The sequence below is a fragment of the Streptomyces sp. NBC_01717 genome, from assembly GCF_036248255.1.
Classification (GTDB): Bacteria; Actinomycetota; Actinomycetes; order Streptomycetales; family Streptomycetaceae; genus Streptomyces.
On sequence record NZ_CP109178.1, the window covers coordinates 1,135,058 to 1,192,728 of the forward strand.

Here is a 57,671-nt window from a genome sequence, read left to right on the forward strand (position 1 = left end):
GTTGATCGCGGCCGGGGCCAGGATGGCGCTGTCCGTGAGCATCAGCTCGGCTGCGTTGAGCCAGCGGCCGAAGTAGCCGTCGGACAGGTATGCCGTTCGGTCCAGGCGTTCGACCGCGTGCCGGAAGGCGTCCACGTTGAATCCGGCAAGCTGTTTGGACAGCTGCGTCAGAGCGAACACCCGACCCTGCCAGGGTTCCGGGAAGACCGGCTCGTCGGCGCGCGGCGGATGAGTGGGACCCCACCCCTCCGTTCCTCCCATATCGGCGATCCCGTCCATGGCACCACCTCTCGTGAACCTGCAGCGATAGGGACACACTCGGCACGATCAGTACGTATTCAGTTCAGAAAGATCGGGCGATACAGTCACATATCATCCGATGTGTCACCACTCTAAGGCATTTGAGGACCCTCGGCCTGCATCGCGGAGCCGGAACTGTGGACACGATCCGCGCCGCACCGCAGCACTCCTGCGCCCTCGCTTCACAGACCATCGAATGGACCTGTGCAGCGGCAACTTCCGTGCCGACAACCTCACTGCCACCGGCGTCATTCCGGTCGAGCGACGTGCAAAGAAGGGCCGGCAACGCGAGTGCGGGCGACCAGTAGCGCGATGTCGTCCTCCGGCTTCGGTGTCGTCGCCATCTCCGTGATCACCTGGGAGCAGAGGGCATCCAGCTCCGATGGTGCTCGGCGCAACGCGGTGGCCAGCCGGTCGAGTCCGGCGTCGATGTCGGTGTTCCGCGTCTCGATGAGCCCGTCCGTGAACAGGACGATCAGGCTGCCCTCCGGCAGCTCCACGTCCACCGATTCGAACGAACCGAGGCCGACGCCGATCAGCGTGCCTGCAGGGGTGTCGGGCGTGGTGACCTGGCCGTCCGGCGTGACCAGCAGCGGTGGCGGGTGTCCGGCACGCGCGAAGGAGCACACGCGGGTTGCCGGGTCGTACACGGCGTAGATGCAGGTGGCCCCTACGATCGGCGGGGCGGGGTCGCCGGACCGGGCGCCCTCCCCCGTCAGCTGGGTGGCCAGCTCGTCGAGGTGGACGAGCAGCTCGGCCGGCGGCAGGTCCAAGGCGGCCAGCGTGAGCACCGCCGTACGCAGACGGCCCATGGTGGCGGCCGCATTGATGCCGTGCCCGATGACGTCTCCGACGACCAGGGCGATCCGCCCGCCCGGCAGGTGGATGGCGTCGAGCCAGTCCCCTCCGACGCCCTCATGGCGGTCCGACGGCAGGTAACGCCAACCCAGTTCCACGGCGTCGCCGCCCGACAACGCGCCGGGCAGCAGGCTCCGCTGCAGCGCGAGAGCGGCGGCCCGCTCGCGGGTGTACCGGCGGGCGTTGTCCAGACTCAGTGACGCGTGGACGGCGAGTTCCTCGGCCAGGATCAGGTCGTCCCGCGAATACGGAGCGACGTTCTCGGTACGGACGAACACAGCGATACCGAGGATGGTTCCGCGTGCCATGAGGGGGACCATCATGACGGAGTGCATGCCGGTGTCGCGGATGATCCGGGCACGCCGGGGATCCCCGGCGAGCCAGCTGCCGGACCCGGTGTCCATCACGGGCTCCATATGCGACTTGCGGTGGTGAAGCACGTACAGGAAGGGAGATTCCGGAGGCACGAACACCGGCTCGCCCCGGGCGAAGGCGGACTCCGGCGCACCTTTGTGGATGGAGGCGAGTCCCGCGCGCCGGAACACCGGGATGCCCGAGTCCCCGGGCCGCATCCGCTCCAGCGGCTCGCCGCCGATGGGCACCGACTCGGCCAGGTCGACCGTGGCGTAGTCGGCGAACGCCGGGACTGCCAGGTCCGTGAGCTCCTGGGCGGTCGTCATCACATCCAGTGTGGTGCCGACGCGCCTCGCCGCCCTGCTCATCATCGCCATGCGCTCGCGCGTCCACCTCTGAGTGATGTCCGTCGAGGTCGTGCACAGCCCGAGGGGCGTACCGTCCGCGCGCTCGAGACGGATCAGGGTGGACGAGAAGACGACTTCCCGGTCGGCTCCCTGGTCGCCGCCCGGGGAGACCCAGCGCGCCTCGTGGCCGGTGACCGGCTCACCGGACGCCAGGACCCCGCGCATCACCGGCTCGACCGCGGCAAGGTCGAAGCCCCGCAGCGGCTCCCGCATCAAGAGTCCCGGGCAACCGTCCGGGGGCAGGCCCACCGTCCGTCTGGACGTCTGGTTCAGCCAGACGCAGCGCAGCCGTGTGTCCCAGACGGCAACCGAGAACGGCGAGCGGTCGAGCAGCGCCCGTACGGCGGGCTCGCCCGCCTTCTGCCGCGCGTCGCCGTCCGGCATGTCCGTAGCCGCCAGGAGCCAGCATCTCTCACCGTCGGCGCCGGTCAGTGCAGTGACCTCCAGCTGCACCCGCAGAACGCGACCATCGCGATGCCGGACGTCCAGCACCGGACCGGGCCTGTGCTGGTGTTCGCCCGTCCGCTCCGTCCACGCCGGGTCGCGCGCCCGGGACGGCAGACAGGATCCGCCTTCCGTACCTTCCTGCCGGCTTGACAGAAGGCGCACCGCGGGCCGCCCGACGACGTCCTCGGCTCGGTGGCCGAGAAGCTGTCGCGCCCCGTCGGCCCACGCCAGGACCGTACCGTCGCCGTCGATCACCGCTACCGCAGGAACCGGCAGACCGCGAATGCCGTGCGAGGGTGCATCCGGCCCTTGCTCGGCACCGGGTGCGACGTGGGCTGGGCGCGTCATGGCCCCTGACCTTCCATGGCCTGTTCACTGTCGGGGACGATAAGGCCGCTCGGCGGGCCATTCGGCTCGGCCCAGGCCCATGGCCAGGACGTCACCGGTGATGAAGGCCGCTTCGTCACCGGCCGGGCAGGCCACGAGCGACGCCGGCCCCTGGGGTACTGCGATCCCCGTCCGAGCAGGTGGGCTGTACGTAGCTCCGCCCGGAGCCAATCCTACGCGGCGAAGCCCACACGCGACATCGCGATGTCGCGTGTGGGCTGTCCCGGAATTGAGGTGCATCCGCTGAACAGGCGTAAGGACCAGGGACTCATTACGTTGAAGTAGGGGCCCGACGCATCCGCCGCCGACCCCGACATGCACGCTGCCCAGATCTCCCGTACAGCGTCGAAGGAGAGCCATGTCCCGCGACGAAAACCTCGCTGCCCAGAACGCTATCGCCGAGGCCGTGAACAGCGGCAATCTGGACGATTTGGCCAGGGTCGTCGAAACCGACTCGGTCGACCACGATCCGGCCCCGGGCCAGGTTCCGGGCCCGGCCGGATATCAGGCCATGTTCGCCGACATCAGGGCGGCCTTCCCCGACCTGCACGTCGATGTCGAGCATCTCGTCACCACGGACGACGAGTTGGCATTCGCCTACACCATCAGCGGGACACACCTCGGTGAACTGATGGGACACAGTCCGACCGGGCGGAAGGTGTCGTACCGGGGCATGCAGATAAGCAGGTTCGCCGACGGAAAACTCGTGGAGCGGTGGGGCAGCAGCGACGAACTCGGCATGCTGCGCCAGCTCGATCTCATCCCGTGAGTGGGCGCTGCACCGTTGCCCCGTGGTGACGCTCCACCACTTCATCCCTCCGACCTCTGGCGGGCCAGGTCGCCCAGGTAGGTGCCGGCGGTCTCCATGACCGAAGAGACCTGCGGGCCCTTGCATGTTCTATGTCATGCAGCATAAGTTACCGGCAGGTAGACCAGTTCGGGGCAGCGCTCGTCACGGCAGGAGACACACGGCATGATCGATCGCTCATCCCGCTGCGGACGCGGCCGGCCGCCTCGCAGCCGCTGAGGTGGTGGGCGCGTGAGCCCGCGCAGGAGCGACAGCCGTGAGCGGATGGTTCTCAGTGCCGCCGCGCTGCTTCGTGAGCACGGGGCGAGCGCCACCAGCATCGATCGCGTGCTCGCTCACAGCGGTGCTCCACGCGGCTCCGTGTACCACTACTTCCCCGCCGGGCGGGCGCAGTTGATCGACGAGGCGGTGACACTCGCCGGCGAGTTCGTCACCGGACTGATCGAGACCGCGACGCAGGCCGATGACGCCGTGGAGGCGATCGACGCGTTCTTCGCGCTGTGGCGCGACCGACTCGTCGACAGCGACTTCCGGGCCGGCTGCCCCATCGTGGCGGTCGCAGTCGAGACCAACGACGACGCTCCCCAACTGGCCCGCTCCGCGGCCGCGGTCTTCGCCCGCTGGCAACAGGCGCTTGCCGCGTTGTTTCTCCAGCACGGCCTGCCCGAGGAGCGGAGCAGGAGGCTGGCCGCCTTCATCATCGCGGCACTCGAAGGCGCGGTGATCATGTGCCGGGTCGAGCAGAGCGCCGCCCCGATGGAGGCGACCGCCGTCGAAATCCATGACCTGCTGGCCCACGCGTTGCGTGACCGCTCCGATCAAGGTCAGGCACCACGGCCATGACCTGCCTCCACCCCGACCCCATCCAGCTCGAAGGAGCGACCATGCCCACTCTCGACCGCCAGGACAACGTCTTCGTCCTCGACCTCGGGGACGGTGAGAACCGTTTCCACCCCGACTGGATCGCCTCCGCCGATGCCGCGCTGGACGAGGTGGAGAAGGCGGAGGGGCCGTACGCTCTGGTGACTGCCGCGACGGGCAAGTTCTACTCCAACGGTCTGGACCTGGACTGGTTGTCCGCCCACTCCGATCAGCACCAGGACTACGTCGTCTCCGTGCAAGAGCTCTTCGCGCGCGTGCTGGCCCTGCCCGCGATCACCGTGGCCGCACTCCAGGGGCACACCTTCGCAGCCGGCGCGATGTTCTCCCTGGCTCACGACTTCCGCGTGATGCGCGCCGACCGCGGCTACTGGTGCCTGCCCGAGGCCGATATCAACATTCCCTTCACCCCGGGCATGTCCGCGCTGATCCAGGCCCGACTGGCCCCGCAGACCGCGCATGAGGCCATGGTGACCGCCCGTCGCTTCGGCGGTCACGACGCCGCGGCCGCCGGCATCGTCGACCGCGCGGTGGACGAGGACGCCGTCCGCTCCACCGCCATCGAGATCGCCCAGGCGCAGGTGAGCAAGGCCGGCCACACCCTCGGCACCATCAAGGCCCGTATGTACGCTCCCGCCCTCGCCGCTCTGCGCGAGAAGGGCAACCCTCTCGGCTGACTCCGCAGCAGGCGGCCGAGGATGCCGGACACCCGGGCAAGGGCGTACGGCCCGCAGTACCGAACTGCCGAAGCCGGGCGAGCCGCACCCCGCACGCCCTCGGCACCCGCTGCTGCTCCAACGCCCTCGCCCAGGAGAATCTGACCGGAGGCCTCCTGGAAACGTGAGGCGAGGGCCCCGGCCCCATGGCCCCCGGCCCGCCACCACGGTGTGGCGATTTGCCTGGTAGCGTAAAAATGTCGGAGTTGACCTGCGACACTCAACCGTGCCGCCTGCGCGACGGGAACAGGAATGACCGGTGGACCCGAACCCATCAGCGATGTCGCTCGCGAGGCGCTGGAGCGAGAGCTCGCCGATCTGCGTGCCGAACGCGAAACTGTCGCCGCCACCTTGCGAGGCGGTGAACGGGTCGGCGACAGGGCCGACGAAGCCGACGAGTTGCAACGCGGCACGGAACTCGACCGCCTGGACACCCGAATCGCCGAGGTCGACGGGCGGCTTCGCGAGGCGGCCGTTGCGGCGCCTCCCCGCACCGACAGGGTCGGCGTGGGCAGCAGCGTGACGGTACGGTTCGCGGACGCCACCGAGGCAACCGTCCAGATCGGCGAGGTCGCCGAGGTACTGGATCCGACCTTGGTCACCGCCGACAGCCCGCTCGGCCGCGCACTGCTCGGCTGTCGCGCCGGCGACACCATCAGCTACGAGACGCCCGAGGGACGGTCGACCGCGGTCGTGTTGTCCTTGGGCGACGAGGACGACAGGTCATAGCTACGGGACCGCCCTCACATCAGCCCGTGACGATTCCGGCGACGAGATTGATGGTGGTGGCCAGGATGCTGGCGCCGAAGACATAGGACAGCAGGCAGTGCCGGAGGGCGACCGCGCGGATCGTGGAACTTGACACGTCGGTGTCGGAGACCTGATAGGTCATTCCGAGGTTGTAACTGAAGTAGAGGAAGTCGCTGTACTGCGGCGGGTCGTCGGAATTGAAGTCGATCCCGCCTTCGGGAGTCAGGTAATAGAGGTACGCGTATCGGGTGGCGTACATCAGGTGAAGTGCCGCCCAGGCCAGGAACACGCCACAGAGTGCCGTCGCGGCCGCGGCGTGGCTCAGGTCCGAGTTGCCGACCAGGAGCAGCATCACGATGCCGACCAGTCCGCACAGGGCGGACGCGACGACGACGAGTTCCTCGGTGACGGGCCGGAACTGCTCGCTTCGGACGTGGCGATGAGTGGTGGCGGCATCCATGGGCCACAGGACGATCCACCCTGCGACGACGAAGCTCGTCTCCGCCGCGGCGATACCGGCGAGAATTCCCAGCGGTGTGTTGGTCAGTAGACCGACGACCGAGCCGATCGCCGCTCCGACCACGGTCGCACCGGCGAGTCGAGGAACGGCGGAAAGCACCAACCAGCGGTTCATGAGCCTCAACAATGACTACCTCGGCAGCTCGGTGACGGGTCTCAGGCTTCGAGTACGACCACGACCTCGTCCGTGGACGTCAGTGTCTCGTGGAAGTACACCTCGATGCGCTCGCGTCGTGCCCGTAGAACGCGACCGAGCAGGTCGGACCTGCCAGATCCTGGAGCCCCGACGGCGGCATGACGACGGGCTGAGCTACGCCCATGTGACTCCCGCCGAACAATGAGACGCGAAGCGAACAGAGAGGACGGCGTCAGAGTATCCGCGTGCGAACCGGACGGCAGCCCTGCAGCACGTCGGGAGATCCCCCACGGGTCGCACGCACCACGCCGCACCCACCGGTCCTGCGGCGCGCGGAACCACACGCTCAGCCACAGGCGTGGCAGCGGCTGCGAAGCCGAGTGGCGCCCATTGAACAACGGACATAGCCTGCCCGAAAGTACCGTTTAATCACCCCTTGCCCACATGGTGGAAGGCCGAGAGTCTTGAGCGCCGACAGTGATGAACAGGAACGCCTGGAGCCCAACGTGGGGCCCACGCCCGAGGGGAATCCGGAGTTTCGCCCCTACCACCACCCCGCTGCGGGCTGGGGCGCAGCCAAGAGCGTGAGCCGATTCCTGGTACGCGAGGGCGCGCTGGTGGACGGCCCACGGGCGATCATGCGGATGAATCACGAGAACACCGGGTTCGACTGCCCCGGATGCGCATGGCCGGACGACACCAAGGGGCTGCATCTGGACATCTGCGAGAACGGAATCAAGCACGTCACCTGGGAGATGACCCGTAAGCGGGTCGGACGCGAGTTCTTCGCCGCCCACTCGGTGACCGAGCTGTCCGGGTGGAGCGACTACGACCTCGAGAACCAGGGCCGGTTGACCGAACCGATGGTCTACGACCCCGATTCGGACCACTACGTCCCGATCAGCTGGAAGGACGCGTTCGAGGTGGTCGGCCGTGCTCTGCGCGAGCTGGACAACCCGAATCAGGCATCGTTCTACACCTCCGGCCGGCTCGGCAACGAGGCAACCTTCCTCTACCAGTTGATGGCGCGTGAGCTGGGCACGAACAACCTGCCGGACTGCTCCAACATGTGTCACGAGGCCAGCGGTCGCGCTCTCTATGCGTCTTTGGGCACCGGCAAGGGGACCGTCGACCTCCAGGACTGGGAGACCGCCGACGCGCTGTTCATCCTGGGAGTCAACGCCGCGTCCAACGCGCCCCGGATGCTCACGGCCCTCGCCGAGGCCTACCACCGCGGCGCCCAGATCGTGCACATCAATCCGCTGGTCGAGGCGGCGGCCACACGCACCATCGTCCCGCACGACTTCACGGACATGGCCCTCTTCAAGACGACCCGTACCAGCACGCTGAACCTGCAGCCCCGTATCGGCGGCGACATGGCCCTGCTGCGCGGCATGGCCAAGGCGATCCTGGAGCAGTCGGAATCCGACCCCAAGGCTCTGGACCGGGAGTTCATCGACCGCCACACCGCCGGCTTCGAGGAATACCGCGCGCTGTGCGAGGCCACCTCGTGGGAGGAGATCGAGCACCAGTCCGGGCTGAGCCGCGACGACATCCTCAAAGCGGCGCGCGTGTACGGCGAAGCCGACCGCAGCATCGTCAGTTGGTGCCTGGGCATCAGCCAGCACGAGCACGGCGTCGACACCGTCCGGGAGATCGTCAATGTGCTTCTGCTCCGCGGCAATCTGGGGCGGGAAGGCGCGGGCCCCTCCCCCGTCCGAGGGCACAGCAACGTCCAGGGCAACCGCACCTGCGGCATCGACCACCGGCCCGAGGACGAGTTCCTGGACCGCCTCGCCGAGGTCTGCGACATCCAACCGCCCCGTGAGCACGGTCTTGACACCGTCCACACGGTCAAGGCGATGCACAGCGGCGATGTGAAGGTGTTCGTCGGCATGGGCGGCAACTTCGCCCTCGCGGCGCCCGACACCCCGTACACCTACGCGGCACTGCGCAACTGCGACCTCACCGTGCAGGTGAGCACCAAGCTGAACCGCAGCCACGTCGTCCACGGCCGCCGGGCCCTCATCCTGCCGTGCCTCGGCCGTACCGAGAAGGACCATCAGCGTAAGGGCATCCAGAGCACGTCCGTCGAGGACTCGATGAGCATGGTCCACCTCTCGATCGGGATGAAGCGCCCCGCCTCCTCGCACCTGCTGTCCGAGCCGGCCATCATCGCCGGCATGGCCCGGGCCGCGCTGCCCGACAGCGCCACGCCTTGGGACTGGTACATCGAGGACTACGACCGTATCCGGGACACCATGGCCCAGGTCCTCGACGGCTTCGAGGACTTCAACCGCCGCGTGCGCCTGCCCCTCGGCTTCCGAATCAAGCAGCCCGCCCGTGAACTGGTCTTCCTCACCCCGTCCGGACGCGCCGAGTTCTCCACCGCCGTCCTGCCCGACGTCGTCCCCGCCCCCGGCACCCTGGCGCTGGGCACCATGCGGTCCCACGACCAGTGGAACACCACCATCTACTCCGACAACGACCGCTACCGCGGCGTCAAGAACCTGCGCACGCTCGTCTTCATGAACCGAGGCGACATGCGCGAGCGCGGTATCGCCGACCTCGGCCCGGTAGACATCACGAGCACCGCGAAGGACGGCAGTCAGCGATCCCTCAGCGGCTACCTCGCCATCCCCTACAACATCCCCCGCGGCTGCGCGGCCGGCTACATGCCCGAGATGAACGTGCTCTGCGCGCTCAACGACTACAGCACCCAGAGCGATCAGCCGATCATGAAGCACGTCAAGGTCACCATCGGCCCCGCCGCCTGAGCGGGGAAGCGTGCACAGGCGGAGCTGCGCGTTGCGTCACCGCCACCGGACGAGCCGCTCCAGGAGAAGGTAGGCACGCTGCTCCGCGGCGGCGAATTCGGTGGGATCGATCTCCGCCGGCCAGAGCTCGCCCGCCGCGGCGTCATCGGCCTCACGCAACTCCACCACGGCTGCCGCGAGGTGCGTCTGGACGATCGGGAACGACGGCTCCGAGCGGTCGTCCAACGTATGCTCCGCACGCTCGGACGCCTCCCTGCACGCGGCCAGCGCGCGCTCCGCTCGGACCGCCGCATGGTCGTGGACCACCAGGAGCGCACAGCCCAGACCGATGACGATCCCGAGGACGCTGCTCAGTGCCCGGTCCTGGACAAGGGCTCCGGCAGGTGAGGGCGAGGCCAGGTCGCTCAGCAGCAGCGCCAGCGGCGTGAGGAAGACGACGCCGAGACCGTAGTTGCGGGCCACGACGTACTCCAGCATGAACTCCAGCACAACGATCACGAGGACGAGCACCACGGAATCTGGGCGCGCCGCCAGCACGCCGAGAGCGAGCATCAGTCCGGCAACCGTGCCCAAGGTGCGCTGGACGGCGCGCTGCGCCGCGGTACGGACGTTGATCGAGTGGAGCACCGCGGCGGCGGAGATCGCCGCCCAGTAGCCGTGGCCGAGGCCCAGGAGAAGGGCCGTCCCGCCCGCCAGCCCGGTGCCGAGGACCATCCGCAGGGCGGGAATGAGCAGGACCGACGCGTGACCGGGGCGGCCGTGGCGCTGCCCCGACACCAGTTCCGCAGCGCGCAGTTCGGCGGCGCGCCGGGTGGTGGGATCGGCCGGAAGCGGCTCGGGTCCTGTCATGGAAACCATGCCGGCCTGGGCGATCACGGACGGGCTCGACAGCTCGGGCAGCAATTGCGGAACCCGGTGGCGACGGCTGACGAGCAGGCGAACCTGGCCGCGCAGGTGCTGCGCCAGACCCGTCGGATCATCGGGTGGCCGGCGGGCGGAACCGATCAGCAACGACCAGGAGAGGTCGGTCAGACGGACGCACGTTCCGCCCCGCCCGCCCCACTCGGCGGCTGTCGGAGGCATGAGGCCAAGAGTCCGGTACGCCTGCAGAACAGCAGCTGTCGCCCGGTGCCGGACGAGCCCGCTTCCGTCCCCTGCGCCGGCCGCCTCCAACAGCTCTGCGAGCTCGCGCAACGCCGCGGCCACGGCGAGACGCTGCGGACGATCCGGGTGCACGAACCACCCCGACACAGCCAGTACCCAGGCGACGGTCGCACCCAATGCGGCCAGGGCGGTCTGCGGAAGGATGTCGGCGGCGGCCGGCGAACCGTTGGCCGCTACGGCGAAGGAGAAGAGCAGCAGCACCGCGCCCAGCCCGCTGAGACGTGCCGCGTCACAGGCGAGCTTCGCCGCACCGGCCACCACGGCCATGGCCGCGACCACCACTGCGGCGCCTGCTCCCCCGTCCCGGGGATGGGCCCACGCGGCGAGAGCCGAACCGCAGCCCACACACGCTGTCATGGCTGCCGCGACCAGGGCGAGGACACGGGCACGACGCGCGTAGGGCAGGTTGCGGCCGAACGTGGTGGTGAAGGAGCCCAGCATGGCGTAGACAGCCTGATCGGCCCGCCCGGCCAGTGCCATCGGGAACGCCGGCAACGCCATGGCCAGCGCGGCACGCAGAGCGAAGGACAGGGCACCGTCCACGCTCTGCAGGGCGAGCGCGCCACGCGGGGAGAGCGCGCGCCCCACACGGGCTGCCGAAGGCCGCCTTCCGCTTCCGATGACAGCAGGGAGCGGAAGACGGAAACGGGGCATATGCGCTATATATCACCTGCTTCTGCCGCCGGGCGGGTCATCGATCACTCAATGCAGCGGTGCGCCGGGAGTTCTGCACCGGTGACACGTTGGCGCTCAGCACACGCCGCCCCATTCCTCGTCACCGTCCGAGACGATCTGGCGCGGTCGCGGGCGGGACCGTTCCGCCGTCGGTCGGCGCCGCGGTTGTGCCTGCCTCGTGCGGTGAGGCAGGCACAACCCTCGTCGGGCGCGGTGCTACGCGGCGGAGGAGGGAACCTGCTTCATCTCGTCGACGGCCTGTCGCGCGGTGATGGCCGAGGTGTAGAGGATGGTGCCGGGCTTGATCTTGCCGGAGTCGCCGCCGTGGGGGCGGACCTGGATGGTGCGCTCACCCAGGTAGGTGTAGCTCTTGGCGTCGAAGATCCATTCGGTTCGGGCGCCGGAGGTCTCGTCGAGCCGTGCGACGGCCACGCCGTGGCGGCCGGCTGCGTCCACGGCGTCCTTGACCAGGACCACGCCGGGGATCTTGGTCGCGGTCTTGAACAGGGCGACGTTGAGGTCGGCGGGGGGCATGGATTCGTTGAGGAGGTCCCCGATGGTGGTGAAGGCCTGCTGGTCGGGACTGTTGCCCTGCCCCTTGGTCTCCTTGTAGATCTTCGCCAGGAGCGTGTCGGGGTCGGTGGTCAGGGTGGCGAGATAGTCGTAGGACGGGCCGCCCAGCCGAGCAGGTTCGATCTCGCCCTTCTCGTTGATGTGGTCGATGGTCCCGCCGCCGGGCGGGAAGACGGCCGGGTCGATGAGCCAGCCCTTCGCACCGTCGGTCGAGCGCCAGGTCTGCCGACGGTGGATCCCGTCGCTGACTACGGTGGTCTTGTCGTCGACCGTCTTCTCGTAGGTGGTGCCGACCTGGCTCTCGATGTAGATGTACTGCCCCGCACGCACGGTGGGCGCCGGCTTCTTCGCCGCGGCCAGCGAGATCTGGTTGAGCAGCTGCGGGACACCCTGGGCGGTTCCCGCACCGACCTGTGCAGTGAGCGCCGGGCCGGCGACGAGGGATTCGTGGCCACTGCTCGAGCCGGTGAGGGTGACGACACCGGCAGCGATCACGGCCAGCGAGCAGGCGGCGGCCGGGATGACGATCAGGGGCCGCATGAACCCGCGTCGTCGCGCGGGCGCCGTGGGGGCGGATGTGGGTGTGGTGGCCGAGGCGGCCGACCGGGTGTCCTGGTCGATGAAGTTCATCAGTTCTTCCCTGTGGAAGGCGTGGCGGCCCGCGGGAAAGTCGGCTTCGTCGAGGGAGACCAGACGCGCGGTCTCCTGCCATTCATCAGGCGTAAGACGGGACTGGTTCATGTTCACCGGGTTCCTTCCTGGACGGGCCGGGCCGCGATGTTGCGGTCTCCTCTTACCTGTCGATCCGCAGGCCGGGGTTCCCGGAAATCTGCTTGCATTTCCGTATCCGCGAGTTTGCGCAGCTTGGTACGGGCCCGTGAGAGGCGGGAGCGGACCGTTCCGACGGGGACGCCCAGGACCTGGGCGGTGGTGGCGTAGTCCAGGCCCTGCCACAGGCACAGGCTGAGCACTTCGCGCTCGGTGCGCCGCAGCCCGGCCAGAGCGGTGGCGGTGGCGGCCAGGCGCCGGCGGTCGTCGATCCGGCCGGCGACCTCGTCGGCGTGATCGGCCACCGCGGTCTCTGCTTGGGCGGCGGCCAGAGCGGCCGCCTTGAAGCGGCGGTTGCTGCGCGACTGGGCGCGGACCAGGTTGGTGGCGATACCCAGGAGCCAGGGGCGCAGGCTGCCGCCGTCGGCGTCGACCCGCTGACGGCCCCGCCATGCCTCCATGAACGTCGCGGACACCACGTCCTCGGCCGCTGCCCAGTCCGCGGTCAGCCGAAAGGCGTGGTTGTAGAGGATTCGCGCGTACTCGTCGAAGAGTTCCGCGAAGGCCTGCGGATCCCCTGCGCGAATACGGGCTCGCATAGTTTTCGTCACACCAGTCAGCTGTCGATTCCGAGCAAGGGGTTCCCGAGACGTGCGTCACAGTTGCACGGCCGGGTGCGGAGGCTCTGCGCTACTGCCCGCGCCTGCGTCAACTGACTCGACTCGTGTCGGACACCCACAACCGACCAAACGTGGGTGGGTCGGGGAGGCGGTTCGGGAACGAAACGATCCGGGTCGTCCCGGACGGCGAGGAGTGATCTGTCGTCTACGGATTCGAGAAGGTCAGTGCCTCCTCCAGTTTCGCCAGCGTCGCGGCGTGACCGAAGAGTCCGGGCATACCGCCCGAGTGCAGGAAGATCGTGCGTCGGCCGGGCACCACGTCTCCTTCCTCGATCGCGGCGATCAGGCCGGCCATCGCGCGTCCGGTGTAGATCGGGTCGAGCACGATGCCTTCGGTGCGGGCGGTCAGGGTCAGGGCGGCCATGGCCGCTTCGGTCAATGTGCCGTAGCCCTCGCCTACCTGCTCCAACCGCAGGCTCAACGTCTCCGGCGCGCAGTGTGTGCCGGACAGGCCGGAGGCCAGTTCGGACACGGTCCGGGCGGGATCGGTCACGGCACCGCAATGGACGCCCAGCACGCGCGCGGACCCGAGCGGATCGAGGAGTCCTGCCATGGTTCCACCGGAGCCGACCGCGACCACAACGGTCGCCAGGTCGGGGGCCTGGACGAGCAGTTCACGCCCGCACTCGGCGTAACCGCGAGCGCCCAGCACGCTGGAACCACCGAAGGGGATCAGCGCCGGGACGGCTCCCCGCCGCCGCAGCTCCTCTGCCACATGCTCGGCAGCGGAATCGAGCGCCTTGTCGTCGACATCACCGGCCCACACGACCGTGGCGCCGAAGAGACCGTCGAGTGCGAGGTTGCCGGACGTCGACGATCCCGGTGCGCCGGCGAGCACGAGAACGACGTCCAGCCCCAGCCGGGCGCCGGCAGCGGCGGTCAGACGCGCGTGGTTGCTCTGTGGCGCACCGGTCGTCACGAGAGCCGTGGCACCGTCGGCGAGCGCCGCACCGCAGGTCCACTCGAGTTTGCGTACCTTGTTCCCGCCGCCGCCCAGGCCGGTGAGGTCGTCACGTTTGACCCACAGGTCGCCCTCACCGAGGCCGATTGCCCGGGCGAGGCGTGGCATGGGCTCGAGCGGGGTCGGCCAGGTCCCGAACACTGCTCGCTGCGAGGTAGGGCTGTCCGAGGTCATCGCCACCGCTTTCCGTCTGCGCTGCCGTGCGTGTGTCTGCGGATCATGCTCCCACGGTGGCAACCGCCCCGACGTCGCCGGTGTTCGGCATCACGGATCGTGGCTGGAGCTCACGCACACAGTGGTCATGGCAGCGCGGCCACCGGGCCACAAGCCGGGGGTGGCGTGAGCCCTGTACCGCCGCGACGGTGCCGCACCGCAGGGCGGCCGTGCGATGCTGGTCCGGTGACGCTACCGGACCTGGTTCGGCTCCGCCGGACCCGCGACATGATGGACCGCGACTACGCGGAGCCGCTCGATGTCCCCGCGCTGGCACGCGCGGCCCACATGTCGCCCGGCCACTTCTCCCGCAGCTTCCGCGCCGCGTTCGGGGAGACGCCGTACAGCTACCTGATGACCCGCAGGATCGAGCGGGCCAAGGCCCTGCTGCGGCGCGGCGACCTGTCGGTGACGGACGTCTGCTTCGCGGTCGGGTGCACGTCGCTGGGGTCGTTCAGCTCGCGGTTCACCGAGCTGGTGGGCGAGAGCCCGAGCGCGTACCGGGCGCGCCCGCACGAGCAGGACGCGGCCATCCCGGCCTGCATCGCCAAGATCTTCACGCGACCGATCAGGAACGGAGCGGCGAAGCACGCTGCCCGACCATCGTGAGCTGTGTGGGCATCGGGCCTTCGCAGTGCGAATGCCGGCCTCGCGGAGTGGCCCCGCATCAGCGTGCTTCGACGTCCGGCCAGTGTGCGGTCGTGTGTGTGCCGGTCGGTTCGAACCGACCGGCACACACGCAGCGCCAGAACAGCAGCGGGCTTACCGGACGAGTTCGGACGGTTCATCGAGCCGCGTCAGTTTCCGCGGGTTTGCCATCGCGTGGATCCGGGTGACTTTCCCGTTCTCCACCACGAGACTGACCGCGGCCAGTCGGCCGTCGATCTCGATCCGGCCCGCAGGCGCGCCGTTGAGCCACACGGCCGACACGACCCGGTCCGGGCGAGCGAGTATCTTCGCCACGAGTTCGGCCCCGTGGATCGGAGCCGGCGCGGCGGCCGCAAGCCCGCCGCCGTCGGCGATCAGGACCGCGTCCGGTGCCATGACGTCCAGCAGTTCCTGCAACCGACCGGTACGCAGCGCGGCCAGGAACCGCTCCACCACGGCCTGCTGCTCCGACCGGCCCACCTGCACCCGCGGCCGACCGATCAGACCTTCCCGCCGCGACGGACGTCGTCGCCCATTCGGTCCCGCCAGGGGTGCCGCCGGGCCGTGGAATGCGCACGCTGGACACGTCCCGGAAGCTTCGTGGGCACAGGTGACACCGGAGGTGAACCGGGCAGCGCTGACCGCACCGGGCCACTGGGCGGGTACCGGCGCTGATGTTCCCGCCCCTTCGGAACGTTCGACCGGGCGCCCACGGGCGGCCGGCGGACTTCGTCTGCCCAACGTTGCCCGGGCACTCCTCCCCGCCAGCGGGCTCCTGCAGCTCCGGGTGTCCGGCAAGGGCTCGGCGTTCACGGTCCGCAGGCTCACGCCTGTGAGCCGACGAATCGGGTACCGACGAGAGAACACCCCCTTCACCGCGCAGACGGAGGTACGAATGACCACCGCTCGGGACTCGGTCGGCACGATCACCGACCAGGAGGTAGCCGCTCTCGACGCCCACTGGCGCGCCGCCAACTACCTCGCGGCCGGTCAGATCTACCTCATGGCGAATCCGTTGCTGGCAGAGCCGCTGCGCACCGAGCAGATCAAGCCACGGCTGCTCGGTCATTGGGGCACCTCCCCCGGGCTCAACCTCGTCTACACGCACCTCAACCGGATCATCAAGAACCGCTCCCAGGATGTGCTGTGCATCTGGGGCCCCGGGCACGGCGGCCCCGCGGTGCTGGCCAACTCCTGGCTGGAGGGCACCTACACGGAGACGTACCCGGACATCACCCGGGACACGGAGGGGATGGAGCGGCTGTTCCGGCAGTTCTCCTTCCCCGGCGGCGTGCCCAGCCATGTCGCGCCGGAGACCCCCGGCTCCATCCACGAGGGCGGCGAACTGGGCTACTCGCTCGCCCATGCTTACGGAGCCGCCCTGGACAACCCGGCCCTGCTGGTCGCCTGTGTGATCGGCGACGGCGAGGCGGAGACCGGCCCGCTGGCGGCCTCCTGGCACAGCAACAAGTTCCTCGACCCCGTCCACGACGGCGCGGTCCTGCCCATCCTGCATCTGAACGGCTACAAGATCGCCAACCCCACCGTGCTGGCCCGTATCCCGGAGGACGAACTCGACCAGCTGATGCGCGGACTGGGGTACGAACCGCTCCATGTCGGCGGCGACGACCCCGCCACCGTGCACCGCGCCATGGCCGCCGCGATGGACACCGCCGTGGACAAGATCCGCGCCGTCCAGCACGCCGCCCGCCACGGCGGAGAGCGCCGTCGGGCACGCTGGCCGGTGATCGTGCTGCGCACGCCGAAGGGCTGGACCGGGCCCGTCGAGGTCGACGGCCTGCCGGTGGAGGGCACATGGCGCGCCCATCAGGTCCCGCTTCCCGCAGTTCGGGAGAACCCCGCTCACCTCGCGCAGCTGGAGGAATGGCTGCGTTCCTACCGTCCCGAGGACCTCTTCGACCCCACCGGCCGTCCCACCGAACAGGTGTTGGCGTGCGTGCCGGAGGGCGAGCGCCGCCTTGGAGCCACCCCGTACGCGAATGGTGGCCGGATGCTGCGTACCCTGCCGGTGCCGCCGCTGGAGCACTATGCGGTGCCCGTCGACAAGCCGGGGACGACCCAGCACGAGCCGACCCGCGTCCTGGGCGGGATGCTGGAGCGCGTCATGGCGGATACCGCGCAGCGCCGGGACTTCCGTCTGTTCGGCCCCGACGAGACCGCGTCCAATCGACTCCAGGCGGTCTACGGAGCCAGCGGCAAAGCCTGGCAGGAGCAGATGCTGCCCACCGACGAACACCTGGCCCGGGACGGCCGGGTGATGGAGATCCTCTCCGAACACACCTGCCAGGGCTGGCTGGAGGGCTACCTCCTCACCGGCCGTCACGGTCTCTTCTCGTGCTACGAGGCGTTCGTCCATATCGTCGACTCCATGGTCAACCAGCACGTCAAGTGGCTGCACACCTCTCGTCAACTTCCCTGGCGCGCGCCGATCGCGTCGTTGAACTACCTGCTCACCTCGCACGTGTGGCGCCAGGACCACAACGGCTTCTCACACCAGGACCCCGGCTTCGTCGACCACATCCTCAACAAGAGTCCCGAAGTGGTGCGCGTCTATCTGCCCCCGGACGCGAACACCCTGCTGTCCATCGCCGACCACGTGCTGCACAGCCGGGACTACGTCAACGTCGTGGTCGCCGGCAAGCAACCGTGCTTCGACTGGCTCAGCATGGATCAGGCGCGCGCCCACTGTGCACGCGGCGTCGGCATCTGGGAGTGGGCCGGAACCGAGAACGGCGACAGTGAACCCGACGTCGTCCTGGCCTGTGCCGGTGATGTCCCCACCCAGGAAGTGCTGGCCGCGGCCGACCTCCTCCGGCGCCACCTGCCGGACCTGGTGTTCCGGGTGGTCAACGTCGTGGATCTGACCCGGCTGATGCCCGCGACGGAACACCCGCACGGTATGCCCGACGTCGAGTTCAACGCGGTCTTCACCACCTCCCGGCCGGTGATCTTCGCATATCACGGCTACCCGTGGCTGATCCACCGGCTCGCCTACCGGCGGGCCGCCCACCCGCACCTGCATGTGCGGGGCTACAAGGAGTCCGGCACCACCACGACGCCGTTCGACATGGTGGTGCGCAACGACCTGGACCGCTACCGGCTGGTCATGGACGTCATCGACCGGGTTCCCCGCCTCGGCGCCCGGGCCGCCGCCACCCGGGAGGCCATGGCCGACGCCCGCACTCGGCACCACGACTGGATCCGCGAACACGGCGACGACCTGCCCGAGGTCGCCAACTGGACCTGGTCGTCGTGACACTCCGACCCGCCCACTCCTGGCGTCCCACCGGTATCCCCTCGTGCAGTGGGGTCACCGCGCCACGATGATGGCGTACACCAAGAAGAACGCGGCGCACAGCACGACGACGATCCCGATGGCGATCAGGGGCCCCTTGGTCCAGCCCCGGGTCACGTCACCTCGTGGTCCCGTTTCCGGCCCTGTACTGCTCTCGGCAGGTGGGGTCTCCCCCGGCGGAACCGTCCGCTCGTGCTGGGCGCGGCGGCCGTTGTGCGGATCAGGATTCGCATCACTCATTCGTTCAGAGTGCCCCCTGCCGGACAGCTCGGCGCGCCGGGACACCCAATCGTGGACGGGCCTTGATCCGGTCGGGCCGACGACGGTCCCGGTCTCGCCGGCTCACGCCCACTGGCCGACGACGGTCCCGGTATCGCAGGGGCTCACGCCCACCGGCCGGCGAACCGGGACCGTCGTCACGGATTCAGGTATCCAACAGGGGTAGACCGGGCAGCACCTTCTCGATGGTGATGGGGAAGTCGCGCACGCGCACGCCGGTGGCGTTGAACACCGCGTTCGCGAGCGACGCACCGGCCCCGCAGATGCCCAGCTCGCCGACGCCCTTCGCGCCCAGCACGTTGGCCTTGTCGTCGTACCCGTCAAGGACGACCGCGTCGACGTCGGGGACGTCGGCGTGGACCGGCACCAGGTATTGCGCGAAGTCCCGGTTGACGAAGGCGCCGGATCGCAGGTCGACCACGGCCTCCTCTTCGAGGGCCGCGCCGGCTCCCCAGATCATGCCGCCGATCAGCTGCGAACGAGCCGTCTTCGCGTTGAGCACGCGACCCACCGAGAACACGCCGAGCATCCGCCGCAGACGGATCTCGGCGGTGTCCGCGTCGACCCCCACTTCAGCGAAATGGGCCCCGTAGGTGTTGATCGAGTAGTCCGTGTAGTGCGGATCGTCGCCCATGAAGCGGGTACCGCCCTCCGCCTCGACACCTTCCGGATGGTTGCGGGCGACGATCTCGCTCAGCGCCTCGGACGCGCCGCCGACAGCCACGTTGCCATCGGCGAACACGGCGTCCGCCGGGTCCAGGCCGTGCAGCGGGGAGCGGGTGTCGCCGCGCGCCGCGGCCAGGAGCTGCTCGCGCAGGGTCATACAGGCCCCATGCACCGCATTGCACGAACTGGCGGCGCCCCACGAGCCGCCGGACCCCCAGCTGGTGGGAAAGTCGGAGCGCCCGAGCTCGATCCGCACCCGATCGGGCGGCAGTCCGAGCCCCTCGGCCGCGACCTGGGTCAGGACGGTGTACGTACCCGTGCCGAGGTCGGTCATGTCCGTCTGGACAACGGCGGTGCCGTCAGCCTCCAACCGCACGCGCACCGCTGTCGGCCCTTGGAAGTGCCCGCGGATGGCGGCCGACATGCCGTAGCCGACCAGCCAGCGCCCGTCGCGCACGCTCGCCGGGGTGGCGGGGCGGTGCTCCCAGCCGAACCGGCGCGCGCCTTCGCGCAGGCAGTCGATCAGGTGCCGGTCGCTGTACGGCACGTTTCGCTCGGGATCGACGGTGGGCTCGTTGAGGATCCGCAGCTCGACCGGGTCCATCCCGAGTGCGTGGGCCAGTTCGTCCATGGCCGACTCGACCGCCAGCATGCCCGGTGCTTCACCCGGCGCGCGTACGTCCGTCCCGGGCGGCAGATCGAGCGGCGCCAGCCGGTGGCTTGTCAACCGGTGGGGCGCGGCGTAGAGGCTGCGGGTCGTGGCGGCGGTCTGCTCGGCGTACTCCACGTCGGGGTTGGTGTGCATGGTGACGTCATGGGCGATCGCGGTCAGCTGTCCGTCCTGCTCCGCGCCCAGTCGAACCCGCTGTCTGGATGTGGGGCGGTTGCCGACGAGCTGGAAGATCTGCTGCCTGGTCATCGCGACCTTGACCGGTTGGCGCAACTCTCGTGCGGCGAGCGCGGCCAGGATCGTCTCGGAATGGATGCCCAGCTTGGAGCCGAATCCCCCGCCGACGAAGGGGGTGACGACGTGGACCCGCTCCGGGTCGATCCGAAGCGTGGCGGCGACCGAGGCCCGCGCCGCGTCGACGATCTGGCAGCTGACGTAGACAGTCAGGTCCTCGTCGCGCGGTTCCACGAGACACGCGTGCGGTTCCATCGGCATCGAGAGCTCGTACGGCGTCGTGTACTGCTGGTCGATCTTGACCGCCGCGCCGGCGAACCCGGCATCGAAATCGCCGACCGCAGTGTCGGTGGGGAGACCGGCGTTGACCACCTTCGGGATGTACACCTCGTCTTCCTGCTCGGCGAAGTTGAAACGTCCCCGCCCGCCGGTGTACTCGACTTCGACCAGATCGGCGGCCGCTCGGGCCTGCTCGAGGGTCGTGGCGACGACAAGTGCCACCGGCTCCCCGTAGTAGTGGACGTCCGGGCCCGTCAGCACCGGCTGGGCGCGCCAGTATTCGAACGGGATGGACTCATCACGGACACCCTGCGCGGGGGCATTGTGATGGGTCATCACCATCTTTACGCCGGGTGCGCGTTCGGCGCTCTCGGTGTCGATCCGGGTGATGCGGCCTTTGCCGATCGTCGCGCCGACGATGAACCCGTAGAGAGGTTGGCCGGCCCCCCACTGCTCGTAGGCGTAGGTGGCCCGGCCTGCGACCTTCAACGGGCCGTCGACGCGGTTCAGAGCTTGCCCGATCATCTCGTCTCCTCAGCTCGCCTGAGCCGCTTGCGCCAGCGTGCGGCACAGCGTGCGCCTGGCCAGCTCGATCTTGAAGTCGTTGTGCCCCTGCCCCACGGCGTCGCGCATCGCGGCCTCGGCGGCCGCGCGATAGGTGACCATCGTGGCGGGACGGCCGGCCAACGCGGCCTCGGCCTCGATGGACCGCCAGGGCTTGTGCGCCACACCGCCGAAGGCCACCCGCGCCTCACTGATGGTTCCCTGATCGGTCGAGACGACAGCCGCCACGGAGACCAGCGCGAACTCGTACGACGCCCGGTCCCGCACCTTGCGGTAGATCTGCCGGCCCGACGGGGGCGGGGGCAGGAGCACGCTCGTGATCATCTCGCCGGGACGCAGCTCGGTCTCGATGTGCGGCGTATCGCCCGGCAGCCGGTAGAAGTCTGCGATGGCGACGCGGCGTACCGACCCGTCGGCGTCGAGCAGCTCGATCTCCGCCTCCAGTGCGGTCATCGCGACGGCCATGTCCGAGGGGTGGGTGGCGATGCAGGAGTCGCTGACGCCTAGGAGGGCGTGAATCCGGTTGAACCCGCCGATCGCCGAGCATCCGGAACCGGGATCCCGCTTGTTGCAGCCCGCAGCCGTGTCGTAGAAGTAGGGGCAGCGAGTGCGCTGCAACAGATTTCCCCCGGTGGACGCCTTGTTGCGCAGCTGGCCCGAGGCGCCGGCCACCAGTGCCTCCGACAGCACCGGGTAGCGGGTACGCACTCGGGCATCGGCGGCCACATCGGAATTCGCCGCCTGGGCCCCGATGCGCAGTCCGCCGTCCGGAAGCTCCTCGATGTCCCGCAACGGAAGCCGGCTGATGTCGACCAGATGGCTGGGCTTCTCGATGTCGAGCTTCATCAGGTCGAGCAGATTGGTGCCGCCGCTGATGAACTTCGCGCCGGTTCTGGACACCGCAGCGACGGCTGCCTGTGCGTCCGTCGCTCGCTCGTACGTGAAGGACCTCATTCCGGGCCTCCCTCAGCGATGCCACGGATGGCCGCGACGATGTTCGGATAGGCGGCGCACCGACAGATGTTGCCGCTCATCCGCTCGCGGATCTCCTCATCGGTCAACGCGATACGCGGCGAGGTCACGTCAGCGGTGGCGTGGCTGGGCCAACCCGCCTCCACCTCGGCGAGCATGCCGACAGCCGAACAGATCTGGCCGGGAGTGCAGTAGCCACATTGGAAGCCGTCACGCTCGACGAAGGCGCGTTGCATGGGGTGCAGGCCATCGGGATCGCCCAGGCCTTCGATCGTCACGATCTCGTCGTCCTCATGCATCACGGCCAGCGTCAAGCAGGAGTTGACGCGTCGGCCGTTGATCAGCACGGTGCAGGCGCCGCACTGCCCGTGATCACACCCCTTCTTGGTCCCGCTCAGGCGCAGGTGCTCGCGCAGCGCGTCGAGCAGCGAGGTCCGTGGATCCACCTCTAGCCGTCGCACCTGATCGTTGACGTTCAACTCGATCGCCGAGAGTTGGGCCATCTCGCCCTGGCTCCGCCCCGCGGCGCCCGTATCCGAATCACTCACCACAGCTCGCCTTCCTCGCTGGGTGCGGGTGTCACCCTGGATATGCGTCGCCACTGTGGGGCGCGCTCCCCCTCAAGGTCTCGCAAAAACCGTCGCACCGCTCGTCGGGAGACGGACAACCGCGCCCGCCTCGCCCGGCCGGGCGCATCTGCGCGGCGGCCCGGCACGCATCCCGCGCAGAAGCCCGGCGGACCCCGGCGCCGGGTGGCGAAGGTGCTCCAGAATCAGCCGGGTGGCGAAGTGCCGTGAAGACTGACCACGCTCGATGAGCTGGGCTTCCGGATCCGCGATCCGCCTCTCAGCGAAGCGGGGAGTCGATGGTGGCGGCGCGCCACGTCGCCTCGTCGGCGTCGAGCAGCGTGGCCATGACGGCGGGGTCCGGCAGGGGGCCGTGATCGGCGGCCACCCGAAGGGCGGAGGCCGCGGTCAGATGGCCCAGGCGCAGGGAGCGCTCCACGGACAGCTGTCGCAGCAGGCCGCTCAGGAATCCGGCGGCGAAGGCGTCTCCGGCGCCGACCGGCTCGACCACGCGGACGGTCAGGGCGGACACGCTGTGGGCGTCCGGGCCGACGAAGGCCGTGGCCGCGCGGGCCCCGTCCTTGACGACGAGGATGCGGGGGCCGGGGAGGAGGTCACGGACCGCGCGGGGGTCGGTGAGCGCGTCTCCCCAGAGGTCCTGGGCCTCGTCGAGGCCTACGAGCACGATGTCGGCCCGGTCCGCGAGGGGTCGCAGGACGTCGGCGGCGGACCGGCCGGTCCAGAGGGCCGGGCGGTGGTTGACGTCGAAACTGACGCTGTAGGAGCGATCGGGGCGCAGTGCCCGCTCGACGAGGGCGTGACAGCCGGAGGACAGGGCCGGGGTGATTCCGCTGAGGTGGAGGAGCGCGGCGTCCGCCACCGTGGGGTCGTCGAGGAGTTCGGGGGTGAGGGCCGAGGCCGCGGATCCGCGGCGGTGGTAGTGGACGCGCGTGCCGTTCCTGCCGGGGTCCTTCAGCAGCAGTCCGGTGGGCCGGTCCGGATCGGTGCGGACGCCGCTGATGTCGACGCCGCCCGCGGCGACCCGCTCGCGGACACGCCTGCCGAAGGGATCGTCGCCGAGCGCGGACACCCATCGGACGGGGATGCCGTGGTCTGCGAGGTACAGAGCCACGTTCGACTCGGCGCCCGCGATGTCGACCCGGAGAAGGTCCGCGGCATCGAGCGGGCCGAGAGGTTCGGGGGCGAGGGCGGCCATGGTCTCGCCGACGCAGACCACGGGGCCGGGACGCAGCGGCCGGGGGGTGCTCATGGAGGGTCTCCTAGCGTGTGTCGGCGAAATTCGTGGCGTCCGTGGTGCCCACCGGGCGGTACGGCGCGGCAGGCGCCCCGGGTATGTCCACGCGCGAAACGAAGACGGCGCCGTCGAGCGGACCCGGATCGGGCAGGCCGATGCGGGCACTGGTGACAAGGAGGGTGCGGCCGTCGGGGCCACCGAGGCAGAGTCCGGCGGGCTGGACGGCGGCAAGTTCCACGATCCGGTCGAGGGTGCCGTCGGGGTGGTAGCGATGGACCTGCCCGGTGCCCCAGACGGCGGTCCACAGCCCGCCCTCGACGTCGGCCGTCATGCCGTCGGGGCTGCCGGAACCGAGAGTGACGAAGAGGCCGGGCTCGCCCAGGTCGCCGGTGTCGGGGTCGACGGGGTAGCGCCGGATGATGCCGCGGGCGCTGTCGGCGAGATACATGACGGTGCCGTCGGCGGTGAACGCCGGGCCGTTCGGGACCGTGATGTCCCGCAGTACGCGCGTGACGTGGCCGTCGCGGTCCACGCGGTAGAGCGAGCCCGCGTCCTCGGTCGCCTCGTAGGCCATGCTGCCGGCCCAGAAGCGGCCGTGCGGGTCGGCTACGCCGTCGTTCATCCGCATCGGCACCGGGGCGTCGTCCTCGGGGCGTGCGATCCAGTCGACGCGTCCGGCGTCGTCGATACGGCAGATGCCGGTGCCCGCCGCCGCGATCCAGTGGCCCGGGCGTCCCTCGACCGGGGCCACCGCGCCCAGCGGAACGGGCAGTCGGGCGATCAGTCCGAGCGATGCGGCGGGGTCGTCGGGGGCGGACAGCAACCGGCCGGAGAGGATGTCGGTCAGGACCACACGGCCGTCCGTCCACCGGATGCCCTCACCGAGTTCGAGGCGGTCGATCCCGTGGACCGTGGGCGTGGTCACGGGCGGGACTCCGGGCTGACGACGTCCAGGAACTCCCGTGCGCGCTCGCGAAGGCCGGCGAGGCTGCCTCCGTCGGCCGCGTCCGCGATCAGGGGCGAGCCGACGCCGACGGCCGTGGCTCCGCTGCGCAGATAGTCGGCGGCGGCCGGGGCGTCCACTCCTCCGACGGGCACGAAGGGGAGGTCGGGGAAGGGGCCGCGCAGGTCCCGCAGATATCCGGGGCCTCCGGCGCTTCCGGCAGGGAAGAGCTTGAGAGCGTCGGCACCGAGGCGCAGGGCCTGGAGGATGTCGGTCGGTGTCATCACACCTGCGAGGACGGGGAGTCCGAGTTCCCTGCCGGTGGCGATGCCGTCGCTGACCGCCGGGGTGACGAGGAACGCGGCTCCGGCCCGGTGGGCGGCCCGTGCGTCGTCGGCGGTGAGGACGGTGCCCGCGCCGAGGGTGGCGTCCGGGCCGAGTACGGCGCGGGCCCGGGCGATGACGTCGAGGGCGTCGCGCCCGCTGAGGGACACCTCGACGAGCGTGACGCCCTCCTCCACGAGAGTGAGGACGGTCTTGAGTGCGGCGTCCGGGTCGCTGCCGCGGACGATGGCGAGCAGCCGGTGCGCGCGCAGTGCGGTGAGCAGGTCCATCGGACGTTCCTTTCTGTGCTGGGGTTCAGGAGCGGCGGTTCGCGGTGATCGTGAGCCGCCAGGTGACCTCGCCGGACGCGGGCACGACGGCCGTGTCGTCGTCTTGCGCCGCCGTGCGGTCGAAGACGCGGCCGAGCAGCGGCTCGACACCGACCGAGCGGTACGGCGCGCCTCGGGGGAAGCCACCGAGGTTGCGCCACAGGGCGATGGAGACCGGCTGACCGGGGGCCTCGAGGGACAGGTGGAGTGTGTCCTGGCCGTCGTGTACGGATACGTGCGGGGCGAGGACGACGGCGCCGACGGCGGTCCCGTCGTCCGGTCCGAGCCGGTCCAGCGGGATGCCGCTGACGCGTGGCCAGGTGCCGGTGACCCAGCGCGCGCCCTCGTCCGGATACAGCCGCGTCACCGCGGGGCCCTCGACGGCGATCCGGGCGGCCTGGGACAGGTCCAGAAGAGCGTGCGCGGCCCAGACGAACCGGTAGCCCGGTTCGGCGGTGAGCGTGTAGTCGGCGACGGCCGCCCCCGCGTCCGTACCGAGACGGCGGGTCAGTCGGAACTCGGGGCATTCGACGACGTCGCGGTGCCCGTCGCGCCGCCACGGCCGCGACCAGGCGTCCCCGTGATCGGGGAGCCCGCGTACCGTCGGCACGCACTCCTCCAGCCCTCCGGCGTCGGCGAACACATCACCGGGCAGGACCCGGGAGCGGCGCGGCTCGTCGCGGTGCCAGAGCCATTCGCGGCCGCCGGCCGTCACCGAGGTCCAGCGTCCGCCGTGCCCGGGATCGGTGGCGACGGACACCGGGAGCCGGGTGCCGCTCACCATTCGGCGAAGGAGCCGTCGGCGTGTCGCCACACGGGGTTGCGCCAGGCGTGGCCCGCGCGGTCGGCCGCGCGGACGGCGTCCTCGTCGACGGTGATGCCGAGGCCGGGCAGTTCGGTACGGTGCGCCTGACCGTCGACGAAGCGGAAGGGCTCCGTGTCGACCACGTACGACAACAGGTCCGCGTCCTTGTTGTAGTGGATGCCGCGGCTCTGCTCCTGGATCAGGAAGTTGGGCGTGGCGAAGGCGACCTGGAGGCTGGCGGCCAGCGCGATGGGCCCGAGCGGGCAGTGCGGTGCCAGGTGGGCCCCGAAGGTCTCGGCGAGCGAGGCGATCCGGGTGACCTCGGATATCCCGCCGGCGTGCGACAGGTCCGGCTGGGCGACGGCGATGCCCGCGGTCAGTGCCGGGAGGAATTCGGCGCGTCCGTAGAGCCTTTCACCGGTGGCGAGCGGGACGGACGACGCGGCGACCAGGCCCGCGAGCAGGTGCGCCTGGTCGGGCAGCACGGGTTCCTCGACGAACAGCGGGTGCAGCGGCGCGATCTCGTGCAGGACACGGCGTGCGTTGGCGGCACTGAACCGGCCGTGGAAGTCGACGGCGACGTCCCGGTGCGGGCCGAGTGCCTCGCGGGCCGCCGCCACCCGCTCGACGACGGCGGCCGTCTCGGCGGGGCTGGTGAGTGGCGGGGTACGCCCGGCGGCGTTCATCTTGACGGCGGTGAAGCCTGCCTCGACCTGGGCGGTGATCTCCTCCTTGAGCCGGGCGGGTTCGTCGCCGCCCACCCAGGCGTACACCCGGACCGTGTCGCGGACCGGCCCGCCGAGCAGGGTGTGCACCGGCACGCCAAGGGTGCGGCCGGCGATGTCCCACAGGGCCTGGTCGAGGCCGGCCACGGCACTGGAGAGCACGGGCCCGCCCCGGTAGAAACCACCCTTGCTCAGCACCTGCCAGTGGTCCTGGATGCGCAGCGGATCCTGGCCGACGAGGTGTTCGGCCAGGACCTCGACGGCGGCTCGCACCACCTCGGCCCGGCCCTCGACCACCGGTTCGCCCCAGCCGACCACACCCTCGTCGGTCTCGATCCGGCAGAACAGCCAGCGGGGCGGGATGAGGAAGGTCTCGACACGCACTATCTTCACTTTGCCTGACCGTCCTTCGCTTCGGCGGAGCCGTCCGCGCTCTCGGCCCCGTGCGGGCCGCTGACCTTGTCCAGGTCCCGCATCGCCTGGTCGAGCAGGGCGCGCATGGCGTGCTCGGCGGCGTCCGGATCCCGGTCCCGTACGGCGTCGAGGACGGCCCGGTGGCTGGGCACGGGGTCCTCGCTGTGCGGGGCGCTGTGCACGATCTGGTCACGCTGGGCCAGGCCCGACTCGATGACCATCTCCATGCGTTCCAGCAGTTCGTTGTGGGTGGCCGCCAGCAGCGCCCGGTGGAAGGCGAGGTCGGACTCGACGGCGTGGCTCGCGCTGCCCTCCTCGCCCATGGCGGCCAGCGCCGCCTCCAGCGCTTCGAGGTCGGCGTCGTCACGGCGGGTCGCGGCCAGCCGGACGGCGGCCGGTTCGATGATGCCGCGAACCTCTCCGAGGTTGCGCAGCAGCGCGAGGTCGGCGCCGGTGCCGTTGCTCTCGGAGAACTGCCACCGCAGGACATCGGCGTCGAGCAGATTCCAGTTGGCGCGCGGCCGCACGAAGGTGCCGCGCTTCTGACGGGCGTCGACCATGCCCTTGGCCGCGAGGACCTTCAGCGATTCGCGCAGGGCCGTCAGGCTGACGTCCAGTTCGCTCTGCAGGGCCGCCATGTCGAGCGTCGCTCCCTCGGGGATCTCGCCGCTGAGCACCCGGCGGGCGAGGGTCTCCACGGTCTGACCGTGCACTCCGCGGCGCGCGTATGGCGTCATGTGTTTGCCTTTCTTGCTGGTCGGTCGGGGGGCTGGGGTGGCGGGCCGGCCGGGCCCGTCAGGCAGACGCTTTGACGACACTCCAGCCGCCGTCCACGAGCAGGCTCGATCCGGTGATGTACGAGGCTTCGTCGGCGGCGAGGAAAGCCACGGCTGCGGCGACCTCCTCGGGCGTGCCGAAGCGGCGGGCCGCGGTCTCCTCGACGCTCGACTCACGCTCGCGCTGCGGCACCCTGTCCCACGCGGCGGTGAGGATGGGCCCCGGCAGCACGGCGTTGACCCGTACCTGCGGGCCGTACTCGACCGCGAGCTGTCCGCACAGCGAGAGCAGTGCGCCTTTGCTCGCCGCGTACGCCGGGTGGCCGGGGATGCCGCGGTGGGCGTGCACGGAGGAGGTGAGTACCACGGCCCCCCGATGGTCGCGCAGATCGGGCAGCGCCGCCTTGAAGCCGAGGAAGGCCCCGGTGAGGTTGACGGACAGCTGCCGTTCCCAGGAGGCGAGCGTCATCTCGTGGGCGGGCAGTACCTGCACCGTAAAGGCGTTGCTGACCAGGACGTTGACGGGCCCGAAGGTGTGGGCGGCGTCCATCACCCGCTGCCAGTCCTCCTCCTGCGCGACATCTGTGGCGACGAAGACGGCCTTCGCGCCGTCCTTGCGGAGCCGCGCCGTCGTGTCCTCGCCGCGTTCGGCGTCGATGTCGGCGAGGACGACGGCCGCGCCCTCGGCGGCGAGGCGCGCCGCGGTGGCCGCCCCGATGCCCGAGGCGGCGCCGGTGACTACGGCAACACGGTTGGTGAAGCGGGCCGCTGGGTTCATGGGGCGGTTCGTCTCCTGTCCGAGGGTGGTGATGGGAGTTCAGATTCTGTCGCTGCCGTCACTGCCGGGCCAGGACGACCAGTTCCGCGTCGTGCCCGGCGGTCCAGGCGAACGGCAGTCCCGAGTGGAGCAGATGGGCGCCGCTGTAGCGGGTGCCGGAGTCCTGGTCCGTGTAGACCGCGTCCGGCGACAGGTCACGCAGCCGCAGCCGGGCGGCCCTGCCGGGCACCAGGGGTGCGCCGTCCAGGACCCCGGTGCTCCAGGCCGTCACCACCAGGCGTCCGCCGCCGGGTTCCTCGTACTGGATGCCGCAGGTGGGGTCGGCCGGGCTGCCCAGCAGGTGGACCTCGCCGTGGTGGACGACGTCGCGGACGTCCTTGTAGCGGTCGATCCACTCGGCCGCCTCGGCGCACTGCTCCGGTGTCCACTCGCGGATGTCGGCGCCGATGCCCAGCACGCCGGCGATGGAGTTGACGAACCGGAAGGCGAGCGAGCGGGGCCGGGGGTCGAAGACGCCGGCTGCGTCGGTGACCCAGGAACTCAAGGTGTGCGGGGCGTGGGCATGGAGGTAGCCGTACTGGATACGCAGCCGGTCCAGCGGGGCGGTGTTGTCGCTGGGCCACACGACGTCGGTGCGGGCGAGGGTGGCGTGCTCGACACGGGCGCCGCCGCCGGCGCAGCCCTCCACGGTGACATGTGGGTGGGCGGTACGCAGGTGGTCCAGGACCCGCAGGTAGCCGGCCACATGGGCGGCATCCAGGTCCAGGTGTTCCGGATCGTCGCCCGAGGGGCCGTCGGGGCGGCCACGCTCGGTGGGTGGCCGGTTCATGTCCCACTTCAGGTAACTGATGGCGTGGTCGCCGAGGAGCCGGTCGAGGGTGGCGATGACGAAGTCCTGCACGTCCGTGCGGCCGAGGTCGAGCAGGAGTTGATTGCGTACGAGCGTGGCGGGGCGGCCGTCGAGACGGTAGACCCACTCGGGGTGCTCGGCGTACAGCTTGGACCGTGGGCTGATGCCCTCGGGTTCGACCCACAGGCCGAAGTCCATGCCGAGCGCGCGGACCTCGTCGACGAACCGGTCGAAACCGCCGGGGAACCCGGCCGGGTCCGGCTCCCAGTCACCGAGGCCGCCGGTGTCGTCGTGGCGTCCGGTGAACCAGCCGTCGTCGACGACGAACAGCTCGGCGCCGAGGTCCGCGGCGGCCTTGGCGAGTTCCAGCTGCGCTGCGGCGTCGACGTCGAAGCCGGTCGCCTCCCAGGAGTTGTAGAGCACCTTGCGGGGCCGGTTCATACGGTCGCCGGTCAGCCGACGCTCGTAGCGGTGCCACACACGGGCCAGCCCGTCGAGGCCGTCCGCGCTGAAGGCGCAGGCCAGCCGGGGCGTGGTGAGGGTGGCGCCGGGAGCGAGGCGGACGGCGCCCTCGTGCGGCACCCGGCCGGCGCGCACCCGTACCGAACCGCCGGGTTCGGCGTCGGCGCTGATCCGCCAGTTCCCGGACCACTCCAGGGCGATGCCGTAGGTGGGGGTGGTGCCCTCGGCCGGGGCGGCCGCGTCCTGGACCGCGAGCCACGGGGCGTACGCGTGACCGGCGGAGCCCTGGGTGCTCTCCATCTCGAAGCGGCCGCGCTCCAGTTCCAGCTGCTTCAGCTGGAACTCCTGCGACCACTGGCCGGCCAGGTAGGTCAGCCGGGCGCCGCCTTGGGCGGGCACGTTGACGGCGGCGGAGTCGAAGCGCTCTAGGCGCAGCTCCCGGTCGCCGGTGCAGGTCAGCTCCGTCCAGCGCAGGATGACGTCGGTGCCGGGGACCGTCTCGTAGCACAGCGTCGTGCGCAGACCGAGGACCTCGTCCGTGAAGTCCAGGCGCAGCGCTCGGTCGCCGTCCGCAGTGGCGCCGGTGAACCGCCACCAGCTGCCGCGGTCGCCGCCGGGGAGCTGGGCGATCAGGTCTGCGCCGGTGAACGGCCGCAGCCCGTACGGGATGTACTCGGCGGGCGCCGCATCGGCGGGGGTGATGAAGTGAGTGCGCCGCGACCAGTCCATCGGCGACGGACCCTGTTCCACGCCGTGCGGCCCCCACGCGGCAAGTTCGGCCCAGCGGCCGTCCCCGCCGAGGGTGACGGCATAGGTGGTCGTGTCGGTGCGCAGCAACCACTGCTCGTGCCCGGTCACTTGACGGCCCCAAGGTTGAGTCCGGCCACGAAGTGGCGCTGGAAGCGGAGGAAGACGGCCACGGTCGGGGCGGCGGCGATCACCGATCCGGCGGCAATGACGTTCCACATGGACACGTACTGGCCCTGCAGCCCGATGAGGGACGCGGTGATGGGCATCTGGGTGTCCGTACGGAGCACGGTGATGGCCCACAGCAGGTCGTTGAAGATCCAGGTGAACGACAGGGCGCTCAGCGCGGCGAGCGCCGGGCGGGCCAGCGGCAGGATGATCCGCCAGTAGATCTGCCAGGGGCTCGCGCCGTCGATGACTGCGGCCTGCTGGATCTCTCCGGGGATCGACCGCATGAAGCCGTGCAGGACGAAGACGTAGAAGCCGACGCCGAAGCCCACCTGCACCCCGATCAGCGCGTACAACTGGTCGTAGATGCCGAGCATCTCGCTGAGTTTGGAGACGGGGATCAGCAGGATCTGCGGGGGCAGCAGGTTGCCGCCGAGCATCACGAGCAGCAGGACGCGGCGCAGCGGCAGGTCGTAGCGGCTGAGTGCGAACGCCGCCATGGAGGCGAGGCCCAGCGAGACAAGCACGGTGGGGATGGAGACCAGCATGCTGTTGATGAGGGCCTGCTGCTGGCCTCCGTCCACCCACGCCTGACGGAAGCCTGCGAAGGTGAAGGAGTGCGGCCAACTGCCCACCCCGTGCGCGGCGATGTCGTCGAAGGTGCGGGTGCTGGTGACCAGGACGAGGACGATCGGCAGCAGCCACAGAGCGGACAGCAGGCCCGCGGAGACGTGGAAGCCGGTGGTGCGCCAGGCGCGGCCGCGGACGACGGGCCGGCCGGCCGCCGGCGTCGGCACGGGGGACGGCTCCGATCGGTCCTTGACGGTTTCGGAGACGTGGGTCGCGGTCATCAGTCGGCCTCCCGGAAGGCGCGCACGAGGTAGCTGGCGATGACACCGAAGGCCAGCACGAAGATGACGACGGCGAGCGCGGAGCCGTAGCCCAGCCGCAGGGACTGGAACGCGGTGGAGTACATGTAGGTGCTCAGCAGTTCGGAGGAGTGGTACGGGCCGCCACGGGTGAGCGCCCACACGACGTCGAACGACCGCAGCGAGTCGATGACGATGACCGACAGGACGACCGCGTTGACGCTCTTGAGCTGCGGCAGCGTGATGTGCCGGAACTGCTGCAGCCGGTTCGCGCCGTCGACCTTGGCCGCCTCGTACAGTGCGGGGTCGATTCCCTTGAGGCCGGCGAGGTAGAGCACCATGACGTAACCGACCTGGCGCCACAGCGCGGGCACGATCACCGCGTAGAAGGCGGTGTCCTGGTCGGCCAGCCAGGCGTGCCGCCAGTTCCCGAGGCCGACGGCCGACAGCACATTGTTGATCAGGCCGTCCGGCTGGTACATGGCCTGCCACACCAACGCGGTGGCGACCAGCGAGAAGACCACCGGCAGGAACAGCGCCGCCCTGTAGAACCCGACGCCGCGCCGCTCCTGCTGGAGCAGCAGCGCGGCACCGAGTCCGAGGGCGGCCGACAGCCCGCCGAAGAGCACCAGCCACAGCACCGTGTTCCAGGCGGCCGTGCGGAAGACCGAATCGTGCACCATCTCGCTGAAGTTGCCGAGTCCGACGAAGGTGGGCGCCGACAGGCCGTCCCACGAGGTCAGCGAGAGGTAGAAACCCTGCATGGCGGGCCAGAAGACCCAGAAGGCCTCGGCGAGCAGCGGCAGGAGGACGAAGGCCAGGACCACCGGGGGCACCCGCGTGGCCCTGGACCGTCGTGCGGAGCCGATCAGCGCCATGGTCACTGGCTCCAGATCTTCTGGGCGCTGCGCTGCCAGGTGGTGAGGATGGAGCCGACCTGCTTGGGCTTGGCCAGGTAGTGGACCAGCGCCGTGTCGGCGGTCGGCTGGAGGGCGTCGCTGGAGTCGCGGTTGAAGAACTGGGTGAGGTCGGCGGCGCCCTCGATGAGCTTGCGGCCCTTGAGCACCAGGGGCGTGCCGCTGTCCTTGGCGTCGGGGTGGGTCGGCAGCGTGGTGCCCGAGGAGCTCTTGAGGTACATCTCCTGGGACTCGGCGGTGGCCAGGTAGCGCAGGAGTTCCTTGACGCCGTCGGTGCGCTTGGTGCGGGCACTGGCGAAGTAGCCGTCGGTGGGAGCCTCCTCGGCCACCGGGATCTTCGGGTCGATGATGGGGAACTGGAAGAAGTCCAGGTCGCCGAGGGCGTCCTTGGGTGCGGCGTCGGCGAAGAAGGTGCCGATCAGCATCATGCCCGTACGGCCCTGGAGCAGCGCGGTGGTGGCGTCCTGGAAGGGGATCGCCGTGCCGTTGGGGTCGAAGAAGGGGCGGGCCTCGTCCCAGCGGTCGAAGACCTTCCGGACCTCGGGGTCGTCGAAGCGGTGCTTGCCCGCGAGGAGTTCGCGGTGGTACGTCGCGCCGTTGACGCGGATGTTGAGGTAGTCGAACCATGCGGAGGCCACCCACGGGGTGTCACCGCCGGCGCCGAGGCCGATCGGGGCGACGCCCTTGCTCTTGAGCTTGTCGCACAGGTCGAGGAACTCGTCCCAGCTCTTGGGCTCCTTGACGCCCCACTTGGCGAAGTTGGACTTCCGGTAGAACATGCCCCACCAGTAGTAGCTGGTGGGTACGAAGACCTTCTTGCCGCTGGAGGCGGAGGTGGACAGCTTCTTCAGCGCGTCGGAGTAGCCGGCGAGCTCCGGCTTCTCCCAGATGTCGCTGATGTCGAGGAGGAGATCCTTCTTGGCATACGATTCGGCGACCGACCCGGGGTACCAGGTGTAGACGTCCGGCGGGGTGGCCGAGGTGAGGTAGGTCGGCAGCTGGGTACGGAAGGTCTCCGAGGCGACGGTGTTGAGCTGCGCCTTGGCGTCCCCGCGCTTGTCGAATGCGGCGGTGATCGCCTTCATGGCCGTCTTGGCCTGCGGGGAGGAGAGGTTGGACTGCAGGGTCACCGGGCCACCGGACTTTCCTCCGGTGGCGGACGGACTCTGGGTGACGCAGCCGCTGAGGAACGTACCGGCGCCGACGGCGCCTGCTCCTACGATGAATTTGCGGCGAGTGGCGTTGAAGGCGGTCATCTGTGCACTCCCTATGTGCCCACGGAACGGAGTTGAGGCCCCCTGACGGCCCGGCTCTGGGTGCGGCAGACACAGCCTGTCGCAGAGGTCAGAGTGCCGTCAAGATTAATTACTAATTTATTCTTCGGAGGGTGTGCCCACGGGCCTTGCACGGCCCGGAGGCACACCAGGTGGAGCTGATGGAGCGGGACGGAGCAGCTGGGCGGAGCTCAGAGCTCGCTCTGGTGGACGCGGCCGTCCACCCCGCGGAACGCGGCCAGTACGCCGCCGTCCGGCCCTTCGACGGCACCGAGCGCGCCGTCGAAGGCACCGCTCACGAAGTCGTCCTGCGGGGTCCAGCCGGCCCAGCCGTCCGCCGCGGTCCAACTGCGCTGCCAGAGCGTGTAGTCACCGGCCCGCGCGTACAGGTGCACCGTGCCGCCGGAGGCGACCAGTGTCGGACTGCCGCTGGTCGTGCCGCCCAGCACGGTCCACGACGACCAGGTCCCCGAGGTGTCGCGGGTCCGCCACCACACCGCGTCGTCAGCGGTACGTACGGCCACGTGGAGCCGCCCGGCGTCATCGATGACGGCCGACGGCCGCCCGGAGAACGGCCGGTCCTGCGGCGCCCCCAGCGACGTCCAGCCGGAAGCGGGACCGCGCGACCACATGCTGCCGTCCGCGCCGCGCGCGAACAGCGTCCAGTCGTCCGGGGCGGCGAAGGCCGCGGTCGGCGCGTCCGTCAGCGTCCCGCCCAGGCTCTGCCAGCGCCCCCAGCGTCCGTCGGCGTACACCCGCCGGTAGGCGGTGTCGTCCGTGCCGCGGACGAAGACGTCGATCCGGCCGCCGGACGAGGCGTAGGCGGCGGGCTGGCCGAGGATGCGGCCGTGTGTCGGCCCACCCAGATCGGTGGTCGCGGCCCTCGACCAGTCGCCGCCGCGCGCGGTCTGCGCGCGCAGGGCGCCGTCCGCACCGCGGGTGAAGACCGTCAGCCGGTCGCCGTCCCGCACCAGCGCCGGGCTCGCCGACGACCGTCCGGGCAGCTGTGCGCCGGGCGCGTCGTCCGTACCCGTCAGCTTGAGGAACGCGGTGCCGTGCGCGGGCACCGACACCGTGTACGAGCCGGTGTGCGTACCCCGGGCCGCACGGGCCCGCAGGTCGCGCACCGCGACCGGGCCGTTCAGGCCGGCGTCGGAGAACCGCACGGTACGCTCCTGCGCCTGGTCGGAGCGGTTGAGCAGGACGACCGCGCGCTTACCGGCGCCCTTCAGCACCTTGCTGTACACATCGCCGGCGGAGTCGGTCGCCACGCGCACGCCCTGGATGCCGAGCGGATCCTGGTCCACGGCGATGATCTCGGGGTTGCGCAGGGTGTCGACCATTGACTGCGGCAGGGTGCGCGGGTCGCTGCCCAGCACCAGCGGCGAGGCCATCTCGGCCCACATCACGAACTGCGTGGTGGACTCCTCCTCCGACAGTTCGTAGCCGCCCTCGGCGAGCTTACGCATGGGGATGAGGTAGTCGGGGTCGTTGTAGTGGCCCGGCCCCTGGGCCTCGGGGTGCCAGGCGTTGGCGTCCATGTTGCGCAGGATGTTGGGCCACTCCCCCGCCGTCGGGGTTCCCCAGGCGATGTCGGTGCCGGTGCGCCAGGAATCGGCGGTCGTCGGCCCGTAGACGAAGGCGTTGTGCGCGTCCTGCTCGGGGGTGTGCGGCAGACCCCAGTCGTCGGTGAGCGGGTTGCACAGGTTGAGCAGCATCCGCCGCCCGGACTTGGCGACGGCGTCGCTGAACTCCTTGAACGCCGGTCCGGGATCAAGCTTTTCGCCGATCCCGCACAGGAAGTCCACCTTGATCGCGTCGACCTTCCAGCCGGCGAACTGGCGAGCGTCCTGCTCGTAGTGACCGCGGCTGCCCAGCCCACAGCTCTTGCCGCCGTCGTAGGTGCCGGCGTCGGTGTAGATCCCGGCCTTCAGGCCGCGCTGGTGAAGGTAGGTCACCAGCGCCGGAATCCCCGAGGGGAAACGGGTGGGATTGGCCACGAGCCGGCCGGTCGCCGCGTCGCGCGGGGAGTCCGCCTGCCAGCCGCCGTCCAGCCAGACGATGTCGTAGCCGCTGTCGCGCAGCCCGCTGGTGACCAGGTGGTCGGCGACCTTTCTGACCTGGTCCTCCGTCGGGGCGCCGAGCCCGTAGTACGTGTTCCATCCCATGTACGGCGTGGGGGCGAGACCGCTGTCGTAGTACTGCGCCGCACCCTGGTCGTCCGCGGCCTGTGCCGCGGGAACTGCCGTCCCGACCAGCACCACGGCGCCGAGCACGACCGCGGTACGCCGCACTCGCGCCATCCCTGCACGATGCGAAGTCACTCAAATCTCCCGAGAGTTGGAGTCAATGAGGCAACCCGCCCGGCGATCGCGCAGGGCGTCGGTGCCACGGCGGAAACTGTGGTCGGACCCCCGAAACCTGTCAATATTAATTGCTAATTAACTTAAAAACGGACTCTCGGAGGGCGTTTTGTCCACCGGCCACGCACTGTGGGCCGAGCTGACGACCTGCACGGCAACCGGACACGTCTGTTTGCGGGCCGTCCGGGACGTCGCCGCGGCGGCCATCGAGGTCCTGGCGAATCCCGTGCCCCGGATCGCCCGCACCTCCGAGCGGATCGGGCCGCAATCCCGGGTTCCACGAACCGGACATCCTGCTGGCTCTTGACAGAACCTTCACCGGATTACAGCCTATGGCAACGTTGTCAGGCGGGCCGTGCAGGCCGCCTGCTCTTGAGGGATTCACCTGAAACGGATCACGTCACTCATGCCTGACCAGTCATCTCGCCCTTCCCGCAGAGTAGTTGTCGCGACCGGCTCCACACTGCTCGCAAGCCTCGGGCTCGGGGTCGCGCTCCCCGGCACGAGCCACGCGGCCGCGTCCGCGATCTCCACCGGTAGCGCAACCCCTCCCCGGGGCGAACTCGCCGGGTACCGCCCGGTCGAGGTGTCGTCGGTCGACTACGCCCCCACACCGGGCGAGTTCGTGGTGGACAGGCTCAACTCCACCGGTGTGAAGGGCAGCGGGTGGCGCGCCGCCGCCGGCGACCCGCAGTGGATCTCCGTCGACCTCCAGTCCGAGTGCGAGGTCGACTCGCTGCGGCTGACGTTCGAAGCCACCAAGGACGACCCCGTCTTCACGCCGTCCACCAGCGGCAATCCGCGTGACAGCACAACCGGCCAGGAGATCCTGTCCAGCTGCGCGGTGGAGTTCACCATCGAGACGTCGCGGGACCGTCATACATGGACCACCGTGTACCGGACCGCCTCCGGCGTCGGCGGGGTCGTGGAGATCGAGCTGGACAAGCCCTCCACAGCACGCTGGGTGCGGATGACCGTGACGAAACGGTCGAACTCCAACCCGCTGGGTCTCAACGGCTTCGAGGTGTACGGCACGGTCAAGGGCCACAGGCCCGCCGCCACCGGGTGGACCGACTGGGGCACGCACAACCTCGAGGCACCGGCGCTGAAGGTCGCCGACGACGGTACGGTCCCGCTGGAGTCGGGCTGGACCCTGACGATGGACGACTGGGCCGACGCCGAGGGCGCCGAGCTGTCCCTGCCCTCGGTGGACACCAGCCGCTGGCTGCCCGCGACCGTGCCGGGTACGGTTCTCGGCTCCCTGGTGGACCAGGGTCACCTGCCCGACCCGGTCTCGGGGATGAACAACCTCCACATCCCGGAGGCCCTGTCGCGCCACGCGTGGTGGTACCGGCGCGGCTTCCGTCTGCCGCGCGGCCTGCGCACCGGCTCCGGGCGCCATGTCTGGCTCGAGTTCGACGGCGTCAACCACAAGGCCGACATCTGGCTCAACGGGCAGCAGGTGGGCGGGCTGACATACCCCTTCGCCCGATCCGCCCACGACGTGACGCGCCTGCTGGCGTCCGGCGGCGAGCAGGCGCTGGCCGTACGGATCACACCGATGCCCTTCCCCGGCAGTCCTGGGGACAAGAGCGAGGCGGGCCTGGCCTTCGTGGACGCCGGCGCCACCATGATGAACCGCAACTCGCCCACGTACCTGGCCGCCTCCGGCTGGGACTGGATGCCGGCCGTACGCGACCGCGTCTCCGGCATCTGGAACCATGTGCGGCTGCGCTCCACGGGGCACGCGGTCATCGGCGACCCCCGCGTCGACACCACGCTCCCCCACCTGCCCGACACCGGTACCGCCGAGGTGACGATCGTGGTGCCGGTGCGCAACGCCGATTCCGCCGGGCGGCGCGTGACGGTCACCGCCTCGTTCGACGACGTGCGGGTCTCACGGACCGTCACCGTGCCGGGTGGTGAGAGCACCGACGTGATCTTCACGCCCGCCGACCACGCGCAACTGCGGTTGCGCAACCCCGAGCTGTGGTGGCCCAACGGCTACGGCGAGCCGGCCCTGCACGACCTCACGCTCGTCGCATCGGTCGACGGCGAGGAAAGCGACCGGCGCACCACACGCTTCGGCATCCGCCAGTTCGGTTACGAGTACGCAGTGCCGCTGCCTTTCGACGGCGGGACCAACGCGTACACGCAGTCTGTGGAGCTGGGCCCCAGGAAGGCGCGGTACGTGCGGATCAGGTGCCTGACACGCGCCACGGACTGGGGTTCGTCGCTGTGGGGCCTCTCGGTGATCGACAGCGCGGCGCCCGGTACCGACCTGGCCCTGCACAGGACCGCCACGGCCTCGACCGTGGACGAGCCGGGCCACGAGGCCGCCAACGTCACGGACGGGGATGCGAAGACGCGATGGTCGTCGGCGTTCGAGGACGACCAGTGGATCCAGGTGGACCTCGGCGATTCGGTCTCCTTCGACCGGGTGGAGCTCGTCTGGGAGCAGGCGTACGCAAAGAGCTACATGGTGCAGGTCTCTGCCGACGGCGACACCTGGACGGATGCGGAGTCCGTCGACAACTCAGCGGTGCCGCTGCCGTTCCAGAACGCCAACGCAAGCCTGCAGAGCGTGGAACTCGGCCACCGCACGGCACGGTATGTGCGGGTCAATGGCGGTGAGCGGGCGACGAGTTGGGGAACGTCGCTGTGGAGCCTGTCGGTGGTGGACAGCGGGACGCCCGGCACCGACCTGGCCCTGCACAAGACGGCCACCGCCTCGACGGAAGACGGCTCGAACACGGCGCAGAACGCCACCGACGGCAAGCCCGACACCCGCTGGTCCTCAGCGTACGAGGACAACCAGTGGATCCAGGTGGACCTCGGCGAGTCCGTCTCCTTCGACCGCGTCGTCGTCGTGTGGGAGTCGGCCTACCCCAAGACGTACACCGTCCAGATCTCCGACGACGGGGACACCTGGACGGACGTGAAGTCCGTCGACAACACCCCGGAACCGCTGAAGATCAGCGTCAATGGCGTGCGGATCTTCTGCCGGGGCGGCAACTGGGGCTGGGACGAGCTGCTGCGCCGGATGCCCGCCGAGCGGATGGACACGGCGGTGCGGATGCACCGGGACATGAATTTCACCATGATCCGCAACTGGCTCGGCAGCAGCAACAGGGAGGAGTTCTTCGCCAGTTGTGACGCGTACGGCATGCTCGTGTGGAACGACTTCCCGAACGCGTGGGCCATGGACCCGCCGGACCACGACGCCTTCAACAGCCTGGCACGGGACACCGTACGGCGCTACCGCATCCACCCCAGCGTCGTCGTCTGGTGCGGTGCCAACGAGGGCAACCCGCCCGCGGCGATCGACACCGGCATGCGCGAGGCAGTCCGGTCGGAGGCGCCCGGCGTCTTCTACCAGAACAACTCGGCAGGCGGCATCATCTCCGGTGGCGGCCCCTACGGCTGGGTGGAGCCGGAACGCTACTTCTCCCGGTCCACGTACGGCGGCGGTCACTTCGGCTTCCACACCGAGATCGGCATGCCTGTGGTGTCCACCGCGGAGAGCATGCGCAGCCTCGTCGGCGACGAACCCGAGTGGCCGATCGGTGACGCGTGGTACTACCACGACTGGAGCACCAGGGGGAACCAGGCTCCGCAGAACTACCGTGCCGCGATAGAGGCCCGGCTCGACACCGCCGACGGCCTGGACGACTTCGCCCGAAAGGCACAGTTCGTCAACTACGAGAACACCCGGGCGATGTTCGAGGCCTGGAACGCCAATCTGTGGAAGGACGCCAGTGGCCTGATGCTCTGGATGTCCCACCCGGCCTGGCACAGCACCGTATGGCAGACCTACGACTACGACTTCGATGTCAACGGCACCTACTACGGGGCGCGCAAGGCCTGCGAGGCCGTCCATGTGCAGGCGGACCCGCAGAAGTGGGAGGTCGTCGCGGTCAACCACACCGCGCGCGTCCTGAAGGCTGTGACCGTCACGGCTCGGCTCTTCGACCTGAACGGTCGGCAGCTCGGATCCACCCACCGTTCGAAGGTGGATGTCGCCTCCTCTGGCACGACACCGGCGTTCACGGCCGCCTTCGGTAAGGATCTGCCCGGCCTGCACCTACTGCGGCTGACCCTGGAGGACAGCCGTGGCAGAACCCTGTCGGAGAACACGTACTGGCGCTACCGCGAGACAGCCGACATGAAGGCGCTCAACAAGGCCAGGACCGTCAAGGTCACCGCCGACCTCGGCCACGTGTCCCGGTCGGGGACGCGCCGCACGATGACCGCGACCATACGCAACCGGGGCTCGGCGGTCGCGTCGATGGTGAGGCTGTCGTTGCTGGACGCCGACGACCGCGAGCGCGTGCTGCCGACGCTCTACAGCGACAACTACGTGTGGCTGCTGCCCGGGGAGTCGCGCACGGTGACGCTCTCCTGGCCGGCGGAGGCGCTACGGTCGGGGCGACCCGCGCTGCTGACCGAGGGATACAACAGCGCGCGAACCGTGACACACGCCTAGGGCCTCTCGTTTGGATCATGCCGGGCTCTCGGGGTCCGGCACGCACATCTGCCGCGTTGTCGTCAGTCGCCGACGCTCCGCGTGGGCTCCTTCCTCCGCCTTGCAGCTGGACGCACCAGACCCCGCTCCCTGATCCAGCCCGATCCAAACGAAAGACCCTAGGCCTCTCGTTTGGATCAGGCCGGGCTCACCCTGATCCAGCCCGATCCAAACGAATGACCCTGGCGACCGCTTCGGGGCCGGCCGTTTCCGCGGCCGGCCCCACCGCTGCCGACGTGCGCCCGTCAGGCGTTGGGGTCGAACGAGATGTTGGCCGGCTTGGCCTTTTCGAGGTGGTAGTTGAAATTGCCGTCCTTGAGGCCGAAGACGGCGCTACCGAAGTCGGCCTGGCTCAGCTTGTCCCGCAGGCCCGCGGGGAAGCCGTTCCAGCCGACCAGGCTGGGGAACTGCCAGGCGTGGTAGTGATTCTCCGGCGGCTCGTCGCCTGAATTCGCAGGACGGAAGCAGTGCGTGCTCACACCGTCCTTGTGGTAGACGATCTTGGGATGCGTTCCGTCCCACTGGATCTGGTCACGGCCGTAGACGTTGAAGTTGCCGTGGGCGGAGGTGGATACGTAGCGGACCTCGTTGTCCTGCACCCACACCACGACGTGCTCCCAGTCGTGCCTGTGCCCGCCGAGCCCACTGCCGGCCACGGCCTGGTCCTTCTCGAAATAGAGCCCGTACAGGATGGCGCACCAGCCGTTGTTGCACTTGTAGCGGGCGTATCCGTTGGTGTTGTCGAGGTCCCAGGAGTCACGACACTGACCGTTGACGGCCCCGGTGGTGTTGAGGCCGGGGGCTATGGTCCCGTCGGGGCCGATGGCGGGAGTGGGGTAGCAGCCGTCCGTGTCGTAGTCGTACGCGGGTTGGAACGTCTGCTCCAGTCCGTCCGCGTTCGCGGGCAGGGCGGTGGGCGGGGCAGCGAGAGCGCTGCCGGGAACAGCGATGACCAGCGCGATGGCGCTGCCGACGACGAGCGAGACCTTGCGGGTCCGTGCTCTGTTTTTCACTGCGTCCTCCTGGTCGACGCGTGGCGGGGGGCACGCGACTGTGATTGGCATGCCCATCACAACCAGGTTGAATCGCGCGGCGACCGGGCCGAACGCCGTCAGGTGACGAAGCGATGAAGGATCGGCCAATACACAGGGAGTGAGCCGGCCAAGAGATCCCTGGCGGACACAGTGCCCGGGCAGGCGGGGACGGCCTCACCGACAGGGCATCCTCGCCGACGACGGCGTCCACCGACCACGAGACGCCGCCGCGACGCCCACTCCGAGGGCGGTCCTTCAGCCGATGATGCCCGACATGGCGAGCACCTTGTCGATCCGTACCCGGACGAGCAGCTGGCCGGGGACGCCGTTGCGGGCGCCGTACTCCTCGGCGCGGTCGGCGCCCACATAGCGGGCCGCGATCCGGGTGGCCCACTCCCGGACCTGCGGGAGGGCGTCGCTGAGCTCCGCATGACCTTGCAGCACCGCGTACCCGAACGGCGGCCGCTCATCGTCCACGCACAGCGCGACCCGGCCGTCCCGGGCGAGGTTGCGACCCTTGACCGTGTTCTGCCCGGTGTTGAACACGAGCTCATCGCTGTCGAGCAGGAACCAGACGGGGGCGATGTGCGGGCTGCCGTCCTCGCGGACGGTGGAGAGCTTGCCGGTTCGGGTGCCGGACATGACGAATGCGCGCCACTCGGCGTCGCTCATCTTCTGTGCCATGGCCGCATGCTGCCTGATGGAAGGCCGGCCGACGGGAACTGACGCGCGGACCGGCTCTTTCCCTCCACGCGGCCCAGCTACCGATCCACTTTCGATACGCGCTCCAGGGATCACCGACCACCGCGACGACGCGCAAGGTCACCGGATGCCCGGTACGCACCGTTCTCCCACCCGAGGCGGCGCCCGCCCGGCATTCCCCGCCCGAAGGCGTCCGCCATCCGGCCCTTGTGGTTTAGACCACCTTCACCGTCCGGCTATCGGCGATCAGCATCATCCCTGCTGTCATACGGGGGTAGTTCAGGGAGATCGCATGAGCAGAACCAGTCATCCCGGACCGGGTCGCCGCAGCCTGCTGCAGGCGGCGCTGGCCGTACCGGCGGTCGGAGCGGCCGGTGCGGTGCTGGGCACGCAGTCCGCGCAGGCCGCCACCGGGCAGCCACCGACAGCCGGCTCCGGCAGCCACCGTTTCGACGCGGAGAGCCCACGCTTCGCACTGGCGGTCCTGCCGGACACCCAGTACCTCTTCGACGCGGACAGCGCGGACCCGGAGCCGCTGAAGGAGACGTTCCACTACCTGGTGGCCCAGCGCCAGGAGGCGAACATCGCCTTTATGACGCACCTGGGCGACGTCACCGAGCACGGTAGCGAGGAGGAGATCGGTCTCGCGGCGGACACCTTCCGGACCATCCACGGCAAGGTGCCCTACAGCGTCCTCGCCGGCAACCACGACATCAACTCGGGCACCGACGACCAGCGCGGTGACACCGCCTATCTCCGGGCGTTCGGGCCGCAGCGCTTCACCTCCATGCCGACCTTCGGCGGCGCATCGCCCGACGGCTACAACAGCTACCACGTGCTGCAGGCTGCCGGGCGCGAGTGGCTGGTGCTCGCCCTCGACTGGCGCGCCTCCGAGAAGGGGCTGGCCTGGGCGCAGGGCGTCCTCGACGCCCACCCGACCCTGCCGGTCATCCTCACCACCCATGACATCGCCTGGGCCGAGGACAACGGCCAGGCGCACCTGTCCGACAACGGACAGCGGCTCTGGGACCGCATCATCCGCGGCAACGACCAGATCTTCATGGCACTCGGCGGCCACTACTGGCCTCCGGGGCGCACTGTGCTCACCAACGACGCCGGCCACGACGTGCATGTGCACATCACCAACTACCAGGACCGCTACTACGGCGGTGCAGGCATGGTCCGGCTCTACTCCTTCGACCTGGTCCGACAGGTCGTCGACGTCGAGACGTTCTCCCCGTGGTTCCTCGCCCGCGACCCGGAGAAGCGCACGCCGCTGGAGGCGGAGACCATCGAACTGACCGGTCCGGTCGACCGGTTCTCGCTGGACATCGACTTCGCGGAGCGGTTCCAGGGATTCGCACCGGTGGTTCCTCCGGCGCCGCGTCCGGCCTCCCGGGTGATGCCGCGGGGCACCGTCGCGTACTGGCGGTTCGACTCCTCCGGTCTGGCGGGTGCCGGCACCGTCGGTTCCGCGGTGGCCGCGGGCACCGTGGCACGCGACCTGTCGGGGCACGGAAACGACCTCCGGGTCCAGCTGCTCCACGACAGCGCCTCGAAGGCTCTGACCTGGTCGGGCGACCACCACACCGAGCAGCCGGCCCACGCCAGTCTCCGCTTCGACGGCGGCAAGTCGCCGGACCGCGGCGCAATCCTCACCACGGCCGCCCAGGCACCGCTGAACAGCTTGACGTTCACCTCGGGCTTCACCATCGAGACCTTCATCAAGCTGCCGGAGCCGTTCGAGGGCGACCACGCCTGGATGGGCATCCTCAGCTGGGAGGGTCGCAACGGCGACGCCGGAAAGACCACCGGCTGGTCGACGGAGGAGCCCACCTGCAGCCTCAATGTCACGCCTGAGCGCTTCCTGCAGTTCGTGCTCTACCCGCACGTCCAGGACGCCGACCCGACTTCATGGAGCCACGCGCTGCCCGTGGGCCGCTGGACCCACATCGCGGTCGTCAACAACGGTCACCGCACGGTGATGTACGTCGACGGGTCGCAGATCGCCCGGAACCCGTCCCAGCCGGCCACCGGCATCGCGACGCTCGGAAAGCCGTTCGTCATCGGCGGCACCCAGTTCGCCGAGCAGTTCGGCCAGAGCTTCTACGGCTGGATCGGCGACACCCGCATCGTGAACCGGGCGCTGACGCCGAAGGACTTCATGGCCCCGTTCGCGTAACCGGCCGCAGCGGGCGGCCGGACGGCCGTCCGAGTCGGGTGCCCGGCCCGGGAGCCACGCGGTTGTCGCTCCCGGGCCGTGTCGTGTCCTTCGCCGGTGGGCCGAGGGGCCTTCGGCAGCGGACAGGGCACAGCAGCGTGGTCCGCGGGCCCACCCGCAGTGCGGCGGGCACGGGGGAAGGCCGGAGACGACCGGAGCCGATGCCTCCTGCGCGGTGCCGGCTCCCCTTCCGGCCACCACCCCGCCCACCGGACGTCGGCCGCACGACGCCGGGACGTCGTGCACGCCGGGGACGCTATCGGCGAGCCCGCTCCCGACGGGTGCACGACGAGCAGGGACGACCGAGACCGATGGCCCTACCCCGCATGCAGTTCCTGCGCCGGATCGCCTGCCTGGTCCCGATCACTGTCATCGGCGTCTGGGTGGTGCTGAACTGGCCGGTCATCGCCTCCGGCGGCCGCGGGCTCCTCACCGCCAACCGCTACTGGCTGCTGGCCGCGCTGGCAGTCACCGGGCTGGGCTGGGTCGCGGTGTCCTTCGCGCGCCAGGGCGCGGTGCTCGAACCACTCCCCGCCGGACGGTTGTTCGCCACCCAGTTCGCCTCAGGCGCCGCCAACCACGTCCTGCCGGCCGGATTGGGCGCGGGCGCGGTCAATCTGCGCTTCCTCAGGGGCTGCGGGATCCCGCTGACCCAGTCCTCGGCCGCACTCGCCTTGTACCTGCTGGCGGAGGCGGCGGCGCGGGTCGTGCTCCTGCTCACGCTTCTGACCGCCTGCCCCGGCGCGCTCCGGCTGGGCGGCCTCGTCCCGAAAACGGTTGCCCTCCCGCTCGTGTGGGCGGCGGGCGGGCTGGTCTGCACGGCAGTGCTCGCGGTGGTCGTCATACGCCCGCTCCGCAGGGTCATCGGTGCCTTTCTGGGCACCGCTCTGACCGACGCGCGTGCGCTGCATGCCAGGCCCGCCCGGGCACTCGCCCTGTGGGGTGGTTCATTGGCCTTCCCCGTCCTGCAGGCCGCCGGACTGGTCGCGGTCGCGCTGGCCGTCGACGTCCCGGTACCCGTGATCCATGTCGCGATCGCGTATCTCGCCGCCAGCGTCGCAGCCGCCGCCGTCCCGACACCCGGTGGCATCGGCTCCGTCGACGCGGCGCTGGTCGTCGCTCTCGTCGCCGCCGGCGCTTCGGTCACCGCCGCGGGCTCCGTGGTCCTGGGCTACCGCATCATCACGGTATGGCTGCCGCTGATCCCCGGGGCGCTGGTGCTCGGCGCCCTGGTGCGCTCGAAGGTGGTCTGAAAGCCGGTCGGTAGTGCGACGGTTACGGCCCACGGCAGGCGGAAAGGTCACGCGGTCCGTCAGCCGGATCGGTCGGAACGCAGCGCAGTACGCACGGCCCGGGGCGAGCCCGCGCCCGGCCGGCTCAGGGCGCTGCCTCCAGGCCCGGTTCATCCGCTTGCCGAACACAGCTGGGCGACGGAAGCCGGGAGGACGCTTGCGGCCACAGCGCCAGCAGCCCCAGGCAGATCCACACGTACGTACTCCCTCCGAGGAAACCGTCCACGCCGGACGGGTCATCACGCCACAGCCATACGACACTGCTGCACAGCACCACGTACAGGGCTGCGGCAACAGCGCGATGGCCGTATCTGACGAGCAACGCGAGGGCGGGCACCGCCCACACCAGGTGGTGCACCCAGGTCACCGGGCTGACCAGGCATGCCGCAAGGCCGGTGAGCGCCATCCCTGCCTCGTCGTCACCGGCCGCGGTCGCCCGGCGCACTCGGTACGCCCACAGGACGAGCACCGCGAGTACGGCCAGCACCCACACCGGGCGGGCCGCGCCCAGCCGGGCCAGCGCGCCCTGGAGCGACTGGTTGGACACGTAGTCCAGGGCACCGACCCGGTGTGTGTCCCACAGCGCCCGGGTCCAGAACACCCACGACGCGCGTGGCGCCGCCAGCACACCGATCACGGTCGCTGCCGCCGCCGTACCCACGGCGACGCCAGCGGCCCGGCGTCGGCCGGTGAGCAGCAGGTACCCGATGAAGATGCCCGGCGTGAGCTTGAACGCCGTCGCCAGGCCGATGCCGACGCCTGCGAAACGGCCGCGCCCGCCGTCCGCGTACACCAGCGCCATCAGCAGCAGATTGACCTGACCCAGACTGAAGGTGTCCCGTACCGGTTCCAGCATCACGAAGAGGCACGCGGTCGCCACCAACCCGCCTCGCCCCAAGGGAAGTTCGTACAGCGGACCACGCAACAGCAGCACGGACGCGGCCGCGCTGAGCAGCACGCCGCCCACCACCGCGCCGGTGTGCCCGACCAGGAGCATGGGCAGCATGCAGACGGCGGCGAAGGGCGGGTAGGTGAAGCCGTATCCGGTCCCGGGCAGCAGGTAGTCGTAGATCCGGCCGCCGTGCCGGATCCAGTCGTCGACGGTCCCGTAGTAGACGTTCAGGTCGAACCAGCCCCGGTAGTACGGCACCGTCACCATGAAGAGCGCGGCGCCGGCGACCGGGACCACCGTGCGGAGCAGCTGCTGCGACCGGGTCACAGCAGCGTTCCCGGGGTGTCGGCGGCGTGCGGCCGGGCCGCTGCCCGCCAGGTCAACAGGGCCAGCGCCGCCAGTCCGCCGCCGCTCACCGCGAGCACCAACTGCCTTACGTCCGGGGCGAAACCGTCCGGGAGGACGGCGAGGGCGAGCACACAACTGCCGACGGCCGCCCAGCGGCGCACCCGGCCGCGCGGTGCGGCGGCCGCGATGGGGAACAGCGCCCAGAGCACGTACCAGGGGCGGATCGCGGGGCCGAGCAGGGCGACAGCAGCCAGGCCGATCCCGAGGGCGTACACCGGGCCGAGCACGTGGCGGTGGCGCCAGACCAGGAGCAGTACGACAGCGATTGCGGCGACACCGAGGAAGCGCCAGGCGAGCACGGCACCGGTGAGGCGCCCGAGAGTACCGGTGAGGGACCAGTTGTGGGCGGAGACGGGGGTGCCGAGGGCGCCGATCCAGCCGTAGCCGGTGCCGGTGGCAGCGGTGGCGGCCACCGTGGTCGCCACCGCGACGGCAAGAGTGGCAAGTCCGGCCCTGACCAGCCTGGCACGCCCCTGCAACCGGTACGACCAGATCGACGCGACCGCGAACAGCCCCAGCGCCGCAGGCACCTTCACCAGCGCTGCCAGTGTGACCAGCACCGCGGCCGCCACCGGCCACCGCCCGGACGCCGCCGCCAGCCCTGCGCAGAGCAGCCCCAGCATCACCGCGTCGTTGTGCGCGCCCGCGACGAGGTGCAGCAGGAGCAGCGGGTTCAGCGCGCCCAACCAGAGGGCGGCCGATCGGTCGGTGCCACAGCGCCCGGCAAGTACCAGCAGGAAGGCGATCATCAGGGCGACGCCGAACAGCGCCACCAGCCGCATGCCGACTATCCCGAGCGGTACCGCCGCCCTGGCCACGACCAGGAAGACCGGGCCGTACGGCGTCGGCGTGTGCTGCCAGATCGGCGGCACCTCGGCGGCCAGCGGCCCGCCGAGCCGGTCGGCACCGTGCGCGTACACGTCCATGTGCGCGGCGGCCATCGTGCCCTGCACCAGATAGCTGTACACGTCCCGGCTGAACAGCGGCGGCCCCAGCACCAGCGGCAACGCCCAGATCCCCAGCGTCACCAACAGGAAGCGCTCCCCCGGTGGTTCGGGCCCCCGCACCGCTCGCCCCAGCCACCACCACGCGGCGACCAGCAGCACCAGCCCGAAGTACGCACCGGCCAGCCCCAGTCGCCCGCCGTACGGCCCTACCGCGTCCCGCACCGGCAACGCCCCTGCGGTCAGCCCGCCCACCGCGACCGCGACCGAGCCCGCGAACCCGAGCCACCGGCAGCGGCGCGGATCGGCGATCGTGTCCGGCACCAGCATGCGCGCACGGTAGCCCTGCCCGGGCCACCGGCAGCCAATCGCCAGGGAGACGGAATCCGGACGGCCGGTGAAAACCCCGGTGTCCAAGCCCCTCGACCTGCAACGGCACCACCGAGCGCCTCCATCACGTCCGGAGGTTCAGTCGCTCCGGGCACACGAGTCGGACCCACGCAGGACCGGCTCCCGCGTACCGGCCGCCCCGGGCAGACGCTGTCGCGTCGGGGGGGTAGGCGACGCTGCGATGGTGGGCGATGCGCTCACCCACCGCACCTGCTGTGCGGCTACGCCTCGGATACGCGGACGGCCCCACCTGAACGCAAGCTCTCAGGTGAGGCCGTCCGGTTGCGTCACTCGCCGACGAGGGCGATCAGGTCCGTGAGTGAGTTGATGGACCAGTCCGCGGCCGCAATGACATCCGGGTCGCCACCCCACCAATTCCCCCATGGTCCGCGGCGAATGTGGGCAACCCGCAGCCCGGCCGCCTTGGCGGGGTACACGTCGTTCACCGGGTGGTCACCGACGTACACCGTCTCGTGGGCAGCTGCACCGGACTCCTGCAGAACCCGCTGGAAGAATGCCGGATCAGGCTTCGCGACCCCCCACTCCGCCGAGGTGACGACTAGGTCCGCGGGCAGATCCAGGGCACGCAGCAGGATGCCGGCCTTCTCACTCTGGTTCCCGGCGACGAGGACGCGGACGCCGAGCTCGCGAAGTCCCGCGAGGACCGGCCGAACATCCGGGTAGAGGTCCGTCTCGTCGAGGTGCTCGCCCCGGCCGGCTGCTTCGCGCGCACGGTACTCGGCGCCGACGTCGATGTCGGGGCGGATGATCCTCAACGCGTCCGTGTTGTCGCGTCCTTGGGTGACGACGGCCCCGACGAGAGCGCTGACGGTGTGCCGTGGGACGTCGAGCCACTCCGCCCAGGACTGCCAGTACCGGTCGTCCCTGGTGAGGGTTTCGCCGATGTCGAAGACGATGGTCTCAATCACCCTGCCGACCTTACGCGGAGTGCATGGTCAGTCCTCGCTCCGATCCTGCTCGCGTCCCCGGACTCAATGATCAGACACTGCCTGGGCGCACGACGGACAAAACCCGCGGTAGGTGACCTCGACCTTGGACACCGTGAAGCCGAACCGCTCCTCCGCCGGGAGGTCGGTGAGCGGATCGCCGGTCGGGTGGACATCGCGGATGATCCCGCAGCTGGAACACACCAGGTGCTGGTGCGGGTGTTGTGCATTGGGGTCGTAACGCTTTGCCCGGCCGTCCGTGGAGAACTCCACGACCTCGCCGAGAGCGACCAGCTCGCCCAGAGCGTTGTAGACGGTCGCCCGGGAGATCTCGGGCAACCGCTGCACCGCACGGGCGTGCACCTCGTCGGCCGTGAGATGCACATGTTCACCATCGAGGACCTCCGCAACGACACGCCGCTGGGAGGTCATCCGCCAGTCACGCCCTCTCAGTCGCAGTCGCTCCAGCAGGTCACTCATATCGGTTCACCTATTCAGGTTCGGTTGGACACCCGAAGTTGCCGACGCACGTCCGGGTTCCTGCTGGATATGGGTTTGGCGCGCTTCTTGACTTGGATTCTGTCCATTGTAGGATCGGTTTCGTTGAGAGCCAAGGGACAGGAAGACTCCAGTACCGCAGGAGAAAGAGCCGTGACGGATCACCCCCGAGGAGCTGCGCAGTGCCGGCCTGTGGGTCACAGCCGCCCGCGTCACGCTGCTTGAGGCGGTCCGGGGCGGTGACCAACTCGGCGTCGAGACAATCGCCGCCGAGGTACGCGATCGGGCGGGCCGTATCTCCCTTCACGTCCGTGAGACCCTCCACGCGCTCACTTCGGCGCGACTCGTACGCCGCCTCGAACCGGCCGGAAACCCGGCCCGGTTCGAGGGGCGCACCGTGTCGTCGTCGACGCCGACTGCGCGGTCGGCGAGCCCCGCTGCTCCTGTTGTGTCCGATGGCCGAGCCTTCTCGATCGACAAGGCCGACCTCGACTACTGGGGCCCGTGCCCAACTGTTCCACCACCCGCACTCTCTGAGCACCGAGATCCGCCCCGTCCGGAAGGATTCCCATGTCTGAGAACCATGATGCGATCGTCACCGACGCAAAAACGGAGGGCGGAGGTGGCTGCCCGGTCGCGCACGGGCGCGCCCCGCACCCCACTCAAGGCGGCGGAAACCGCCAGTGGTGGCCGGAGCGGCTCAACCTGAAGATCCTTGCCAAGAACCCCGGCGTGGCCAACCCCCTCGGCGAGGAGTTCGACTACGCCGAGGCGTTCAAGACCCTCGATCTCCCGGCCGTGAAGCGGGACATCGCAGAGGTGCTGACGACCTCGCAGGACTGGTGGCCCGCCGACTTCGGCCACTACGGGCCGTTCATGATCCGCATGGCGTGGCACAGCGCGGGCACCTACCGGATCAGCGACGGCCGAGGCGGCGCCGGGGCCGGCCAGCAGCGCTTCGCCCCTCTCAACAGCTGGCCGGACAACGGAAACCTCGACAAGGCCCGCCGCCTGCTGTGGCCCGTGAAGAAGAAGTACGGCCAGAGCCTCTCCTGGGCCGACCTCATGATCCTCACCGGCAATGTCGCCCTGGAGCAGATGGGCTTCGACACGTTCGGCTTCGCCGGTGGCCGCGAGGACGTCTGGGAGTCCGAGGAGGACGTGTACTGGGGGCCCGAGACCACCTGGCTCGACGACGAGCGCTACACCGGCGACCGTGAGCTGGAGAACCCGCTCGGCGCCGTGCAGATGGGCCTCATCTACGTGAACCCGGAGGGCCCGAACGGCAACCCGGACCCGATCGCCGCGGCCCGCGACATCCGTGAGACCTTCCGCCGGATGGCGATGAACGACGAGGAGACGGTCGCCCTGATCGCGGGCGGTCACACCTTCGGCAAGACCCACGGCGCGGGCCCGGCGGAGAGCGTCGGCGCCGACCCCGAGGCCGCCCCGATCGAGGCGCAGGGCCTGGGCTGGAAGAGCACGTACGGCACGGGCAAGGGCGCGGACGCCATCACCTCCGGCCTGGAGGTCACCTGGACCACCACGCCCACCCAGTGGAGCAACGGCTTCTTCGACAACCTCTTCGGTTACGAGTGGGAGCTGACCCAGAGCCCCGCGGGCGCCAACCAGTGGAAGCCGAAGGACGGCGCGGGCGAGGGCACCGTCCCCGCCGCCCACGACCCCTCGAAGAAGATCGCTCCCTCGATGCTCACGACGGACCTGTCGCTGCGCCTCGACCCGATCTACGAGCCGATCTCCCGCCGCTTCCACGAGAACCCCGCGGAGTTCGCGGACGCCTTCGCGCGGGCCTGGTACAAGCTGACCCACCGCGACATGGGCCCGAAGTCGCTCTACCTCGGCCCCGAGGTCCCGGAAGAGACCCTCCTGTGGCAGGACCCGCTGCCGGAGGCGGAGGGCGAGGTCATCGGCGCCGAGGACATCACCGCCCTCAAGGCGAAGATCCTCGGCTCGGACCTGACCGTCTCGCAGCTGGTCTCCACCGCGTGGGCGTCGGCCTCGACGTTCCGTGGCAGCGACAAGCGCGGCGGCGCCAACGGCGCGCGCATCCGACTGGAGCCGCAGCGTGGCTGGGAGGTCAACGAACCCGACCAGCTGGCGGAGGCACTGCGCACGCTGGAGGGCATCCAGCGTGCCTTCAACTCCGGTGACAAGAACGTCTCCCTGGCCGACCTGATCGTGCTCGGCGGCGTCGCCGCCGTCGAGAAGGCCGCCAAGGACGCCGGTCACGACGTCCAGGTGCCCTTCACCCCGGGCCGTGTCGACGCGACGGACGAGCACACCGACGCGGAGTCCTTCACAGCGCTGGAGCCGAACGCGGACGGCTTCCGCAACTACCTCGGGAAGGGCAACCGGCTGCCGGCCGAGTACCTGCTGCTCGACCGGGCGAACCTGCTGACCCTGAGCGCTCCGGAGCTGACGGTCCTCGTCGGCGGTCTGCGCGTCCTGGGCGCGAACCACCAGCAGTCCTCGCACGGTGTCCTCACCGGGACCCCCGGGAAGCTGACCAACGACTTCTTCGTCAACCTGCTCGACCTGGGCACGACGTGGAAGGCGACGTCCGAGGACGCGACCACCTTCGATGGCCGCGACGACGCCACCGGCGAGGTCAAGTGGACCGGCACGCGGGCCGACCTCGTCTTCGGGTCGAACTCCGAGCTTCGCGCGCTCGCGGAGGTCTACGCGAGCGATGACGCGAAGGAGAAGTTCGTGAAGGACTTCGTCGCAGCGTGGGACAAGGTGATGAACCTCGACCGGTTCGACCTCGTCTGATCACGACGTCCAGGTCGGCCCCCGCCGGCCGACCTGGACGCGCTCCACACGGGTGACATCGCGACCATGGACGATGCCGGGAGTGTCACGGTCGTCGACCGTCGCGAGGAGCTCATTCGGGGTCCTGAAGCGTGCCGTTGAGACCCGGTGCAGCCCGAGAGCTCGGCGCGCCGCTGGGCCGCTCAAGCAGCGGGAGGCATTTGTCCCAGGAATACCCTGTCGCCATGGTGCGCGCCGGTAGTCCCCGATCCGATCGGCCGGAGGGGCCTGCGGCTTCGGGCCGGCCCCTGGCCCCGCTTCTCGCCGTGTGCGCGGGCTACTTCATGGTCATCCTGGACGTGACGGTCATCAACGTCGCCGTTCCGGTGGTGGGACGGGAACTGTCGGCCTCGCTCACCGGGATCCAGTGGATCACGGACGGCTACACCTTGGTCTTCGCCGGCCTGTTGCTCACCGGCGGCGCGCTGGGCGACCGGCTGGGAAACCGCCGGATCTTCTGTACCGGGGTGGTGGTGTTCACCGCCGCCTCGGCCGGCTGCGGACTGGCCCAGAGTGCCGGGTCCCTGGTCGCCGCCCGGCTCTTGGAGGGACTCGGCGCGGCACTGATCGTGCCCGGCTCCCTCGCCCTCCTCCAACAGGCATATCCCTCACCCGCCCAGCGCTCCCGGGCCTTCGGCATCTGGGGCTCCATGGCGGGTATCGCCGCCTGCGCAGGCCCCCTCCTGGGCGGCCTTCTGGTCACCACCTTGGGCTGGCGCTGGGTGTTCTTCATCAACCTGCCCGTCGGATGCGCCTGTCTGCTGCTGACACTGCGCCGCGTGCCCGCTTCGGCCCGGCGCCCGGACCGCCCCGTGGACTGGCCGGCCCAGTGCGCGCTCATCACGATGGTGGCCCTGCTCACCGCTGTCCTGAACGAGGCCGGACGACGTGGCTGGGCGGACCCACTGATCCTCACCGGCGCCGGCCTGTGCCTGCTGGCGGCCGCCGCGTTCGTCCTGCGTGAGCGTCTGGCCCGCACACCCGTGGTGCCCTTGTGGCTGCTGCACTCCCGCGCGATGAGCGGGGGCGCGGCCATCGGCCTGCTGTTCAACTTCGCCTTCTACGGCATGGTTTTCACCGCCAGTCTGTACTTCCAGCACCATCGCGGTCTGACTGCGCTGCGCACCGGGATCGCCCTCTTCCCGGCGGTCGCCATGACAGTTTTCGCCTCCGTCCTGTCGGGGCGACTGGCAGGCAGCACCGGACACCGCCCGCTTGTGGTCACGGGCATGCTCCTGGGGTCGGCGGGCCTGGCAGGCTGGGCCGCCGCCGGACCGAACCCGGACTACCTGCTGCTCGTGGCGCCGATGACGGCGGCGGGCTTCGGCACGTCCTTCGCCCTCACCGGATCAACCTCCACCGCGATGTCAGCCGCCCCCGACAAGTACTCCGGCACCGCCTCCGCCTTGTTCAACACCGCCCGCCAGGTGGGCAGCGCCGCAGGCGTCGCGCTGGGAGGCTCGCTACTGGCCGCCGCAGCCGACTTCACCACCGGACTGCGGACCAGCATGGCCATCGGCGCGGCCGCATACCTGGCGGCCGCCGCCCTCGCGCTCTTCTGCATCCCGCAGAAGGCACCCCGCCACGTCGCCGACTGACGGCCTGCCAACCCGTCGCCGACGCTCCGGGAATCCACGGAAGCCGGAGCGACCTGCAAAAGGCACTGCAGTTCGTCAGGAACGGTGCAGTACCGCTCCGCCCGCGTACCGCGCCGATGCACCCAACTCCTCCTCGATCCTGATGAGTTGGTTGTACTTCGCCGTACGGTCGGACCGGGACAGCGATCCGGTCTTGATCTGGCCGCAGCCCGTCGCGACCGCCAGGTCCGCGATGGTGGTGTCCTCCGTCTCGCCGGAGCGGTGCGACATGACGACGGTCCAGCCCGCACGGTGCGCGGTGGCGACCGTGGCGAGGGCTTCGGTCAGGGTGCCGATCTGGTTGACCTTGACCAGGACGGAGTTGCCGACGCCGGTGCGGATGCCCTCGCGCAGCAGACCCTCGTTGGTGCAGAAGACGTCGTCGCCGGTGAGCTGGCAGCGGTCGCCGACGCCGGCGGTCAGTTCCCGCCAGCCGTCCAGGTCGTCTTCGGCCATCGGGTCCTCGATGGAGACGATCGGGTACGCCTCGATCAGCTTGGTCAGGTATTCGGCGTGCTCGGAGGGCGTGCGGCGCACGCCCTCGCCCGCGTACACGTACATACCGTCCTGGAAGAACTCCGACGAGGCGGGATCCATGACCAGTCCGATGTCCGTGCCGGGCCGGTATCCGGTGCGGTCGATGGCTGTCATGACGAAGTCGAGCGCCTCCTCCGCGGTGCGCAGCGCGGGCGCGAAACCGCCCTCGTCGCCGACGCCCGTGGCGTGCCCGGCGGACAGCAGGTCGCGACGGAGCGTGTGGAAGACCTCAGAACCCATGCGGACGGCTTCCGCGAAGTTCTCCGCACCCACCGGAGCGATCATGAACTCCTGGAAGTCCAGCGGGTTGTCGGCGTGGGCGCCGCCGTTGACGATGTTCATCATCGGCAGCGGGAGAAGGCGGGCGTCGACGCCGCCGAGGTAGCGGTAGAGAGGCTGGCGGTGGGCCGCCGCGGCGGCCTTGGCGGCGGCGAGGGAGACGCCGAGAAGTGCGTTGGCGCCGAGGCGGGACTTGTCGACCGTACCGTCGAGTGCGATGAGTGCGGCATCGAGACCCGCTTGATCGTCGGCGTCGCGCCCCATGACCGCTGACGCGATGTCGCCGTTGACGTGGGCGACCGCACGGTCGACGCCCTTGCCGTGCCAGCGCCCGGGGTCCCCGTCACGCAACTCCACGGCTTCCCGTGCGCCGGTCGAGGCGCCGGACGGGACTGCGGCGCGGCCCAGGGAGCCGTCGACGAGGAGGACATCGGCCTCGACAGTGGGGTCGCCCCGACTGTCGAGGACCCTGCGGGCGGTGACGGACTGAATGACGGTGGACTCAACTGCCCTGGAAACCATGGGAGGTCCTTCGCGTTGACGCACGCCGCGGCCCTGCTGCGACAACGCTGGCGCGTGCCGCGACAACGCCGACTCTACAGCAATGCTGTTCAGTTCAGCTGTTCAGTTCAGCTGCACAGACAGGGTGCGCACTCTCGCTGGTGACCACCGGTTAAAGTTCCTTATGCCCACCCCGGAACCCGCCGCCCTCGCCACCGAACTGCGTACCGCGATGGGTAAGCTCACGCGGCGCGTGAGGCACGAGGATCGGATCCCGCACGGCCAGGTCTCCGTGCTCGGCACGCTTGATCGCGACGGGGCCATGACCACCAGCGATCTCGCGGCGGATCAGCGCGTACGGCCCCAGTCCATGGCCCGTGCGGTCGGGCTGCTCATGGAACAGGGCCTGGTCGTCCGCCGGGCGCATCCCACGGACGGCCGCAAGGCCCTGGTCGAACTCTCCCCTGCGGGACAGGCCGCTCTCGATGCGGAGCGCGGGCGCAGGGCCGGCTGGCTCGCCCAGGCCATTGAGATCGAGCTCACCGGCGAGGAGCGGGAGGTGCTGGCGCGCAGCGCCGCCCTGATGGAGCGGCTCGCCGCGCGCTAAAACGTGTTTCGCAAGTAGCGTCGTCCGCCCGAAGGGCGGGCCCAGCGTCAGCTGCACTGCGCCGCTTCGCGGCTCCGTCTCGGCTCTTTGGTTCATCCTTCGGATGCCGAGCGCTCTCGGCGTGCCGGCCGGAAGCCCTCGTAGTGGATCCACTTGGGCTTTCGGCCGGTGCGGCGAGAGTGCGCGCATGGCGTCGCGTGGCGGACGGGACTTTCAAAACACGCCCTGGGGGACCTCGGCGAGCCAGGAGCGATAGTGGCTGCCGAACGGCTCCGCGTCCGCGGTGAGTGCAGCCCTCAGCCACTCGGCTGACGTGGCGGCCCGAGCGATGACGTCGGAAGGGTAGGAATAACGGACCTGGTGATCGGCGAATTCGTCCTCGTCGTCCACGAAGACGCTTCCCGCTTCGCGTGTGCGGCAGACATCGAGGTCGAGGTCGATCATGGTGACCTCCCCGGGGTGCAACCACCGGGACGGGGTGGTCACATCGCAATAGACGTCCAGCCGTGCGGGAGCCGCTTGGAACAGCGCAGTCCACCAGGCGTCACGGGGAAACAGCATGACCCGGGACTCCCGAGTGGCGTAGACGGGGCCCTCGGCACCTTTGCTGTAGACGGTTCCAACCGAAGCCCCAAGCCAGACCCCGTGCTCGTCGTCGCCCAGACGGACCATGGAGCAGTGCCAGTGCAGGCTGCCGTCGTACTTACGGACGGAGACCAGCACCCCAGCAGCATTCATGACCTGGACGCTACAGCGATGGCCCGACATCTGAACAGACGCGGCCGCTGGACCAACGGCCCACGTTCCGGCGCACCTTGAGCCGCACCGGGTCCATCTGACCTGGCTGGCGCGAGACATCC

General features: G+C 70.0%; 45 protein-coding genes and 1 pseudogene (2 of these 46 running past the window's edge). 13 read left to right on the top strand and 33 right to left on the bottom strand.

All coding sequences use genetic code 11. The features are described 5' to 3' along the window. On the bottom strand, positions 1–279 hold the 5' portion of the coding sequence (gene nthB / locus OHB49_RS05340) for a nitrile hydratase subunit beta (protein WP_329158363.1). The gene continues 387 nt to the left of window position 1, outside the view; only the first 279 of its 666 coding nucleotides appear in the window; it begins with the start codon at positions 277–279; its stop codon lies off the left edge, out of view. A 269-nt stretch (positions 280–548) separates the two neighbouring features. Next, a complete protein-coding gene (locus OHB49_RS05345) occupies positions 549–2,714 on the bottom strand; it encodes a SpoIIE family protein phosphatase (protein ID WP_329158365.1) in 2,166 nt (721 codons plus the stop codon). Positions 2,715–3,111: 397 nt separating this feature from the next. On the opposite strand from OHB49_RS05345, the gene OHB49_RS05350 reads away from it, so the two are divergent. The 4 genes from OHB49_RS05350 to OHB49_RS05365 all read left to right on the top strand — a co-directional run bounded on the left by OHB49_RS05350 (position 3,112) and on the right by OHB49_RS05365 (position 5,885). Next, positions 3,112–3,522, top strand: a complete 411-nt coding sequence (locus OHB49_RS05350) for an ester cyclase (RefSeq protein WP_329158367.1) — start codon at positions 3,112–3,114, stop codon at positions 3,520–3,522. A gap of 270 nt (positions 3,523–3,792) precedes the next feature. Continuing rightward, a complete protein-coding gene (locus tag OHB49_RS05355) occupies positions 3,793–4,404 on the top strand; it encodes a TetR/AcrR family transcriptional regulator (protein ID WP_329158369.1) in 612 nt (203 codons plus the stop codon). Positions 4,405–4,445: 41 nt separating this feature from the next. Beyond that, positions 4,446–5,117 carry an enoyl-CoA hydratase-related protein gene (locus OHB49_RS05360; protein WP_329158370.1) on the top strand — a complete coding sequence of 224 codons (672 nt, stop codon included), beginning with the start codon at positions 4,446–4,448 and terminating at the stop codon, positions 5,115–5,117. 291 nt (positions 5,118–5,408) lie between these two features. Beyond that, positions 5,409–5,885, top strand: a complete 477-nt coding sequence (locus tag OHB49_RS05365; RefSeq protein ID WP_329158372.1) for a GreA/GreB family elongation factor — start codon at positions 5,409–5,411, stop codon at positions 5,883–5,885. A 19-nt stretch (positions 5,886–5,904) separates the two neighbouring features. Here OHB49_RS05365 and OHB49_RS05370 read toward each other — a convergent pair whose 3' ends face one another. Beyond that, positions 5,905–6,540 carry a DUF1345 domain-containing protein gene (locus OHB49_RS05370; RefSeq protein ID WP_329158374.1) on the bottom strand — a complete coding sequence of 212 codons (636 nt, stop codon included), beginning with the start codon at positions 6,538–6,540 and terminating at the stop codon, positions 5,905–5,907. Between the two features lie 485 nt (positions 6,541–7,025). On the opposite strand from OHB49_RS05370, the gene OHB49_RS05375 reads away from it, so the two are divergent. Then, positions 7,026–9,338: an FdhF/YdeP family oxidoreductase gene (locus OHB49_RS05375; RefSeq protein WP_329158376.1), complete on the top strand. Its 2,313-nt coding sequence runs from the start codon at positions 7,026–7,028 to the stop codon at positions 9,336–9,338. A 36-nt stretch (positions 9,339–9,374) separates the two neighbouring features. Here the strand turns inward: OHB49_RS05375 and OHB49_RS05380 are convergent, their stop codons facing one another. From OHB49_RS05380 to OHB49_RS05395, 4 genes are all read right to left on the bottom strand, one after another. Further along, positions 9,375–11,156 carry an FUSC family protein gene (locus OHB49_RS05380; RefSeq protein WP_329158378.1) on the bottom strand — a complete coding sequence of 594 codons (1,782 nt, stop codon included), beginning with the start codon at positions 11,154–11,156 and terminating at the stop codon, positions 9,375–9,377. Between the two features lie 237 nt (positions 11,157–11,393). Next, on the bottom strand, positions 11,394–12,491 hold the full coding sequence (locus OHB49_RS05385) for a CU044_5270 family protein (protein ID WP_329158380.1): 1,098 nt from the start codon (positions 12,489–12,491) through the stop codon (positions 11,394–11,396). Between the two features lie 2 nt (positions 12,492–12,493). Beyond that, positions 12,494–13,117 (bottom strand): RNA polymerase sigma factor, encoded by a 624-nt coding sequence (locus tag OHB49_RS05390; protein ID WP_199919294.1) that lies wholly within the window; start codon positions 13,115–13,117, stop codon positions 12,494–12,496. A 226-nt stretch (positions 13,118–13,343) separates the two neighbouring features. After that, complete coding sequence (locus tag OHB49_RS05395) at positions 13,344–14,333, bottom strand: D-cysteine desulfhydrase family protein (protein WP_329158383.1); 990 nt, start codon at positions 14,331–14,333, stop codon at positions 13,344–13,346. A 225-nt stretch (positions 14,334–14,558) separates the two neighbouring features. Between OHB49_RS05395 and OHB49_RS05400 the strand changes: the two genes are divergently transcribed. After that, positions 14,559–14,981 (top strand): helix-turn-helix transcriptional regulator, encoded by a 423-nt coding sequence (locus OHB49_RS05400; protein WP_030977498.1) that lies wholly within the window; start codon positions 14,559–14,561, stop codon positions 14,979–14,981. A gap of 153 nt (positions 14,982–15,134) precedes the next feature. Here OHB49_RS05400 and OHB49_RS05405 read toward each other — a convergent pair. Beyond that, a pseudogene (locus OHB49_RS05405) lies at positions 15,135–15,518 on the bottom strand (RNA polymerase subunit sigma-24); the annotation flags it as partial. 397 nt (positions 15,519–15,915) lie between these two features. Between OHB49_RS05405 and OHB49_RS05410 the strand changes: the two are divergent. Then, positions 15,916–18,297 (top strand): phosphoketolase family protein, encoded by a 2,382-nt coding sequence (locus OHB49_RS05410; protein ID WP_329158386.1) that lies wholly within the window; start codon positions 15,916–15,918, stop codon positions 18,295–18,297. Between the two features lie 54 nt (positions 18,298–18,351). Here the strand turns inward: OHB49_RS05410 and OHB49_RS05415 are convergent, their stop codons facing one another. From OHB49_RS05415 to OHB49_RS05490, 16 genes are all read right to left on the bottom strand, one after another. Next, the gene (locus OHB49_RS05415; protein WP_030924306.1) at positions 18,352–18,576 is read right to left on the bottom strand and encodes a DUF6480 family protein; all 225 of its coding nucleotides are present in this window, start codon (positions 18,574–18,576) and stop codon (positions 18,352–18,354) included. 184 nt (positions 18,577–18,760) lie between these two features. Further along, a complete protein-coding gene (locus OHB49_RS05420) occupies positions 18,761–20,989 on the bottom strand; it encodes a xanthine dehydrogenase family protein molybdopterin-binding subunit (protein WP_329158390.1) in 2,229 nt (742 codons plus the stop codon). Between the two features lie 9 nt (positions 20,990–20,998). Then, positions 20,999–21,982 (bottom strand): FAD binding domain-containing protein, encoded by a 984-nt coding sequence (locus tag OHB49_RS05425; protein ID WP_329158392.1) that lies wholly within the window; start codon positions 21,980–21,982, stop codon positions 20,999–21,001. Then, a complete protein-coding gene (locus tag OHB49_RS05430) occupies positions 21,979–22,548 on the bottom strand; it encodes a 2Fe-2S iron-sulfur cluster-binding protein (RefSeq protein WP_376255582.1) in 570 nt (189 codons plus the stop codon). The genes OHB49_RS05425 and OHB49_RS05430 overlap by 4 nt, the downstream gene beginning before the upstream one ends. Before the next feature lie 298 nt (positions 22,549–22,846). After that, entirely contained in the window at positions 22,847–23,836 is a 990-nt protein-coding gene (locus OHB49_RS05435) for a sugar kinase (protein ID WP_329158393.1), read from the bottom strand. Between the two features lie 10 nt (positions 23,837–23,846). Then, complete coding sequence (locus OHB49_RS05440) at positions 23,847–24,746, bottom strand: SMP-30/gluconolactonase/LRE family protein (protein WP_329158395.1); 900 nt, start codon at positions 24,744–24,746, stop codon at positions 23,847–23,849. Continuing rightward, the gene (locus tag OHB49_RS05445) at positions 24,743–25,378 is read right to left on the bottom strand and encodes a bifunctional 4-hydroxy-2-oxoglutarate aldolase/2-dehydro-3-deoxy-phosphogluconate aldolase (protein ID WP_030977510.1); all 636 of its coding nucleotides are present in this window, start codon (positions 25,376–25,378) and stop codon (positions 24,743–24,745) included. The genes OHB49_RS05440 and OHB49_RS05445 overlap by 4 nt, the downstream gene beginning before the upstream one ends. Positions 25,379–25,403: 25 nt before the next feature. Next, entirely contained in the window at positions 25,404–26,201 is a 798-nt protein-coding gene (locus OHB49_RS05450) for a hypothetical protein (RefSeq protein WP_329158397.1), read from the bottom strand. After that, positions 26,195–27,340, bottom strand: a complete 1,146-nt coding sequence (dgoD, locus tag OHB49_RS05455; protein ID WP_030977513.1) for a galactonate dehydratase — start codon at positions 27,338–27,340, stop codon at positions 26,195–26,197. The genes OHB49_RS05450 and dgoD overlap by 7 nt, the downstream gene beginning before the upstream one ends. Beyond that, positions 27,337–28,098 (bottom strand): FadR/GntR family transcriptional regulator, encoded by a 762-nt coding sequence (locus OHB49_RS05460; protein ID WP_329158400.1) that lies wholly within the window; start codon positions 28,096–28,098, stop codon positions 27,337–27,339. Before OHB49_RS05460 ends, dgoD begins: the two co-directional genes overlap by 4 nt. Positions 28,099–28,156: 58 nt before the next feature. After that, complete coding sequence (locus tag OHB49_RS05465; RefSeq protein ID WP_313940544.1) at positions 28,157–28,915, bottom strand: SDR family NAD(P)-dependent oxidoreductase; 759 nt, start codon at positions 28,913–28,915, stop codon at positions 28,157–28,159. Positions 28,916–28,973: 58 nt separating this feature from the next. Beyond that, positions 28,974–31,085: an alpha-galactosidase gene (locus OHB49_RS05470; protein ID WP_329158403.1), complete on the bottom strand. Its 2,112-nt coding sequence runs from the start codon at positions 31,083–31,085 to the stop codon at positions 28,974–28,976. After that, the gene (locus OHB49_RS05475) at positions 31,082–31,993 is read right to left on the bottom strand and encodes a carbohydrate ABC transporter permease (RefSeq protein ID WP_329158404.1); all 912 of its coding nucleotides are present in this window, start codon (positions 31,991–31,993) and stop codon (positions 31,082–31,084) included. Before OHB49_RS05475 ends, OHB49_RS05470 begins: the two co-directional genes overlap by 4 nt. Beyond that, positions 31,993–32,889 carry a carbohydrate ABC transporter permease gene (locus OHB49_RS05480; RefSeq protein WP_313940541.1) on the bottom strand — a complete coding sequence of 299 codons (897 nt, stop codon included), beginning with the start codon at positions 32,887–32,889 and terminating at the stop codon, positions 31,993–31,995. The genes OHB49_RS05475 and OHB49_RS05480 overlap by 1 nt, the downstream gene beginning before the upstream one ends. A 2-nt stretch (positions 32,890–32,891) precedes the next feature. Continuing rightward, complete coding sequence (locus OHB49_RS05485; RefSeq protein ID WP_329158406.1) at positions 32,892–34,184, bottom strand: ABC transporter substrate-binding protein; 1,293 nt, start codon at positions 34,182–34,184, stop codon at positions 32,892–32,894. A 209-nt stretch (positions 34,185–34,393) separates the two neighbouring features. Next, positions 34,394–36,505: a glycoside hydrolase family 27 protein gene (locus OHB49_RS05490; protein ID WP_329158408.1), complete on the bottom strand. Its 2,112-nt coding sequence runs from the start codon at positions 36,503–36,505 to the stop codon at positions 34,394–34,396. Positions 36,506–36,971: 466 nt separating this feature from the next. Between OHB49_RS05490 and OHB49_RS05495 the strand changes: the two genes are divergently transcribed. Then, positions 36,972–41,051, top strand: a complete 4,080-nt coding sequence (locus OHB49_RS05495; protein ID WP_329158409.1) for a discoidin domain-containing protein — start codon at positions 36,972–36,974, stop codon at positions 41,049–41,051. Between the two features lie 284 nt (positions 41,052–41,335). Here the strand turns inward: OHB49_RS05495 and OHB49_RS05500 are convergent, their stop codons facing one another. Further along, complete coding sequence (locus tag OHB49_RS05500) at positions 41,336–42,103, bottom strand: NPP1 family protein (RefSeq protein ID WP_030977532.1); 768 nt, start codon at positions 42,101–42,103, stop codon at positions 41,336–41,338. Between the two features lie 276 nt (positions 42,104–42,379). Next, the gene (locus OHB49_RS05505) at positions 42,380–42,808 is read right to left on the bottom strand and encodes a PPOX class F420-dependent oxidoreductase (RefSeq protein ID WP_030977535.1); all 429 of its coding nucleotides are present in this window, start codon (positions 42,806–42,808) and stop codon (positions 42,380–42,382) included. A gap of 310 nt (positions 42,809–43,118) precedes the next feature. Between OHB49_RS05505 and OHB49_RS05510 the strand changes: the two genes are divergently transcribed. Together OHB49_RS05510 and OHB49_RS05515 are read left to right on the top strand one after the other, a co-directional pair. Further along, a complete protein-coding gene (locus OHB49_RS05510) occupies positions 43,119–45,008 on the top strand; it encodes a LamG-like jellyroll fold domain-containing protein (RefSeq protein ID WP_329158412.1) in 1,890 nt (629 codons plus the stop codon). 350 nt (positions 45,009–45,358) lie between these two features. Beyond that, positions 45,359–46,300 (top strand): lysylphosphatidylglycerol synthase transmembrane domain-containing protein, encoded by a 942-nt coding sequence (locus OHB49_RS05515; protein WP_329158414.1) that lies wholly within the window; start codon positions 45,359–45,361, stop codon positions 46,298–46,300. Positions 46,301–46,424: 124 nt separating this feature from the next. Here the strand turns inward: OHB49_RS05515 and OHB49_RS05520 are convergent, their stop codons facing one another. The 4 genes from OHB49_RS05520 to OHB49_RS05535 all read right to left on the bottom strand — a co-directional run bounded on the left by OHB49_RS05520 (position 46,425) and on the right by OHB49_RS05535 (position 50,400). After that, positions 46,425–47,558 carry a glycosyltransferase 87 family protein gene (locus OHB49_RS05520; protein ID WP_443079494.1) on the bottom strand — a complete coding sequence of 378 codons (1,134 nt, stop codon included), beginning with the start codon at positions 47,556–47,558 and terminating at the stop codon, positions 46,425–46,427. Beyond that, positions 47,555–48,913, bottom strand: coding sequence for a polyprenol phosphomannose-dependent alpha 1,6 mannosyltransferase MptB (gene mptB / locus OHB49_RS05525; protein ID WP_329158415.1), 1,359 nt, complete (start codon positions 48,911–48,913; stop codon positions 47,555–47,557). The genes OHB49_RS05520 and mptB overlap by 4 nt, the downstream gene beginning before the upstream one ends. 347 nt (positions 48,914–49,260) lie before the next feature. Beyond that, complete coding sequence (locus tag OHB49_RS05530; protein ID WP_329158417.1) at positions 49,261–49,902, bottom strand: HAD family hydrolase; 642 nt, start codon at positions 49,900–49,902, stop codon at positions 49,261–49,263. A 63-nt stretch (positions 49,903–49,965) separates the two neighbouring features. Continuing rightward, on the bottom strand, positions 49,966–50,400 hold the full coding sequence (locus OHB49_RS05535) for a Fur family transcriptional regulator (RefSeq protein WP_030977547.1): 435 nt from the start codon (positions 50,398–50,400) through the stop codon (positions 49,966–49,968). Positions 50,401–50,988: 588 nt separating this feature from the next. Between OHB49_RS05535 and katG the strand changes: the two genes are divergently transcribed. Together katG and OHB49_RS05545 are read left to right on the top strand one after the other, a co-directional pair. Further along, positions 50,989–53,211 (top strand): catalase/peroxidase HPI, encoded by a 2,223-nt coding sequence (gene katG / locus OHB49_RS05540; RefSeq protein WP_329158419.1) that lies wholly within the window; start codon positions 50,989–50,991, stop codon positions 53,209–53,211. 287 nt (positions 53,212–53,498) lie between these two features. Beyond that, on the top strand, positions 53,499–54,848 hold the full coding sequence (locus OHB49_RS05545; protein WP_329166373.1) for an MFS transporter: 1,350 nt from the start codon (positions 53,499–53,501) through the stop codon (positions 54,846–54,848). A 75-nt stretch (positions 54,849–54,923) separates the two neighbouring features. Here OHB49_RS05545 and eno read toward each other — a convergent pair whose 3' ends face one another. Then, positions 54,924–56,225, bottom strand: a complete 1,302-nt coding sequence (gene eno, locus OHB49_RS05550; protein WP_329158420.1) for a phosphopyruvate hydratase — start codon at positions 56,223–56,225, stop codon at positions 54,924–54,926. A 163-nt stretch (positions 56,226–56,388) separates the two neighbouring features. Here eno and OHB49_RS05555 point away from each other — a divergent pair, with 163 nt between their 5' ends. Then, positions 56,389–56,811 carry a MarR family winged helix-turn-helix transcriptional regulator gene (locus tag OHB49_RS05555; RefSeq protein ID WP_030977554.1) on the top strand — a complete coding sequence of 141 codons (423 nt, stop codon included), beginning with the start codon at positions 56,389–56,391 and terminating at the stop codon, positions 56,809–56,811. Between the two features lie 213 nt (positions 56,812–57,024). Here the strand turns inward: OHB49_RS05555 and OHB49_RS05560 are convergent, their stop codons facing one another. Next, entirely contained in the window at positions 57,025–57,549 is a 525-nt protein-coding gene (locus OHB49_RS05560; protein WP_329158422.1) for a DUF402 domain-containing protein, read from the bottom strand. Between the two features lie 10 nt (positions 57,550–57,559). Then, positions 57,560–57,671 carry the final stretch of a helix-turn-helix domain-containing protein gene (locus OHB49_RS45795; protein ID WP_443079642.1) on the bottom strand. 242 nt of this gene lie beyond the right edge of the window, so the window shows 112 of its 354 coding nt (coding positions 243–354); its start codon lies beyond the right edge, outside the window; its stop codon occupies positions 57,560–57,562.

Coding starts and splice junctions, on each gene's coding strand:
- OHB49_RS05365 (WP_329158372.1), top strand. CDS start 5,409: ATGACCGGTGGACCCGAACCCATCAGCGATGTCGCTCGCGAGGCGCTG.
- OHB49_RS05345 (WP_329158365.1), bottom strand. CDS start 2,714: ATGACGCGCCCAGCCCACGTCGCACCCGGTGCCGAGCAAGGGCCGGAT.
- OHB49_RS05465 (WP_313940544.1), bottom strand. CDS start 28,915: ATGAACCCAGCGGCCCGCTTCACCAACCGTGTTGCCGTAGTCACCGGC.
- OHB49_RS05425 (WP_329158392.1), bottom strand. CDS start 21,982: ATGAGGTCCTTCACGTACGAGCGAGCGACGGACGCACAGGCAGCCGTC.
- eno (WP_329158420.1), bottom strand. CDS start 56,225: ATGGTTTCCAGGGCAGTTGAGTCCACCGTCATTCAGTCCGTCACCGCC.
- OHB49_RS05380 (WP_329158378.1), bottom strand. CDS start 11,156: ATGCCCCGTTTCCGTCTTCCGCTCCCTGCTGTCATCGGAAGCGGAAGG.
- OHB49_RS05480 (WP_313940541.1), bottom strand. CDS start 32,889: ATGGCGCTGATCGGCTCCGCACGACGGTCCAGGGCCACGCGGGTGCCC.
- OHB49_RS05475 (WP_329158404.1), bottom strand. CDS start 31,993: ATGACCGCGACCCACGTCTCCGAAACCGTCAAGGACCGATCGGAGCCG.
- OHB49_RS05535 (WP_030977547.1), bottom strand. CDS start 50,400: ATGAGTGACCTGCTGGAGCGACTGCGACTGAGAGGGCGTGACTGGCGG.
- OHB49_RS05360 (WP_329158370.1), top strand. CDS start 4,446: ATGCCCACTCTCGACCGCCAGGACAACGTCTTCGTCCTCGACCTCGGG.
- OHB49_RS05495 (WP_329158409.1), top strand. CDS start 36,972: ATGCCTGACCAGTCATCTCGCCCTTCCCGCAGAGTAGTTGTCGCGACC.
- OHB49_RS05450 (WP_329158397.1), bottom strand. CDS start 26,201: ATGGTGAGCGGCACCCGGCTCCCGGTGTCCGTCGCCACCGATCCCGGG.
- OHB49_RS05505 (WP_030977535.1), bottom strand. CDS start 42,808: ATGGCACAGAAGATGAGCGACGCCGAGTGGCGCGCATTCGTCATGTCC.
- OHB49_RS05460 (WP_329158400.1), bottom strand. CDS start 28,098: ATGACGCCATACGCGCGCCGCGGAGTGCACGGTCAGACCGTGGAGACC.
- OHB49_RS05350 (WP_329158367.1), top strand. CDS start 3,112: ATGTCCCGCGACGAAAACCTCGCTGCCCAGAACGCTATCGCCGAGGCC.
- OHB49_RS05370 (WP_329158374.1), bottom strand. CDS start 6,540: ATGAACCGCTGGTTGGTGCTTTCCGCCGTTCCTCGACTCGCCGGTGCG.
- OHB49_RS05555 (WP_030977554.1), top strand. CDS start 56,389: ATGCCCACCCCGGAACCCGCCGCCCTCGCCACCGAACTGCGTACCGCG.
- OHB49_RS05385 (WP_329158380.1), bottom strand. CDS start 12,491: ATGAACCAGTCCCGTCTTACGCCTGATGAATGGCAGGAGACCGCGCGT.
- OHB49_RS05515 (WP_329158414.1), top strand. CDS start 45,359: ATGGCCCTACCCCGCATGCAGTTCCTGCGCCGGATCGCCTGCCTGGTC.
- OHB49_RS05415 (WP_030924306.1), bottom strand. CDS start 18,576: ATGAGTGATGCGAATCCTGATCCGCACAACGGCCGCCGCGCCCAGCAC.
- OHB49_RS05485 (WP_329158406.1), bottom strand. CDS start 34,184: ATGACCGCCTTCAACGCCACTCGCCGCAAATTCATCGTAGGAGCAGGC.
- OHB49_RS05490 (WP_329158408.1), bottom strand. CDS start 36,505: ATGGCGCGAGTGCGGCGTACCGCGGTCGTGCTCGGCGCCGTGGTGCTG.
- mptB (WP_329158415.1), bottom strand. CDS start 48,913: ATGCTGGTGCCGGACACGATCGCCGATCCGCGCCGCTGCCGGTGGCTC.
- OHB49_RS05390 (WP_199919294.1), bottom strand. CDS start 13,117: ATGCGAGCCCGTATTCGCGCAGGGGATCCGCAGGCCTTCGCGGAACTC.
- OHB49_RS05510 (WP_329158412.1), top strand. CDS start 43,119: ATGAGCAGAACCAGTCATCCCGGACCGGGTCGCCGCAGCCTGCTGCAG.
- OHB49_RS05395 (WP_329158383.1), bottom strand. CDS start 14,333: ATGACCTCGGACAGCCCTACCTCGCAGCGAGCAGTGTTCGGGACCTGG.
- katG (WP_329158419.1), top strand. CDS start 50,989: ATGTCTGAGAACCATGATGCGATCGTCACCGACGCAAAAACGGAGGGC.
- OHB49_RS05410 (WP_329158386.1), top strand. CDS start 15,916: ATGACCACCGCTCGGGACTCGGTCGGCACGATCACCGACCAGGAGGTA.
- OHB49_RS05560 (WP_329158422.1), bottom strand. CDS start 57,549: ATGAATGCTGCTGGGGTGCTGGTCTCCGTCCGTAAGTACGACGGCAGC.
- OHB49_RS05435 (WP_329158393.1), bottom strand. CDS start 23,836: ATGAGCACCCCCCGGCCGCTGCGTCCCGGCCCCGTGGTCTGCGTCGGC.
- OHB49_RS05445 (WP_030977510.1), bottom strand. CDS start 25,378: ATGGACCTGCTCACCGCACTGCGCGCGCACCGGCTGCTCGCCATCGTC.
- OHB49_RS05420 (WP_329158390.1), bottom strand. CDS start 20,989: ATGATCGGGCAAGCTCTGAACCGCGTCGACGGCCCGTTGAAGGTCGCA.